This is a genomic window from Methylobacterium sp. WL69 (assembly GCF_008039485.1).
Lineage (GTDB): Bacteria > Pseudomonadota > Alphaproteobacteria > Rhizobiales > Beijerinckiaceae > Methylobacterium.
The window spans coordinates 1-55,070 of the sequence record NZ_VRUZ01000017.1; the positions used below are offsets into that span (position 1 = coordinate 1).

General features: G+C 69.0%; 57 protein-coding genes, 4 tRNA genes and 1 other RNA gene (1 of these 62 running past the window's edge). 32 read left to right on the forward strand and 30 right to left on the reverse strand.

Annotated features, from left to right (window positions below; all coding sequences use genetic code 11):
• Positions 1-211 precede the first annotated feature (211 nt).
• The 7 genes from FV218_RS07395 to FV218_RS07425 all read right to left on the reverse strand — a co-directional run bounded on the left by FV218_RS07395 (position 212) and on the right by FV218_RS07425 (position 7,759).
• Entirely contained in the window at positions 212-538 is a 327-nt protein-coding gene (locus tag FV218_RS07395; RefSeq protein WP_147709252.1) for a hypothetical protein, read from the reverse strand.
• 56 nt (positions 539-594) lie between these two features.
• The gene (locus tag FV218_RS07400; protein ID WP_147709253.1) at positions 595-1,173 is read right to left on the reverse strand and encodes an NADPH-dependent FMN reductase; all 579 of its coding nucleotides are present in this window, start codon (positions 1,171-1,173) and stop codon (positions 595-597) included.
• Positions 1,174-1,203: 30 nt separating this feature from the next.
• Positions 1,204-1,734, reverse strand: coding sequence for a lipocalin-like domain-containing protein (locus FV218_RS07405; RefSeq protein ID WP_147709254.1), 531 nt, complete (start codon positions 1,732-1,734; stop codon positions 1,204-1,206).
• 82 nt (positions 1,735-1,816) lie between these two features.
• Positions 1,817-2,980 (reverse strand): PepSY-associated TM helix domain-containing protein, encoded by a 1,164-nt coding sequence (locus tag FV218_RS07410; RefSeq protein ID WP_147709255.1) that lies wholly within the window; start codon positions 2,978-2,980, stop codon positions 1,817-1,819.
• 11 nt (positions 2,981-2,991) lie between these two features.
• Entirely contained in the window at positions 2,992-5,109 is a 2,118-nt protein-coding gene (locus tag FV218_RS07415) for a TonB-dependent siderophore receptor (RefSeq protein ID WP_147709256.1), read from the reverse strand.
• Positions 5,110-5,714: 605 nt separating this feature from the next.
• A complete protein-coding gene (glnA, locus tag FV218_RS07420) occupies positions 5,715-7,127 on the reverse strand; it encodes a type I glutamate--ammonia ligase (protein WP_056097229.1) in 1,413 nt (470 codons plus the stop codon).
• Between the two features lie 293 nt (positions 7,128-7,420).
• Positions 7,421-7,759 (reverse strand): P-II family nitrogen regulator, encoded by a 339-nt coding sequence (locus FV218_RS07425; protein WP_056097227.1) that lies wholly within the window; start codon positions 7,757-7,759, stop codon positions 7,421-7,423.
• Positions 7,760-7,979: 220 nt separating this feature from the next.
• Here FV218_RS07425 and FV218_RS07430 point away from each other — a divergent pair, with 220 nt between their 5' ends.
• The gene (locus FV218_RS07430) at positions 7,980-9,482 is read left to right on the forward strand and encodes an NAD(P)H-hydrate dehydratase (RefSeq protein ID WP_147709257.1); all 1,503 of its coding nucleotides are present in this window, start codon (positions 7,980-7,982) and stop codon (positions 9,480-9,482) included.
• A 7-nt stretch (positions 9,483-9,489) separates the two neighbouring features.
• Here FV218_RS07430 and FV218_RS07435 read toward each other — a convergent pair whose 3' ends face one another.
• Positions 9,490-10,983 (reverse strand): multicopper oxidase family protein, encoded by a 1,494-nt coding sequence (locus tag FV218_RS07435; RefSeq protein ID WP_147709258.1) that lies wholly within the window; start codon positions 10,981-10,983, stop codon positions 9,490-9,492.
• Between the two features lie 213 nt (positions 10,984-11,196).
• Here FV218_RS07435 and FV218_RS07440 point away from each other — a divergent pair.
• The 7 genes from FV218_RS07440 to FV218_RS22665 all read left to right on the forward strand — a co-directional run bounded on the left by FV218_RS07440 (position 11,197) and on the right by FV218_RS22665 (position 18,540).
• Positions 11,197-11,281 (forward strand) — tRNA-Leu (locus FV218_RS07440).
• A gap of 178 nt (positions 11,282-11,459) precedes the next feature.
• A complete protein-coding gene (tig, locus tag FV218_RS07445) occupies positions 11,460-12,926 on the forward strand; it encodes a trigger factor (RefSeq protein WP_056097222.1) in 1,467 nt (488 codons plus the stop codon).
• A gap of 132 nt (positions 12,927-13,058) precedes the next feature.
• Positions 13,059-13,685, forward strand: coding sequence for an ATP-dependent Clp protease proteolytic subunit (locus tag FV218_RS07450; protein ID WP_056097293.1), 627 nt, complete (start codon positions 13,059-13,061; stop codon positions 13,683-13,685).
• Positions 13,686-13,903: 218 nt separating this feature from the next.
• Positions 13,904-15,175 (forward strand): ATP-dependent Clp protease ATP-binding subunit ClpX, encoded by a 1,272-nt coding sequence (clpX, locus tag FV218_RS07455; protein WP_056097220.1) that lies wholly within the window; start codon positions 13,904-13,906, stop codon positions 15,173-15,175.
• Positions 15,176-15,425: 250 nt separating this feature from the next.
• Positions 15,426-17,852 carry an endopeptidase La gene (gene lon / locus FV218_RS07460; RefSeq protein WP_147709259.1) on the forward strand — a complete coding sequence of 809 codons (2,427 nt, stop codon included), beginning with the start codon at positions 15,426-15,428 and terminating at the stop codon, positions 17,850-17,852.
• A gap of 105 nt (positions 17,853-17,957) precedes the next feature.
• Positions 17,958-18,033, forward strand: a tRNA-Val gene (locus FV218_RS07465).
• 369 nt (positions 18,034-18,402) lie between these two features.
• Positions 18,403-18,540, forward strand: coding sequence for a hypothetical protein (locus tag FV218_RS22665; protein WP_157085677.1), 138 nt, complete (start codon positions 18,403-18,405; stop codon positions 18,538-18,540).
• 169 nt (positions 18,541-18,709) lie between these two features.
• Here FV218_RS22665 and FV218_RS07470 read toward each other — a convergent pair whose 3' ends face one another.
• Together FV218_RS07470 and FV218_RS07475 are read right to left on the reverse strand one after the other, a co-directional pair.
• Positions 18,710-18,940 (reverse strand): hypothetical protein, encoded by a 231-nt coding sequence (locus FV218_RS07470; protein ID WP_246685024.1) that lies wholly within the window; start codon positions 18,938-18,940, stop codon positions 18,710-18,712.
• Positions 18,941-19,140: 200 nt separating this feature from the next.
• Positions 19,141-19,683: a DUF2059 domain-containing protein gene (locus tag FV218_RS07475; protein WP_244475100.1), complete on the reverse strand. Its 543-nt coding sequence runs from the start codon at positions 19,681-19,683 to the stop codon at positions 19,141-19,143.
• Between the two features lie 211 nt (positions 19,684-19,894).
• Between FV218_RS07475 and FV218_RS07480 the strand changes: the two genes are divergently transcribed.
• On the forward strand, positions 19,895-20,452 hold the full coding sequence (locus tag FV218_RS07480) for a metallophosphoesterase (RefSeq protein WP_147709260.1): 558 nt from the start codon (positions 19,895-19,897) through the stop codon (positions 20,450-20,452).
• Between the two features lie 162 nt (positions 20,453-20,614).
• A complete protein-coding gene (locus FV218_RS07485) occupies positions 20,615-20,872 on the forward strand; it encodes a hypothetical protein (RefSeq protein ID WP_147709261.1) in 258 nt (85 codons plus the stop codon).
• Between the two features lie 6 nt (positions 20,873-20,878).
• On the opposite strand, the gene FV218_RS07490 is transcribed toward FV218_RS07485, so the two are convergent.
• From FV218_RS07490 to FV218_RS07505, 4 genes are all read right to left on the reverse strand, one after another.
• Positions 20,879-21,376, reverse strand: coding sequence for a CAP domain-containing protein (locus FV218_RS07490; protein ID WP_147709262.1), 498 nt, complete (start codon positions 21,374-21,376; stop codon positions 20,879-20,881).
• A 128-nt stretch (positions 21,377-21,504) separates the two neighbouring features.
• A complete protein-coding gene (locus FV218_RS07495; protein ID WP_056097207.1) occupies positions 21,505-21,720 on the reverse strand; it encodes a hypothetical protein in 216 nt (71 codons plus the stop codon).
• A 145-nt stretch (positions 21,721-21,865) separates the two neighbouring features.
• Positions 21,866-21,942: transfer RNA gene (locus tag FV218_RS07500), tRNA-Asp, on the reverse strand.
• Between the two features lie 77 nt (positions 21,943-22,019).
• Positions 22,020-22,096: transfer RNA gene (locus tag FV218_RS07505), tRNA-Asp, on the reverse strand.
• A 204-nt stretch (positions 22,097-22,300) separates the two neighbouring features.
• On the opposite strand from FV218_RS07505, the gene FV218_RS07510 reads away from it, so the two are divergent.
• Both FV218_RS07510 and FV218_RS07515 read left to right on the forward strand, forming a co-directional pair.
• Entirely contained in the window at positions 22,301-22,819 is a 519-nt protein-coding gene (locus FV218_RS07510; RefSeq protein WP_147709263.1) for a DUF2937 family protein, read from the forward strand.
• A 125-nt stretch (positions 22,820-22,944) separates the two neighbouring features.
• Positions 22,945-24,174: a peptide ABC transporter permease gene (locus FV218_RS07515; protein WP_147709264.1), complete on the forward strand. Its 1,230-nt coding sequence runs from the start codon at positions 22,945-22,947 to the stop codon at positions 24,172-24,174.
• A gap of 16 nt (positions 24,175-24,190) precedes the next feature.
• On the opposite strand, the gene FV218_RS07520 is transcribed toward FV218_RS07515, so the two are convergent.
• Positions 24,191-24,619 (reverse strand): metallopeptidase family protein, encoded by a 429-nt coding sequence (locus FV218_RS07520; protein WP_147709265.1) that lies wholly within the window; start codon positions 24,617-24,619, stop codon positions 24,191-24,193.
• A gap of 5 nt (positions 24,620-24,624) precedes the next feature.
• On the reverse strand, positions 24,625-25,353 hold the full coding sequence (locus tag FV218_RS07525) for a pyrimidine 5'-nucleotidase (RefSeq protein ID WP_147709266.1): 729 nt from the start codon (positions 25,351-25,353) through the stop codon (positions 24,625-24,627).
• A gap of 412 nt (positions 25,354-25,765) precedes the next feature.
• Here FV218_RS07525 and FV218_RS07530 point away from each other — a divergent pair, with 412 nt between their 5' ends.
• The 4 genes from FV218_RS07530 to FV218_RS07545 are packed head-to-tail and all read left to right on the forward strand — an operon-like array spanning position 25,766 to position 29,233.
• Positions 25,766-26,317, forward strand: coding sequence for a SiaB family protein kinase (locus FV218_RS07530; protein WP_147709267.1), 552 nt, complete (start codon positions 25,766-25,768; stop codon positions 26,315-26,317).
• Between the two features lie 14 nt (positions 26,318-26,331).
• Positions 26,332-26,718: a DUF1987 domain-containing protein gene (locus tag FV218_RS07535; RefSeq protein ID WP_056097198.1), complete on the forward strand. Its 387-nt coding sequence runs from the start codon at positions 26,332-26,334 to the stop codon at positions 26,716-26,718.
• Positions 26,715-27,545, forward strand: coding sequence for a GGDEF domain-containing protein (locus tag FV218_RS07540; protein WP_147709268.1), 831 nt, complete (start codon positions 26,715-26,717; stop codon positions 27,543-27,545). Before FV218_RS07535 ends, FV218_RS07540 begins: the two co-directional genes overlap by 4 nt.
• Positions 27,542-29,233 (forward strand): SpoIIE family protein phosphatase, encoded by a 1,692-nt coding sequence (locus FV218_RS07545; RefSeq protein WP_187272993.1) that lies wholly within the window; start codon positions 27,542-27,544, stop codon positions 29,231-29,233. The genes FV218_RS07540 and FV218_RS07545 overlap by 4 nt, the downstream gene beginning before the upstream one ends.
• A gap of 56 nt (positions 29,234-29,289) precedes the next feature.
• Here the strand turns inward: FV218_RS07545 and argB are convergent, their stop codons facing one another.
• Positions 29,290-30,186 carry an acetylglutamate kinase gene (gene argB / locus FV218_RS07550; RefSeq protein ID WP_147709269.1) on the reverse strand — a complete coding sequence of 299 codons (897 nt, stop codon included), beginning with the start codon at positions 30,184-30,186 and terminating at the stop codon, positions 29,290-29,292.
• A 144-nt stretch (positions 30,187-30,330) separates the two neighbouring features.
• Positions 30,331-30,900 (reverse strand): peptidase S14, encoded by a 570-nt coding sequence (locus FV218_RS07555; RefSeq protein WP_147709270.1) that lies wholly within the window; start codon positions 30,898-30,900, stop codon positions 30,331-30,333.
• 270 nt (positions 30,901-31,170) lie between these two features.
• Here FV218_RS07555 and FV218_RS07560 point away from each other — a divergent pair, with 270 nt between their 5' ends.
• Both FV218_RS07560 and FV218_RS07565 read left to right on the forward strand, forming a co-directional pair.
• Entirely contained in the window at positions 31,171-31,380 is a 210-nt protein-coding gene (locus tag FV218_RS07560) for a hypothetical protein (RefSeq protein ID WP_056097190.1), read from the forward strand.
• Between the two features lie 207 nt (positions 31,381-31,587).
• Positions 31,588-31,863, forward strand: coding sequence for a hypothetical protein (locus FV218_RS07565; RefSeq protein ID WP_056097287.1), 276 nt, complete (start codon positions 31,588-31,590; stop codon positions 31,861-31,863).
• Positions 31,864-31,894: 31 nt separating this feature from the next.
• Here FV218_RS07565 and FV218_RS07570 read toward each other — a convergent pair whose 3' ends face one another.
• Positions 31,895-32,677, reverse strand: coding sequence for an MOSC domain-containing protein (locus FV218_RS07570; protein WP_056097188.1), 783 nt, complete (start codon positions 32,675-32,677; stop codon positions 31,895-31,897).
• A 229-nt stretch (positions 32,678-32,906) separates the two neighbouring features.
• Between FV218_RS07570 and clpB the strand changes: the two genes are divergently transcribed.
• Together clpB and FV218_RS07580 are read left to right on the forward strand one after the other, a co-directional pair.
• Positions 32,907-35,534 carry an ATP-dependent chaperone ClpB gene (clpB, locus tag FV218_RS07575; protein WP_147709271.1) on the forward strand — a complete coding sequence of 876 codons (2,628 nt, stop codon included), beginning with the start codon at positions 32,907-32,909 and terminating at the stop codon, positions 35,532-35,534.
• 245 nt (positions 35,535-35,779) lie between these two features.
• Positions 35,780-36,157: a hypothetical protein gene (locus FV218_RS07580; protein WP_056097185.1), complete on the forward strand. Its 378-nt coding sequence runs from the start codon at positions 35,780-35,782 to the stop codon at positions 36,155-36,157.
• A gap of 9 nt (positions 36,158-36,166) precedes the next feature.
• On the opposite strand, the gene FV218_RS07585 is transcribed toward FV218_RS07580, so the two are convergent.
• The gene (locus tag FV218_RS07585) at positions 36,167-36,901 is read right to left on the reverse strand and encodes a SprT family zinc-dependent metalloprotease (protein ID WP_147709272.1); all 735 of its coding nucleotides are present in this window, start codon (positions 36,899-36,901) and stop codon (positions 36,167-36,169) included.
• Positions 36,902-36,964: 63 nt separating this feature from the next.
• The gene (gene phaZ, locus FV218_RS07590) at positions 36,965-38,233 is read right to left on the reverse strand and encodes a polyhydroxyalkanoate depolymerase (RefSeq protein ID WP_147709273.1); all 1,269 of its coding nucleotides are present in this window, start codon (positions 38,231-38,233) and stop codon (positions 36,965-36,967) included.
• A gap of 291 nt (positions 38,234-38,524) precedes the next feature.
• On the opposite strand from phaZ, the gene FV218_RS07595 reads away from it, so the two are divergent.
• The 5 genes from FV218_RS07595 (at position 38,525) to purQ (ending at position 41,920) form a co-directional block, all read left to right on the forward strand.
• Positions 38,525-39,919 carry an ActS/PrrB/RegB family redox-sensitive histidine kinase gene (locus FV218_RS07595; protein ID WP_147709274.1) on the forward strand — a complete coding sequence of 465 codons (1,395 nt, stop codon included), beginning with the start codon at positions 38,525-38,527 and terminating at the stop codon, positions 39,917-39,919.
• Positions 39,920-39,968: 49 nt separating this feature from the next.
• On the forward strand, positions 39,969-40,571 hold the full coding sequence (locus tag FV218_RS07600) for an ActR/PrrA/RegA family redox response regulator transcription factor (protein ID WP_056097178.1): 603 nt from the start codon (positions 39,969-39,971) through the stop codon (positions 40,569-40,571).
• 108 nt (positions 40,572-40,679) lie between these two features.
• Entirely contained in the window at positions 40,680-40,919 is a 240-nt protein-coding gene (locus FV218_RS07605; RefSeq protein WP_056097176.1) for a hypothetical protein, read from the forward strand.
• Between the two features lie 81 nt (positions 40,920-41,000).
• A complete protein-coding gene (purS, locus tag FV218_RS07610; protein WP_056097174.1) occupies positions 41,001-41,240 on the forward strand; it encodes a phosphoribosylformylglycinamidine synthase subunit PurS in 240 nt (79 codons plus the stop codon).
• Positions 41,240-41,920, forward strand: coding sequence for a phosphoribosylformylglycinamidine synthase subunit PurQ (gene purQ / locus FV218_RS07615; RefSeq protein ID WP_147709275.1), 681 nt, complete (start codon positions 41,240-41,242; stop codon positions 41,918-41,920). The genes purS and purQ overlap by 1 nt, the downstream gene beginning before the upstream one ends.
• Before the next feature lie 152 nt (positions 41,921-42,072).
• On the opposite strand, the gene FV218_RS07620 is transcribed toward purQ, so the two are convergent.
• From FV218_RS07620 to gap, 8 genes are all read right to left on the reverse strand, one after another.
• Positions 42,073-42,618 (reverse strand): adenine phosphoribosyltransferase, encoded by a 546-nt coding sequence (locus FV218_RS07620; protein WP_147709276.1) that lies wholly within the window; start codon positions 42,616-42,618, stop codon positions 42,073-42,075.
• A 35-nt stretch (positions 42,619-42,653) separates the two neighbouring features.
• A complete protein-coding gene (locus tag FV218_RS07625; RefSeq protein WP_147709277.1) occupies positions 42,654-43,448 on the reverse strand; it encodes an inositol monophosphatase family protein in 795 nt (264 codons plus the stop codon).
• A gap of 118 nt (positions 43,449-43,566) precedes the next feature.
• Positions 43,567-44,505 (reverse strand): tetratricopeptide repeat protein, encoded by a 939-nt coding sequence (locus FV218_RS07630; protein WP_246685026.1) that lies wholly within the window; start codon positions 44,503-44,505, stop codon positions 43,567-43,569.
• 125 nt (positions 44,506-44,630) lie between these two features.
• The gene (locus tag FV218_RS07635) at positions 44,631-45,290 is read right to left on the reverse strand and encodes a thiamine phosphate synthase (RefSeq protein ID WP_147709278.1); all 660 of its coding nucleotides are present in this window, start codon (positions 45,288-45,290) and stop codon (positions 44,631-44,633) included.
• A 27-nt stretch (positions 45,291-45,317) separates the two neighbouring features.
• Positions 45,318-46,391: a class II fructose-bisphosphate aldolase gene (fba, locus tag FV218_RS07640; protein WP_056097164.1), complete on the reverse strand. Its 1,074-nt coding sequence runs from the start codon at positions 46,389-46,391 to the stop codon at positions 45,318-45,320.
• A gap of 210 nt (positions 46,392-46,601) precedes the next feature.
• On the reverse strand, positions 46,602-47,804 hold the full coding sequence (locus FV218_RS07645; protein WP_147709279.1) for a phosphoglycerate kinase: 1,203 nt from the start codon (positions 47,802-47,804) through the stop codon (positions 46,602-46,604).
• A gap of 34 nt (positions 47,805-47,838) precedes the next feature.
• Positions 47,839-48,294 (reverse strand): hypothetical protein, encoded by a 456-nt coding sequence (locus tag FV218_RS07650; protein ID WP_147709280.1) that lies wholly within the window; start codon positions 48,292-48,294, stop codon positions 47,839-47,841.
• Between the two features lie 53 nt (positions 48,295-48,347).
• Positions 48,348-49,355, reverse strand: coding sequence for a type I glyceraldehyde-3-phosphate dehydrogenase (gene gap / locus FV218_RS07655; protein ID WP_056097158.1), 1,008 nt, complete (start codon positions 49,353-49,355; stop codon positions 48,348-48,350).
• Positions 49,356-49,771: 416 nt separating this feature from the next.
• Between gap and FV218_RS07660 the strand changes: the two genes are divergently transcribed.
• The 7 genes from FV218_RS07660 (at position 49,772) to FV218_RS07690 (ending at position 54,153) form a co-directional block, all read left to right on the forward strand.
• Positions 49,772-50,053, forward strand: a complete 282-nt coding sequence (locus tag FV218_RS07660; protein ID WP_056097284.1) for a DUF4164 domain-containing protein — start codon at positions 49,772-49,774, stop codon at positions 50,051-50,053.
• Positions 50,054-50,065: 12 nt separating this feature from the next.
• Entirely contained in the window at positions 50,066-50,425 is a 360-nt protein-coding gene (gene zapA / locus FV218_RS07665) for a cell division protein ZapA (protein WP_147709281.1), read from the forward strand.
• 49 nt (positions 50,426-50,474) lie between these two features.
• A non-coding RNA gene (gene ssrS / locus FV218_RS07670) (6S RNA) lies at positions 50,475-50,631 on the forward strand.
• Entirely contained in the window at positions 50,621-51,211 is a 591-nt protein-coding gene (locus FV218_RS07675; protein ID WP_147709282.1) for a 5-formyltetrahydrofolate cyclo-ligase, read from the forward strand. Before ssrS ends, FV218_RS07675 begins: the two co-directional genes overlap by 11 nt.
• 10 nt (positions 51,212-51,221) lie before the next feature.
• Positions 51,222-52,043: a TIGR00282 family metallophosphoesterase gene (locus tag FV218_RS07680; RefSeq protein ID WP_147709283.1), complete on the forward strand. Its 822-nt coding sequence runs from the start codon at positions 51,222-51,224 to the stop codon at positions 52,041-52,043.
• Positions 52,044-52,178: 135 nt separating this feature from the next.
• Complete coding sequence (locus FV218_RS07685) at positions 52,179-53,138, forward strand: MotA/TolQ/ExbB proton channel family protein (protein WP_056097151.1); 960 nt, start codon at positions 52,179-52,181, stop codon at positions 53,136-53,138.
• Between the two features lies 1 nt (position 53,139).
• On the forward strand, positions 53,140-54,153 hold the full coding sequence (locus FV218_RS07690) for a peptidoglycan -binding protein (protein ID WP_147709284.1): 1,014 nt from the start codon (positions 53,140-53,142) through the stop codon (positions 54,151-54,153).
• Between the two features lie 10 nt (positions 54,154-54,163).
• Here FV218_RS07690 and FV218_RS07695 read toward each other — a convergent pair whose 3' ends face one another.
• Positions 54,164-55,070 carry the 3' portion of a D-cysteine desulfhydrase family protein gene (locus FV218_RS07695; RefSeq protein WP_147709285.1) on the reverse strand. The gene runs 107 nt beyond the window's last position, so the window shows 907 of its 1,014 coding nt (coding positions 108-1,014); its start codon lies off the right edge, out of view; its stop codon occupies positions 54,164-54,166.

Here is a 55,070-nt window from a genome sequence, read left to right on the forward strand (position 1 = left end):
GGGGGGGGGGGGGGGGGGGCGCCCGGGATTCGGATTGATGCGCTTGGCCAAAGGCTCGGGCTCGCGGCGCGGGCGCATGGCCCGACGCTAGAAGGTCTTGGCCGATCCCGGCACGGGATCACGGCCTCAAGCCCATAACATGGGCTCGACCCCGCTTCCGGGCAACGGGCGCGGGGGCAGCCCTCAACACCGTTTCGTCCGCCGCGGCGGATCAGCCCGTGGCGGCCGATTGGCGGATGCGCTCCACCGCCGCGTCGATGTCGAGATCGGGGGCGGCGATCTCGCCGAGGGTGAACGGGCACAGGGCCGGCAGCCCGAACTCGACCTGGCCTTCCGCCGCGCGGAATTCCGGCGCCTCGGCGTCGCCCACCGCCAGGGTCCACATCCCGTCGATCTTGAGATGCGCGACGGCGGCCGGATCGGCGACGATCCGGCCATGGTCCTGGCGCGCCTCCTCGCGCCACAGGAGGCTGGCGCGGTCGTCCCCCATGAGGGCCGCCTTCACGAGGCTGGCAAGGAGGTGTCTGACGTCGTTCATGGGGCTGTCCGTTGGAGCGCGATGGCGTCTACCCGGGCAAGGCCCGGGCCAGCCCTTCAGTACGGCGTGCCGCCCGCGCGCTTGGCCTGCAGGGCCTCGGCGTACCAGACCAGCTCGTCGAGGAAGCGCCTGGCGGCCTTGGTCAGCCATTCCTCCTGCGCGTTGCCTTCGGCATCGAGGGCCTTGCCGATGCGCGGGATCGGCAGGAGCGACGGGATGCTCGACGCACCGAGTTCGGCCATCATCGCACGCAGCTGCATCGCCGCGCGCACGCCGCCATACTGCCCGGCCGAGTAGCAGCAGATGGCGGACGGGTGCCAGGAATACTCCTCGAGGAAATGGTCGAGGGTGTTGGACAGGGCCGGCGGGATCGAATGGTTGTACTCGGCCGAAACCACCACGAAGGCGTCCGACCGGCGATAGAGCGTCGCCAGCTCCTCCAGAGCCGGGGGCGCCGACCCTTTGGGGTATTCCTTGTACATCTTGTCCAGCAGCGGCAGCTGCAGGGCGGCCGGATCGACCAGGGGCGCCTCGATGCCGCGCGCCTCCAGTTGTGTGACCAGGAACCGCGCGGCGCGCAGGCCCTGGCGTTCGGTGCGGACGGAGCCGAGGATCACGGGTATCACGAGGGGCATGGCGGGCTCCGGTGGGGGATTTGGGTCGTGTCAGCCGTCGGTGGCGCGCTCGAAGGTGACGATGCTGCGGGTCTCGCCCTGCTTGGCCCAGTTCGGCATGATCCGCCACGGGGTGAGCACTTCGAGCCGCTTGCCGTCGAGCTTGAACGTGCGGGTCTGGTCCGTGCCGATCCAGTCGGGATTCCAGGCGGTGTCGATCCGGGTGGTCCACTGGTCGCCGCTGGTGGTGAACTTGCCGGTGTAGGACACGGTGGTGTCGAGGAGACGGGCCTTGCCCTCGGCGTCCTTGGCGGGCTTGCGGCCCTCGCCCGTGAGGTTGAAGAACACCCGGCCCTCGGGCGTGAAGTAGGCGTAGCCGGTGGGGTGCGCGCCCATCACCGGGTCCTTCTCGCCGCTGGACCGGATCTCGACCTCGTAGGAGACGAGCTTCCACAGGCCGGTGATGCGGGAATCGCCCTCCGCGTGGGCGCCGGCCGCGATCAGGCTTGCGACGGCGCCGAGGAGCGGGGTCGGGCCGCGTGGGCGGCGCGCCGGGACGTGACGGAGTCGGTGAACGGGCATGGGCATCTCCCTGGGGGCGGGCGTCTCGCGGCCCGCTCTCCCCTAATCTGGACGCCGAAAGCGCCGCGGCCAACCCTCTTCGTCAGGCATTCAAGCCCTGCACCGGACCGATCCCAGGCGCCGCGGCCTTCGCGCGCCTGCGGGCGCTGCGGCGGCGCAGGACGTAGAGGACGAGGCCGCTCGCCGCCAGGAGCGGCATCAGCAGGGAGGTCGCAAAGAACACGAACGCGACGAACCCGCCGAAGAAGCGCCCGCGATGGACCTCCAGCATGTTGTCGGCCATGAGCCGGCCCAGGGGCTTGTCGGCGTAGCGGGTGGCCGTCAGGCGTTCGCCGGTGGCCGGGTCGTAGGTGATCTCGTCGCGCGCCTTCGGATGGTCGGCGGCACTGCCGAGATAGCGGATGCGGATCGCCGTGGTGTCCGGTCCCGGCAGGGCGACGATGACGAGGTGGGCGCCGGCGCCCTCGCGTGCGTTGAACGCGGCCCAGGCCCTGTCGAGGGCGAGGGGCGCCGTCTCGACGGTGCGGCCGAGGACGCGGCCGGGCTTGGCACGCGGCGCCTCGCCCGTCAGCACGTAGGTCGCCGCCGTCCGGTACCAGTCGTAGGACCACCACAGGCCCGAGAGCGCGATGACCGCGTAGACCGGCAGGAGCCACGTCCCCGCGATGGTGTGCAGCGACCACCAGCGCGCGCGGCCCGGGCGCCTGAGGTTGGGCTTCAGCCAGATCCGCCAGGAATGGATCTGGGGCCAGCGCAGGTAGAGGCCCGTCGCGAGGAAGGCGAGGAGGGCGATGGTGCTGGCGCCCGTGATGCTGCGGCCCCAGCCCTTGCCGTCGCCCGGCACGAGGAGCCAGCGATGCAGGGCGCGCACCGTCGCGAACGCGGATTCCAGACGCGCCTCACCGCGTTCGTGTCCGTCATACGGGTCGAGATAGACCGAGACCGGCCGCTCACCCGTCCGGGCGTCGTAGACGAAGCGGGCGCGGGGACTCCGCTCCGGGTCGCCCGAGAAGGTGAGGGCGTTCACCTTCAGGCCGGGGCGCTGTGCTTCCAGCCGCGCCACCAGGGCTTCGGGGCCGAGGCGGGCCGCGTCCCGCACGGCGACGAAGGCCCGGTCGCCGTTCGCCCAGTCGCCGATGGCGTCCTCGTAGCTCATCAGCGCGCCGGTCACGCCGAGGAGGACGAGGACGAGGCCGGCGCTGAGGCCGAGGGCCCAGTGCAGGCGGAACAGGATCGTGCGGACCATGGCTTTGCGCCCTACCAGAACAGGCGCGCCGAGACGATGGCCTGGAACGGCTCGCCCAACGCCACGCCGAGGTTGGTGCCGATGGACGAGGTGTAGGTGGTCTCGTTGGTGAGGTTGCGCAGGTTGAGCTGCACCGTCGCCGGCCGGTCCGCCACTTGGGTGTCGTAGGCGATGAACGCGTCGGCCACCGCGTAGTCCGGCATCCGGAAGGTGTTGGCGGCGCTGCCCGGCCGCGAGCCGACGTAGCGCCCGCCGAGGCCGGCGCGCAGGCGGCCGTCGCCCACCGGTCCGAAATCGTGGGTGAGGAACACCGAGGCCGTGTGGGGCGCGACGTTGAGCAATTCGTTGCCCTTCAGGGTCGGGTCCTCCGTCACCACCGCGTCGGTGTAGGCGTAGGTGGCGATGACGCTCCAGTCCGGGGCGATCTGGCCGGCGACGTCGAGTTCGAAGCCGCGGGAGTTCACCTTGCCGGCGGTGCGGCTGTAGCTGATGGCGTTGATGACCTCGGTGTAGAGGACGTTCGCCTTGGTGATGTCGTACAGGGCGGCCGTGGCGGTGATTCCGTCGAAGAGCTCGGCTTTCAGGCCGACCTCGTAGGCCTCGCCTTCTTCCGGCGGCAGGGCGCCGATGAAGCTCGCGATGGACGAGTTCGGCCGGAAGGTCTGGCTGTAGGACGCGTAGGCCGACAGGCTCGGCGTCAGGAGGTAGACGAGCCCGACGCGGGGTACCACGCGCCCGCCCGACACGTCCGTGTTGGTGTTGAACGGGCGGCCCTTGCCGGCCATCTGCGAGAAATCCTGATAGCGCAGGCCGCCGACAACGATGAGCTGCTCCGTGAGCGAGATCGAATCCTGCGCATAGACCGAGGCCGTCTCGATGCGCTCGCGCTGGTCGCTGTCCACGGCCGAGACGGCGAAGCTCTGCGGCAGCCGGCCGTAGATGGGATTGAAGATGTTGAAGCTGGTGCTGTTGGGGCCGCGGATCAGGCGGGTGCGCAGCACGTCGGAGTGGTCGTAGGACGCGCCGACGAGGAGGTCGTGCTCGACGCCGAGGAAGGTTTCCTTGCCGGTGAAGTCGAGGCGGCCGGAATGGACCGAGAAGTTCGAGTCCTGCGTGGCGTCGGCCCTGCGCACCAGGGCGTTGGTGGCCGGATTGTAGGACACCACCCGGGCCTGGTTGTCCTGATAGAAGTTGTGGCTGAAGGCGTAGTTGAAGTTCGCCTTCCAGGTGGCATCGAAACGGTGCTCGACGTTGAGGCTGGCGACGTGGTTCTCGCCCGCGGTGATGTTGTAGCGCTCGTCGAAGCGGCGGTCGCGCGGCACGTTCACGGGCTTGCCGTTACGCAGGTCGAAGATCGTGCCGCGGTCGAACGGAAGCTTGTAGTGCGACCACTCGTAGGCCAGCGTCACCCGCGTGGCGTCGCCCTGCCACGTCACCGACGGGGCGACGACCTGCTGGTTCTGGGTGCCGAAGTTGCGCCAGTACTCGGCGTTGCGATGCTGCGCAATGAAGCGATAGGCGAGGTTGGTGCCCGCGATGGGGCCGGTGAGGTCCGCCTCGACGCCGCCGCCGTTGAAGCTGGTGCCGAACGTCTCGATGTAGCCCGCCTGGACGAAACGCGGCGTCTTGGTGACGATGTTGATGAGGCCGCCGGGATCGAGGATGCCGTAGAGGGCCGAGGCCGGTCCTTTCAGCACCTCGACGCGCTGGGTGGTCGGCATGAACGAGCGCGGCAGCGCGGTCCGCAGGCCATCGCGAAGAATCGAGCCGTCGCGGTTGTCGCCGAAGCCGCGGCGGATGAAGGCGTCCTGGGTGCCGCCGAGGGTGTTGGTCTGGGTGATGCCCGAAACGTTGTAGAGCGCCTCGTCGAGGGTGCGCACGCCCTGATCCTGCAGCGCCTGCTCGGTGACCACGGCCACCGCCTGCGGAATCTTGAGGATCGGCGTCTCGGAGCCCATGGCGATGGAGGAGCGCACCGGCTGGTAGCCCCGCGACACCGCCTTGCCGTCGCCCGACACGGACAGTTCGTCCAGCGCAATGATGGGGTCGCTGGCCTGTTGGGCCTGCGCGGCACCCGACAACAGGCTGACGGTCGCCAGAAGACTGGCGTGGAAAGACGTCTTCGACATGGAGAGGGCTCGACTCGGACGACAGCGCGACGTGACCGAGCGAACGCCCCTTGTCTGCTGTATGTCTCCGCCTACCTAAAGCATCTGTCTATTGTCAATCGATGCGCGATCGAAGTCCATACCTGAGAAATATTGAATTGGACTATTTATAAAGTAGAAAGAGCCTTTCTACAACTTGCGATCGTCCCTCTTTGCATTATCGTGTGCGTGGATCGCACGGTGGCGTGAGGCAGCGTCACGGCAGCGGACCAAAACCCTACTTTATTGCCTGTTGGTCAGGGTGCGTTCCTGCCTTGCTGCACGGCTTCGGCGACGCGGACCGAAGTCGGGGAGTTGCCCCCGTGCGTGGAGCCCAAATGCACAGGGCCGGTGACCGACCCCTCAACGCCGCTTCGAGGCCGGGACACGGCGGGCGTGGTTCTTCCCTTCCCCGACCGGCGCCCATCCCGGCCGGTTCTCGACCCGCAGAATACCCTCTCGGCGACCGGATGGGATCGGGGCCGCGCCTTCCTCGAGACCGAAAACGCGGAACGCCGGAGCCCCCTTCGAGGCCCCGGCGTCGCGATCGTCCGAAAGGTCGGGCGCGTGCGCCCGGCCCGCTCGCCTCAGAGCGAGTAGTACATGGTGAACTCGACGGGGTGCGGGGTCATCTCGTAGCGCATCACTTCCGTCATCTTGAGCTCGATGAACGAGTCGATCTGATCGTCGGTGAAGACGTTGCCCATCTTGAGGAAGGCGCGGTCGCGGTCGAGGTTCTGCAGGGCTTCACGGAGCGAGCCGCAGACGGTGGGAATCTTCTTCAGCTCGCGCGGCGGCAGGTCGTAGAGATCCTTGTCCATGGCCGGGCCCGGATCGATCTTGTTGAGGATGCCGTCGAGGCCCGCCATGAGCAGGGCCGAGAAGGCGAGGTAGGGGTTGGCCATCGGATCGGGGAAGCGGACCTCGACGCGCTTGGCCTTCGGGTTGGTCGTCCACGGGATGCGGCAGGAAGCCGAGCGGTTGCGGGCCGAGTAGGCCAGCAGCACGGGCGCCTCGTAGCCCGGCACCAGGCGCTTGTAGGAGTTGGTCGACGGGTTGGTGAAGGCGTTGAGCGCCTTGGCGTGCTTGATCGTGCCCCCGATGAACCACAGGCATTCCTGGCTGAGGTCGGCGTACTTGTCGCCGGCGAAGAGCGGCTTGCCGTCCTTCCAGATCGACTGGTGCACGTGCATGCCCGAGCCGTTGTCGCCGTAGACGGGCTTCGGCATGAACGTCGCTGTCTTGCCGTAGCTCTGGGCGACGTTGTGGATGCAGTACTTGTAGATCTGCATGTGGTCGGCGAGCAGGGTCAGCGTGTCGAACTTCATGCCGAGCTCGTGCTGGGCCGACGCCACCTCGTGGTGGTGCTTTTCCACCTTCACGCCCATGGACTGCATGGCGGCGAGCATCTCGCCGCGCATATCCTGGGCCGAATCCTGCGGCGGCACCGGGAAGTAGCCGCCCTTCATCGGGATGCGGTGGCCGAGGTTGCCGCCCTCGTAATCGGTGAAGCCGTTGATCGGCAGCTCGGTGGAATCGAGCTTGAAGCCGGTCTGGTACGGGTCGGAGGCGAACTTCACGTCGTCGAACACGAAGAACTCGGCCTCGGGGCCGACATAGATCGTGTCGCCGATGCCCGTGGACTTGAGATACGCCTCGGCGAGTTTCGCCGTGCCGCGCGGGTCACGGCTGTAGGGCGCGCCGGTGGAGGGCTCGAGCACGTCGCAGACGATGGACATGGTGGAGGCCGAGAAGAACGGGTCCATGCAGGCCGTGGCCGGGTCCGGCATCAGCAGCATGTCCGACTCGTTGATGGCCTTCCAGCCGGCGATGGACGAGCCGTCGAACATGGTGCCGTCGGTGAAAATCTCGTCGTCCACGAGGGAGACGTCGAACGTCACGTGCTGCCACTTGCCGCGCGGATCGGTGAACCGAAAGTCCACGTACTTGACGTCGTTGTCCTTGATCTCTCTCAGGACATCGGCTGCAGTCTTGGCCATCCTCGGGGGTCTCCTTCGTTCGCGGCATTCAGCCGTGGTTTTGCCGCCGGCCGCCGAGCGGCCCGCGGTTGGGCTCGGGTTTATAGGGTTTTCGCGCGGGGTGGACCCGGTTTGCGCGAAGAAAACACCATTGCCCGAAAACAGAGCAGCGATTCCGTTATGACGGACGGCGGCACGGTGCTGCGACGGCGATGACCCGGTCCGTGTCGGACCGCGCGTATCGGCGGATGCCCGGGGACGAGATCAGGAAAGGGGACGAGATCAGGAAAGGGGACGAGATCAGGAAAAAAGAATCAGATCGCGTCGGTGCCGGTCTCGCCGGTGCGGATGCGGATCGCTTCCTCGATGGACGAGACGAAGATCTTGCCGTCGCCGATACGCCCGGTCTGGGCCGATTTGCGGATCGCCTCGACGGCGCCCTCCACCAGGGCGTCCGACAGCACGATCTCGAGCTTCACCTTGGGCAGGAAGTCGACCACGTACTCGGCGCCGCGATAGAGCTCCGTGTGGCCCTTCTGGCGGCCGAAGCCCTTGGCCTCGATCACGGTGATCCCCTGCAGGCCGACCTCCTGGAGGGCTTCCTTCACCTCGTCCAGTTTGAAAGGCTTGATGATCGCTTCGATCTTCTTCATGCCGGGCGGGCCTGACCTCGATGCTGCTCTGAACCACTTTGGTATCATCGCCGCCGGGCCTTCGCCACGCCGTTTTGACGATGGTCGGCTAAAATCTGCACAACGAATGTGCATGCCCTGCAAATCGTTCGATCTCGCGCCCGTCGGTGGACCAGCGTGAGGCAGGGTGTGAGCGGCGCGCAGGCATGCAGGGAAACCCGGGATCGTGAGGGACTACGAGATGACGACGCGCCTGCTCACGGTCGAGGCCATGCGCCGGGTCGATGCCGCCGCGATCCGGGGGGGCACCGCGGGGGCGCAGCTGATGGCGCGGGCCGGGGCCGCCGTCGCCGACCGGGTGCGGGCCCGGCTGCCGGAGGGCGGGCGCGTCCTCGTCCTGTGCGGGCCCGGCAACAACGGCGGCGACGGGTTCGTGGCGGCCCGATCTCTCGTGGAGGACGGTATTTCCGTCGATCTCGCCGCCCTCGTGCCGGTCGCCGACCTGAAGGGCGATGCCGCCGGGGCGGCGGCCGGATGGACCGGTCCCGTCCTGCGGGTGTCCGACATCGTGAATTTCTCCGCCTACGGCCTCGTCGTCGATGCCCTGTTCGGCGCCGGCCTGTCGCGCGACCTCGACGGGGACGCGGCCGCCTGCGTGGAGCGTCTCGCGCGGGCGGCCGTGCCCGTCATCGCCGTCGACGTGCCGAGCGGCATCGATGGCGACACCGGCGCCGTCCGTGGCGTCGCCGTGCGGGCCGTCGAGACCGTCACCTTCGTCGCCCTCAAAGTCGGGCACCTGCTTCAGCCGGGACGCGCCCATTGCGGCACGCTCCATGTCGCCGAGATCGGCACCGGCGATGCGGATCTGGACGCCGGGTTCGGAACGGACGCCCCCCTGTGGCGCAACGGCCCGGCCCTGTGGGGACGTGCCGTTCCGCGCCTGGAGGCGACGAGCCACAAGTACACGCGCGGTCACGTCTTGGTCCTGTCCGGACCGGTCCATCGCACCGGCGCGGCACGGCTCGCCGCGCGCGGGGCGCTCCGGATCGGGGCCGGCCTCGTCACCGTGGCCGCGCCCGCGGCCGCCATGGCGGAGAACGCCGCCCATCTCACGGCGATCATGCTGCGCGCCTGCGACAGCGCCGACGACCTCGACGACCTCCTGGTGGACGAGCGCCTGAACGTGGTCCTGGCCGGCCCCGGCCTCGGCATGGGCGAGGCCACCCGCGACCTCGTCGCCGTGGCGGCGGCGGCCTCGCGTCGCCTCGTGCTGGATGCCGACGCCCTCACGAGCTTCAAGGGGCAGGCGCGCCTGCTCGCCGCCCACCTCACCGAGGGCGACTCGCAGGCCGTGTTGACCCCCCATGACGGCGAGTTCGCCCGGCTGTTCGAGGGAACGGACGCGGTGTCCGACGACCTGTCGAAACTGGAACGCGCGCGCCGGGCCGCTTCCCTGGCCGGCGCCGTGGTGGTGCTCAAGGGGGCCGACACCGTCATCGCCGCGCCGGATGGCCGCGCCGCCATCAACGACCACGGCACGCCCTATCTCGGCACCGCCGGCTCGGGCGACGTACTGTCCGGCCTCGTCGCCGGCCTGCTCGCGCAGGGGATGGATCCGTTCGAGGCCGCCGCCGCCGCCGTCTGGATGCACGGCGATGCCGGACGCCGCCACGGCCCCGGCCTCATCGCCGAGGACCTTCCGGAGTTGATCCCGGCGGTGCTGCGGGACGTTCTGGACACCTGACCGGGCGTCAGGTCACCTCGAACCAGCCCCACAATCCGGTGTCGAACCGCTCCAGCACCGTCGAGCCGATGACCCAGCGGCCGGGATTGTCGGCCTTGAAGGCGATGCGGGCGGTGCGGCCTTCGAGGAGCTGGAAGGTGTCGAGCCAGTAGGGCTCCCAGCCGTCGTCGAGGGGGTGGAGCAGGCGGAAGGAATGGCCGTGCAGGTGGAGCGCCTGGGGGAAGGCGGTGTCGTTGCGCAGGGCCAGCACCACCACCTGTCCGCGCTTGACCGTGAACAGGGGCGCCACCCCGGCGGTGCCGCCGGCGCCGTTGACGGCCCAGACCTTCGCCGCGTCGCCCGTATAGACCGGCTCGGCCGCCGGCTTGTCCTTGTCGATGCGGGCCCCGCCCGTCAGCACCACGTCCCGACGTAGCGCGTTCTGCAGCTTCACCTCCGCCGGCAGGAGCTTGTTCTCGCCGATGGGGCCGATGGCACCGCGCTTTCCCGTCACCGGCTCGCCCCCGGTGGTGAGGGTGGCGAGCGCCAGGCCGTTGCCGACGAGCGCCGTGATGCTGCCCGCGGCGCCGACCTCCGCCGGCATGTCGAGCATCAGGTCGTAGCGGGTGCCGGGCGGGAACGGCAGGGTGGCGCGCAGGGGCTCGAACGTGTCCGTGGGCTGGCCGTCCACCGCCGCGACGTAGACCTTGAGGTTGTCGAAGCGGATGCGGGTGCCGCGGGCGTTGCAGGCATTGGCGAGACGCAGGCGCACCCGGCTGCCCGGCCGGACGGGGACCGCATCGGGCGCGGGCTTGCCGTTGACGGTGACGAGGTTGCCGAGGCGCCCCGAACTCGCCGCGAAGGCCGTCTGGCCGAAGGGCAGCAGGGTGCCGTCGTCGGAGAGCCGCCAATCCTGCATCAGCACCGTGAGGTCGTGGTCCACGGCTGGCGGCACCGCCTCCTCGACCACGAGCATGCCGGAAAGCCCCCGGCCCGCCGGCTCGCTCGATCCGCCGATCACGAGGGGCCGGATCAGGAAGCTGCCGGCGTCGGGGGGCGCGAACGCGTAGGTGAAGTCGCCCCCCGGCGGGATCGGCGCCTGGGTGAGGCCGCCCACACCGTCCATGGGGTTCTGGTTGCGCACGCCGTGCCAGTGCAGGGAGAGCGGCTTGTCGGTCTTGTTCTCGACCCGGAGGCGCACGGTTTCGCCGAGCCTGACCCGCACCACCGGCGGAACGGCCGTACCGTCGAAGGACCAGACCGGGGTCACGACCGCCGGCTCGGGCTTCAGGCGGGTCGTGCCGGGCCCGGCGCTGAGCGGCCGCGCCGGGGCCTCGGGCTTCGATTCGGATTTCACCTCGGGCGCGGGCTTCATCGGGGAGCCCGATCTTGCCGGCGCCTGGGCGGCCGCCGCCGTCGATCCGAGGGCCAGGGCCGCGACGCTACCGAGCAGGGTCCGGCGCGAGAGCGCCGGCTCGGGGAGCGCCGATCCGGCGGCGGGCGACGGGGAACGATGCGGCATGACACCTCTGGCGGGCAGCGGGAACGGTCGGTCGAAAACGCCCGCGCCGCTTGTAGACGCCGGGCCGGAGCGCGCCAACCGGCGTGCCGGACCGCCTGTCCGGAGGCGGACCCACACGGAATCGCACACCCCGACTTTTTTTGCTGCGGCCCGTTGCGCCCGTGCTATAGGACCGCGCTCTGGCGGCGGGATGCGCGCCGGAGGTCGTCGCTTGCGGGCGTGGCGGAACTGGTAGACGCGCTGGTTTTAGGTACCAGTGTCGCAAGACGTGGGGGTTCGAGCCCCTCCGCCCGCACCAGTCCATCGCTGTAGGGAACGGATTGGCTCACCGCGATTGGCCGGCCGGGCCCGCCGTTGCGATTCGGCCTTCGGTTCAGCGTGACATTCTGGCGCCGATCTTCCTCCCGCCCGGTCAACGGGTGGTGGGGACCGACCGAATTTGACGCCATCACACGGACGACAGCGGAAGAACGACCATGCAGGTGACCGAGACACTCTCCCAGGGGCTGAAGCGCGAGTTTCAGGTATCCCTTGCCGCGCATGAGCTCGAGGAGCGCCTGAACAGCGAGCTGTCGACCCTCAAGGACAAGGCCCAGATCAAGGGCTTCCGCCCCGGCAAGGTGCCGGTGGCCCACCTGCGCAAGCTCTACGGCCGCTCGGTGATGGCCGACGTGCTGCAGAACGCCGTCAACGAAGCCAACCAGAAGATCGTCCAGGACAACAACCTCAAGCTCGCCCTCGAGCCCAAGGTCGAGTTCCCCGGCGAGCAGTCCGTGGTCGAGCGGGCGCTGGACGCCAAGGCCGACCTGTCGTTCAACGTCGCGCTCGAAGTGCTGCCGACGTTCGAGCTCGCCGACCTCTCCGACGTCAGCCTGACCAAGCTGGTGGCCAAGCCCTCCGACACGGAGGTCGACGAGGCCATCACCCGCATGGCGTCGTCCAACCGCAGCTTCTCGGCCCGCGACGAGGGTGCCGCCGCCGAGACCGGCGACCGGGTCACCATCGACTTCGTCGGCCGCATCGACGGCGTCGAGTTCGAGGGCGGCAAGGGCGAGGGCATCGACCTCGAACTCGGCTCGGGCCAGTTCATCCCCGGCTTCGAGGAGCAGCTCGTCGGCGCCAAGGTCGGCGAGAACCGCGTGGTGAAGTCGACCTTCCCCGAGGCCTACGGCGCCGAGGCGCTGGCCGGCAAGGACGCCGAGTTCGACGTCACCGTCACCGCCATCCAGGCGCCGGGCGAGACCAAGATCGACGACGAGCTCGCCAAGGGCTTCGGCATGGAATCCCTCGACAAGCTGAAGGAGGCGGTCTCCACCGCCATCGGCGGCGATTTCGAGGCGCAGTCCCGGCGTAAGCTCAAGAAGGAGCTCCTCGACGCCCTCGACACCAAGTACGCGTTCGAGCTGCCCCCCAGCCTCGTCCACCAGGAATTCGCCGCCGTCTGGGCCCAGGTCGAGCAGGACCTCAAGACCCGCGAAAAGACCTTCGCGGACGAGGGGACCACCGAGGAGAAGGCCACCGCCGAGTACCGCAAAATCGCCGAGCGTCGCGTGCGCCTCGGCTTGGTGCTTGCGCAGGTCGGTGAGACCGCCGATATCAAGGTGAGCGACGACGAGGTGAACCAGGCGCTGATCGCCCGGGTCCGGCAGTTCCCCGGCCAGGAGCAGCAGGTCTGGGACTTCTACCGCAAGAACGCCCAGGCGCTTGCCGAGCTGCGTGCGCCGATCTTCGAGGAGAAGGTCGTCGACCATGTGCTCGGGCAGGTGAAGCTCGTCGAAGAGCCGGTCTCGAAGGAGACGCTGTTCGCCGACGAGGACGAATCCGAGGCATCCGAGGGTGCGTCCAAGACCGAGTCCGGCAAGGACAAGACCGAGTCCGGCAAGGACGAGACCGTTTCGACCGGAAGCGACGAGGCCCTGCCTGCCGTCGCCAAGGCCGACTGAGCCCGGTGCTCCTTTCGAGGGCGGCGGGCGGAAAGTAAGGCGGCGTTCATCGCCGCCGGAGTTCGCTGAAACGTCCGGCCCGCGCCCGATTCGCGGCGCGGCCGGACCCCTTGAAGCCTGGGGCACGTGATGATGAGAGATCCGGTCGACTATTATAACTCCGCGCTCGTGCCCATGGTGGTCGAGCAGTCGAGCCGCGGCGAGCGTGCCTTCGACATCTATTCGCGCCTGTTGCGCGAGCGCATCATCTTCCTCACCGGTCCGGTGGAGGATTACGGCGCCTCGCTCATCGTGGCGCAGCTTCTCTTCCTCGAGGCCGAGAACCCGAAGAAGGAAATTTCCTTCTACATCAACTCGCCCGGCGGCGTGGTGACCTCGGGCCTGTCGATCTACGACACGATGCAGTTCATCCGCTGCCCGGTCACCACCCTCTGCGTCGGCCAGGCCGCCTCCATGGGGTCGCTCCTGCTCACCGCCGGCGAGCCCGGGCACCGCTTCGCCCTGCCCAACGCCCGCATCATGGTGCATCAGCCGTCCGGCGGCTTCCAGGGCCAAGCCACCGACATCCTGATCCACGCCCGCGAGATCGAGGCCCTGAAGAAGCGCCTCAACGAGATCTACGTGAAGCACACGGGGCGCGACTACGACACCATCGTCCAGGCCCTCGAGCGCGACAACTTCATGACGGCCGACGCCGCTAGGGAATTCGGCCTCATCGACGAAGTGATCCAGAAGCGTCCGGAACCCGCCGCCGCCTGAACCCTGCGCGAGCCGGGCCCTCACGTGGGTCCGGCCGCGTCGTTTCGAGGCGGGACGGCGTCCATGCCTTGATCCGGACGCGGCAGCGTGCTTGCATCGTCAGTCTGATCCGAACCGGCAGATGCGCGCAGGTGACTGTTTCTTTAGGACGACGCCATTAAATTCGAAGGATGCGTGTGCGCCCCGGACCGGTGCCATGCCCGCGAACGGAGACCGATATGAGCAAGACTGGCGGCAACGACTCGAAGAGCACGCTGTACTGCTCGTTTTGCGGCAAGAGCCAGCACGAGGTCCGCAAGCTGATCGCGGGCCCGACGGTGTTCATCTGCGACGAGTGTGTTGAACTGTGCATGGACATCATCCGCGAGGAATCCAAATCCTCCCTGGTGAAATCCCGTGATGGCGTGCCCACGCCGAAGGAAATCCGCCGCGTCCTCGATGACTATGTCATCGGTCAGGACTTCGCGAAGAAGGTTCTCTCCGTCGCGGTCCACAACCACTACAAGCGCCTCGCCCACGCCTCGAAGCACAACGACGTTGAGTTGGCGAAGTCGAACATCATGCTGATCGGGCCGACGGGCTCGGGTAAGACGCTGCTCGCGCAGACGCTGGCCCGCATCCTCGACGTGCCGTTCACCATGGCGGACGCGACGACCCTGACGGAAGCCGGCTACGTCGGCGAGGATGTCGAGAACATCATCCTCAAGCTGCTTCAGGCGTCCGACTACAACGTCGAGCGGGCGCAGCGCGGCATCGTCTACATCGACGAGATCGACAAGATCTCCCGCAAGTCGGACAACCCGTCCATCACCCGCGACGTGTCGGGCGAGGGCGTGCAGCAGGCGCTCCTGAAGATCATGGAAGGCACCGTTGCCTCCGTGCCTCCGCAGGGCGGCCGCAAGCATCCGCAGCAGGAGTTCCTGCAGGTCGACACCACGAACATCCTGTTCATCTGCGGCGGCGCCTTCGCGGGTCTCGAGCGCATCATCTCGGCCCGCGGCAAGGGCACCTCCATCGGCTTCGGCGCCACGGTGCAGGCGCCCGACGACCGCCGCACGGGCGAGATCTTCCGCAACGTCGAGCCCGAGGATCTGCTGAAGTTCGGCCTCATCCCCGAGTTCGTCGGCCGCCTGCCCGTGCTGGCGACCCTGGAGGACCTCGACGAGACCGCCCTCAAGCGGATCCTGCAGGAGCCGAAGAACGCCCTCGTCAAGCAGTACCAGCGCCTGTTCGAGATGGAGAACGTCGACCTGACGTTCCAGGACGAGGCCCTGTCCATGGTCGCCCGCAAGGCCATCGAGCGGAAGACCGGTGCCCGCGGCCTGCGCTCGATCCTGGAGACCATCCTGCTGGAGACGATGTACGACCTGCCCGGCCTCGAATCCGTCGAGCAGGTGGTGATCGGACCCGAGGTCGTCGACGGCAAGTCGCGCCCCCTCTACATCCACGGGGATCGCAACAAGGAAGCCCCGGCCAGCGTCAGCGCCTGAGCGCTGCCTGCTCTTGTCCGGCCCGCGTCATGATGGGCCGGACCGGGGCGGATGCTTGAAAACATCCGTCCCCGCTTCCATCTGAATTCTCAAGCGCGATGGCCGCACGCTCGCCTTTCGAGGTGCGGTGTCCCGCCGCCAGCCGCCCTTTTTACGATGCTTCCGACCCCTTCGCGGCCCGGTCGGCCCTGGCAGGTCATTTGCTCCCCGGAGGAGTGACCGCCCGGCGTCCATCATGAGGAAGTCCGACATGACTCAACCGAAATCGCGCCAGCCCGTCGTTCCGGGCTCGACGGGCGCCTACGCCGTCCTGCCGCTCCGCGACATCGTCGTGTTCCCGCACATGATCGTCCCGCTCTTCGTCGGGCGCGAGAAGTCGATCCGCGCCCTCGAAGAGGCCGTGCGCACGGACCGCCACATCCTTCTCGCCACCCAGATCAACGCCAGCGACGACGATCCGGCCACCGACGCCATCTACAAGATCGGTACCCTCGCCAGCGTGCTCCAGCTCCTGAAGCTGCCCGACGGCACCGTGAAGGTGCTGGTCGAGGGCGCCGGGCGCGCCAAGATCACCCACTTCAACAAGTCGGACTCCTACTACGAGGCGGAAGCCGAGACCCTGACCGACGAGCTCGGCGACAGCGTCGAGGCCGAGGCCCTCGCGCGCTCGGTCATCGCCGAGTTCGAGAACTACGTGAAGCTTAACAAGAAAATCTCGCCCGAGGTCGTCTCCGCCGTCACCCAGATCGACGAGCCCTCGAAGCTCGCCGACACCGTCGGCTCGCACCTCGCCGTCAAGATCGCCGACAAGCAGGCGATCCTTGAGATTCCCACGGTGGCCCAGCGCCTCGAGCGCGTGCTGTCGCTGATGGAGAGCGAGATCTCCGTGCTCCAGGTGGAGAAGCGCATCCGGACCCGCGTCAAGCGGCAGATGGAGAAGACCCAGCGCGAGTACTACCTCAACGAGCAGATGAAGGCGATCCAGAAGGAGTTGGGCGACTCCGAGGACGGCAAGGACGAGCTCGCCGAGCTCGAAGAGAAGATCGAGAAGACCAAGTTCACTAAGGAGGCCCGCGACAAGGCGGTGGCGGAGCTGAAGAAGCTGCGCCAGATGTCGCCCATGTCGGCGGAAGCCACCGTCGTGCGCAACTACCTCGACTGGATGCTCGGCATCCCGTGGGGCAAGCGCTCGAAGATGAAGAAGGATCTTCTCGGCGCCCAGGTGATGCTCGACGAGGACCATTTCGGCCTCGACAAGGTCAAGGAGCGCATCGTCGAGTATCTGGCCGTGCAGCAGCGGGCCAACAAGCTGACCGGTCCGATCCTGTGCCTCGTCGGCCCTCCGGGCGTCGGCAAGACCTCCCTCGGCAAGTCCATCGCCAAGGCGACGGGCCGCGAGTTCGTGCGGATGTCGCTGGGCGGCGTTCGCGACGAGGCCGAGATCCGCGGTCACCGCCGGACCTATATCGGGTCGATGCCCGGCAAGATCGTCCAGTCCATGCGCAAGGCCAAGACCTCCAACCCGCTCATCCTCCTCGACGAGATCGACAAGATGGGCATGGATTTCCGGGGCGATCCCTCGGCGGCCCTGCTGGAGGTCCTGGACCCTGAACAGAACTCGACCTTCAACGACCACTACCTCGAAGTCGATTACGACCTGTCGAACGTGATGTTCGTCACCACGGCCAACACGCTGAACATCCCCGCGCCCCTGATGGACCGCATGGAGGTGATCCGCATCGCCGGCTACACCGAGGAGGAAAAGCTCGAGATCGCGCGCAAGCACCTGATCCCGGGTGCGGTCAAGAAGCACGGCCTCGATGTCAAGGAGTGGCAGATCAACGATGCCGCCCTGCTCATGCTCATCCGGCGCTACACGCGGGAAGCGGGCGTGCGCAACCTGGAGCGCGAGATCTCCAATCTGATCCGCAAGGCGGTGAAGGAGATCCTCATCACCAAGGTGAAGGCGGTGGCCGTCACCGAGGAGAACCTGCCGGTGTTCCTCGGCGCACCGAAGTTCCGCTACGGCGAGATCGACGAGGAGGATCAGGTCGGTGTGGTCACGGGCTTGGCCTGGACCGAGGTGGGCGGCGAGTTGCTGACCATCGAAGGCGTCATGATGCCGGGCAAGGGCAAGATGACGGTCACGGGCAACCTGCGCGACGTGATGAAGGAGTCGATCTCGGCTGCGGCGAGCTACGTCCGCTCGCGGGCCGTCGATTTCGGCATCGAGCCGCCGCTGTTCGAGCGCCGGGACATCCACGTCCACGTTCCCGAGGGGGCGACCCCGAAGGACGGTCCGTCCGCCGGCATCGGCATGGCTACCGCCATCATCTCCACCCTCACGGGCATCCCCGTGAAGAAGGATGTGGCGATGACCGGCGAGGTCACCCTGCGCGGCCGGGTACTGCCCATCGGCGGCCTCAAGGAGAAGTTGCTGGCGGCGCTCCGCGGCGGCATCAAGACGGTGCTGATTCCGGAGGAGAACGCCAAGGACATCGCCGAGGTGCCCGACAGCGTGAAGAACGGGATGGAGATCATCCCGGTCTCGCGGATGGATCAGGTCCTGAAGCACGCCCTGGTGCGGGTGCCCGAGCCCATCGAGTGGGAAGAGCCGGCCCCGCCGGTCCGTCCGGTCATCGGCGAGGACGAGACCGCCACGGTCATCGCGCACTGAGCGGCTGAGACGTCGGAAAGGCCCCGGGGGAGATTCCGGGGCCTTTCTCCTGCGCGTCCCGCGGCTTGCATGGCAGCGGCGGCTTCGCTACGAAGCGGCGCGTCCGGGCGGTTAGCTCAGTTGGTAGAGCGTCTCCTTTACACGGAGAGGGTCGGCGGTTCGAGCCCGTCACCGCCCACCACCGACTTCCAAAAGCTTACCGGACATGGCGAAGGCCCGCTGGCGCCGTTCCCCCGGTAAAACGTCGGGATGGTGTCGCGGTGTCTGACGTCATCGACGCTACGGGTTTTGGATGCCGTCTCGTTCCAGCCACTGTGACTGATCCAGCAGCCGGACTCTAAGATCGGGCGCGTGGCTCAGTGACGCTCGCGCCTGAAACACGAAAGCCGCGCTGATCTGGGCTTTCGGCGCACGAAACCTATTTCCCTTCTCTGAATCTCGCTCGGACCGAGCAGCCGCACGAACGAGCGCCCGCCATGGGCGCGCCGGAGCGTGAGGAAGTTGCTGCCCGATCACCTACCACTTCTTTCTTCTCTCCATGGATGCTCCCATGCCCCGCTGGTTCCTCGCCTTTGTTGCCGCTGTCGCGACCCTCGCGGTGATCGGCGCGTTCCTGTTCCTCGGCAGCGGGGCGACGAAGAACACCACGCCGATGCCCGAACCAGGGGTGAGGGAAACCACCAAGTAGGCAGCGCATCCGATACCTCCGGGCCTCTGTCTTGCAGAAGCGACGGATTACAAAAAACCCGCCGCGGCGTGTGCCGGGCGGGTCGGGGGTATTGAGGGAAGCGGGTCGAGGCTTCGCGTAGGGCTTCCTCCGCTTCGCTATGAGCGGGACAGGGCCGTGACCGAAGTGTTTATCGGCCGCCGCCGTTGGCGCTGCTGTTGGGGATCGCCTGCTCGGGCCGTGCCGCATTGCCGCCGGCCGCCGAATTGGTCGTGACCGTATCGGCACCGGTGGCCCCGCGGGAGATCGCGATGTTGGCGTCGTTGCCGGTGCTGTTCGGCTCGCTTTGGATGACGGTACCGGTCCGGCCGGGCTCACCCGAAGGAACCGATTGGGCGAAGGCCGGAGCGGCGGTGAGCAGGGCGACGCCGACGAGAAGAACGATTTTCACGGGAATGCTTTCGTTGGACGCGGCAGCGAACCGGCTGCCGACGTTGTTGCATACGGCAAGTCCCACCGATGCCGACGGTTTCCCACGACCTGTGTCACACCCCCGGGCAACCTGCGCGGGCAGCCGGGGATGTGCGAGCATCGATCGTTCGACTGACGGGTTCCGGCTGATCATTTCGGCTTGTCGCCGGGACCCCAGCCGCGCGTCTTGATGATCTGTACGATCTTCGTCTGCATCTCCGGCATCAACCCCTGCATCCACTGCGTCGTGCCGGTCATCTGGGCCTGAGCGAGCTGGGGTTGGGCCGCCGCGAGACGTCGGCCGGCGGGCGAGCCGTAGAACGTTCCGATGGCCTGAAGATCCTCCTTGGTCAGGACGCCCGCGAAGCTGCGCGCCTGGATGTCGAGGAGCTCGTCGTAGTGGGCCGTCAGCAACGGAAGCACGGCTTCCTTGACGATGACCTGCGCCCGGTCGGCCTCCTTGATCCCCATCTGCTGCATCATGCCGGCCATGGGCGCGGCCATCGCGTTCAGGGTGGTCGTGCGATCGCCCTGCATCTGAGCCACGACGTCGCGGGCGACCTTTAGGGTCGCAGGGTCCGACGCCGGCTGGGCGACGGGCGCGGCTGGTTGTGCGAGCGCGGCGGAGGGGAGGGGTAGACACAGGCACAGGCCCGCGACGATCGGGGTGATGCGACCAAGGTGATTCGGCAAAAGCGTTCCTCCGGTGATGCGAGACAGGACAGATAGGGCTGCCGCCGGGAAAGGCCCGTCGCGTGGCCCGGAAGCGACATCCCGCCGGCTTGCGGAGTGGGCCCCGGGCGCCATGTCGCCCACGGCAACGCGGTTGCCCGATCCCCGCTCCCCTGGGGCGTGATTTCTCCGCAGGACGCTTTCCCCACAGGACGCTTTCCCCACAGGACGCATGACAACCTTCTTCACGGCCGACACGCATTTCGGCGATGCGCCCCTGGTCCAGCGCCGCCGGACCGCCTTCGCCTCCGTCGAGGCCCATGACGAGGCCCTCGTCGCCCGCTGGAACGCCATCGTGGGCGTCGACGACGCGGTGTGGCACCTCGGCGATTTCACGGCCGGGGCCAGTCGCGCGCATTGCGCAGCCGTGTTCGGCCGTCTCAACGGCACCAAGCGGCTTGTCCGGGGCAACCACGACACCAACCGGGTCCTCGAGCTGCCCTGGACGGAACCACCGGTGGAGAACGCCCGGATCACGGTGGAGGATGGCGAGGGGCAGGCGTGGCGGCTGTTCCTGTCGCACTATCCCCACCGGTCATGGCCGGGATTCTGGCGCGGAACCCGCCATCTCTACGGCCACACCCACGCCTGCCTGCCCGATACCAGCCGCGCCTGCGATGTCGGCATGGACGCGTGGGACTACCGCCCCGTCGACCTCGCCACCCTGATCGCCCGCCAGGATGCCGCCGAGCAGGCACCGGAGGAAATGGCCCTGCGTGGTCTGCGCTGACGCCGGGGCCGGCCCGTGGGCCAGCCGCTGCCGGTCGAGTGCTGGAGACCCGGCGCGGCAACGCTCTTCGAAGCTTGGATTGACCCAAGGATGGGGGACGGGCAGAGGGGCGGCGGTTCGCGCTCACCACCATCCACCGACGTTCGCAGAGGATAGCCCGCCATGACCGAACCGCGCGGCTTTCCGACACCATGGCTCGTCGTCGAGAAGGCGGAGAGTTTCTGCGTCGAGGACGCCGTGGGTCTCGCCGTCGCCTGGACCTATTTCTCCGACGACGCGGCTGCGCGGGCGGCACGGGGCCTGATGACCCGCGACGAGGCGCACCGGATCGCCAAGGCCGTGGCGATGATCCCGGAGATGCGGACCATCATCCGCACCCTGCAGGACGGCCTGTCCGAAGCCGAGGCGTCGGAGGGCTGACGCCGGTCAGCCGCCCGCGAGCACCAGGGCCCAGAAGCGCTTGTAGCGCGTGCCCGGCGCATCGACACGGGCAATGCCGACGCGCTTGAGCTGCGGCATCAGCATGTTCCTGTTGTGCTCCGGCGATGCCTTCCAGCGCGTCAGCACCTCGTCGAAGGTGTTCGAACCCGCGCTGAGATTCTCCGCCGCGTAGGCCCGGCCGAACCCGGCCTCCGCCATGCGCGCGTTGAAGGTCCCGCCGATCTCGTGACTGAGGCGGCCGGCCTTGGCGTTCGAGGCGGCCTGATACGAGGCGGCGCGGATCAGGCTCGTGTCGATCACCACCGGCCCGAGGCCATGCTGCGCCCGGTAGCGTGAGATCGCCACCGCCGCCGCCTGCTCGTCGAGGATCACGACCTGGGTCGGTGTGTCGGGTGCGAGGAGGCTCGGGCTTCCGCAACCGGCGAGGATCAGGGTCAGCAGGGTGGCCTGGATGCGGGCGGCGTGGCGCAGGGGGGCGTGCATGGGCTCGGGCGTCCGGAACGGTCTGGAATCGCCTCAGCCCATCGGGGGCCGATGCGGCCAAAACGCGGCATCGCACGCTCGGCCGATCCGGTTCGTCCGCCGGCGTGGCGCACGGGCCACGCCCGGCTTCAGATCCGGGTGCCGGGGTCCCGCAGGGGAGCACCGCAGCGCCAGCCGGTGATGCGATAATCCGGGTGCGTCCCGACCCAGCGCGCCAGTTGCGGCTGGGCCACGTGCTGGCAGGCGCGCGCATCGACGACATCCAGGGCAAGGCGCCGCGCTTGGCACGTATCCGGCGCGTTGGCCATGCAGGCCGTGAAGTAAAGGAAGAAGAACCCCGGCATCGTCCACCCTCCGCATGATGCGTGCGAGAGAGCTTAGGATTCCCGAAAGCGAAAGCGAGCCGGCGAAGGGACGCCGATCGTCGCATGGACCGGATCGAGGTCACTGAGACCCTGGTCCGAAGCACCGAGAGTGGGGAAAGAAAAGTGGCGCGGGCGACGGGACTCGAACCCGCGACCTCCGGCGTGACAGGCCGGCACTCTAACCAACTGAGCTACGCCCGCGTGGCGTCGAAGACCATCTGCTCGGAGCGGACGTTGCCGCCGGGCGGAACCGGACCTTCTGAATGTCGTGTGAAAAGTGGCGCGGGCGACGGGACTCGAACCCGCGACCTCCGGCGTGACAGGCCGGCACTCTAACCAACTGAGCTACGCCCGCGTGGCGTCCCGCCTCGTCTCCGCTGCGGTGTCGGGGGTTTAGGTTCGACCACCGGGGCTGTCAAGCAGTCTGCTGCGGCATTCCCGCAGATCGTTTTGCGGGGCCGCATCCCCGCAAATCCGCACGGGCCCGCGACGCCACGATGGGAACACCCGGCCGGCGGGACGGCTTGTCCGTTCGTCTGTCCTGCCGGGGAGGGTGCCCATGTTTCGTGTCCTGCGCACCCTCGGCCTCGCCTTCGGTGTCCTCGCCGGCATCGTCGGCGCGCAGGGTCCGGAGTTCGCCCAGCAATACGGCCAGCGCCTCGCCGGGACCGTCGACGAGCTTCGCCGCGTGGTCGCCGGGTTCGAGGCCGATGCCACGGCGACGGGACACACGCGGGACAGCGCCATCGCCCGCCTGCGCGGCGATCCCGATGCCCTCGTCGCCCGGCGCGGCGCGGCGGCGCGGGCCGATCTCGACCGCCTCGCCGGCCTGACGGCACGGCAGGCGGCCCTCGACACGGCCGGGGGGCCCCTCGGCCGCCTCGCCGCCCTGATCCGCGACCCCGACCTCGGCCTCGCACGGGCGACGTATGAAGATTACCGCCCCGCGATCCCGACGACGGCCGACGGCCTCGTCGCCGGGTTCCTCGGATTTCTGGCCGCCTGGGCGGGATGGCGGGTCCTGTGCGACCTCGGACGCCGCCTGTTTCGCCGCCGGGCCAGTGCCGTGACCGCCTGAAGCGTGTCCGCCGGGGCACAGGTGTTGCACGGCATCTACAGCCCGACCCGGACGAGTGCACTACGACTGGCGCCGTAGCGCGCGGGCGAACTCGCGGCGCCGGTCAACGGCTGACAGTCGCAATCATGGTGCGTGCGTCCCATCCTTCCGTCGATCCGGCCGTCGACGCCGCGGCGCTTCTCCGGCGCGTCGGGTTCTTCGGCCTGTTCGTCCTCGTGCCGGTGACGGCGCAGATGGGCCGGCGCGCGGCGGTGATCCTGGCGCCCATCGCCGTGGTGCTCCTCGTTCTGGCCAGCGCCATCGACGGCAAGTCCGGACCGTGGCGGCCCGCCGCCCTGCGCCTTCTGCGAAACCCGGCCTTCCTCGCCGGACTCCTCGTCGTCCTGTGGGCGGCCCTGTCCCTGGTGTGGACACCGTTTCTGGACCTCGCCGCCGAGCGGCTGCTCAACCTCATCGCGACGATTCTCCTGACCGTCGCCGGCTACCTCGCCCTGCCGGAGCGCATGCGATCGGCCAACCTCTATCTCCTGCCCGTGGGCACGGCCGCCGCCGCCCTCGTGGCGATCCTGCTCGGCCTGTTCGCGCATCGCCTCCCCGGAACGCCGGGGGAGATCGACGGGACCCTCGACCGGGGCCTGACCCTCCTGGCGCTCCTCGTCTGGCCTGCGGTGGCCTGGCTGCGCTCCCGCGGACGCGACCTCGAATCCCTCGGCCTCGCGGTTCTCACGGCGGCCGCCCTCGTAATCTCGCCCAATCTTCTCCACCTCGCGGCGCTGGCGGTGGGGGCGGCCGGCTTCGCCCTCACGAGCCTGCGGCCGACCCTCGGCGTGCGGGTGGCGAGCTTCGGCGCGGCGGCCCTCCTCGTGGCGGCACCCCTGCTCCCGTTCCTGGCGCGGCCCGTGGCCTCGGCCCTGTTCGGCCCGACGGCGCCCGGTACCCTGTCCCTCAAGGCGTGGCAGAAGATCGTCACCGGCGAGCCCATGCGCCTCGTGACCGGACACGGGTTCGAGACCGCCCTGCGCGGGCGCATCGTCAACCTGCTGCCGGCCAACGCCCCCACCACCCTGTTGTTCGAGCTGTGGTACGAGCTCGGGATCGTCGGCGCCTTCGCGGCGGCCTTCGCCCTCCGGGCCGCGATCCGGCGCAGCGGGCGCGGCACGCCCGTCCTCGTCCCCGGTGCCATGGCGGCGTTCGCCGCCGCCTTCACCATCGCGTGCATCGGCGTCGGCCTGACGGTGATGTGGTGGCTGACGACCCTGACGGTGGCGATCCTCGCCTTCGTCGCCGTGGCGCACGGACAGTTCCGCACCCGGCGCCCCAAGGCGAGCCAGCTCGCCCGTCACGAAGCGCCCTGACGGCGCCCGTCGACCATCAGCCGTCCGCGCGGGCCTCGATGGCGGTCATGTCGCTGTCCGACAGGCCGAAATGGTGCCCGATCTCGTGGACGAGGACATGGGTGACGAGGTGCCCGAGGGTTTCCTCGTGTTCGGCCCAGTAATCGAGCAGGGGGCGTCGGTAGAGCCAGACCTGATTCGGCATCTGGCCGGTGGCGAAGTCGCCGCCCTGCGCCAGTCCGATCCCGCGGAACAGGCCGAGCAGGTCGAATTCGCTGTCGCACTCCATTTCCGCCAGGGTGTCGTCGTCGGGAAAATCCTCGACGTGGATGATCACCCCCGGGCACAGGGCGCGAAACGCTCGCGGCAGGCCCGCGAACGCCGCGTGGGCCAGGGCCTCGATGTCACCGAGGGAGGGGGCGTGGCGCCCGGCCCAGTCGTCCTCCGGTCCGGCCCCTGCGGGCACGACGCTCACCGGACCACCGGCAGGACCCGCTCGGCGAGGAAGCCGGCGAGATCGCTGGTGATGTGGTCGATATGCGCTTCCTGGACCGCCGCCTGCTCGAATGCCTCCCGGAACGGATCGAGGGTGCGGGGGACCACCAGCACCGTCGCCATGCCGATCTCGTGGGGCACGACGAGGTTGCGGGCGATGTCCTCGAACAGGGCCGAGCGGCGTGGCTCGACGCCGTGCCGCAGGAGGAAGCGCTCGTAGGTCGAGCGCTCGGGCTTGGGCACGAAGTCGGCGTCGGCGATGTCGAAGACGTCCTCGAAATGATCGAGGATGCCGAGCTTGCTCGCCACATTCTCCGCGTGCCGCCGCGACCCGTTGGTGAGGATCAGCTTGCGGCCCGGCAGGTTTTCGATGGCGGTGCCGAGGGCCGGATCGAGGCTGATGGTCGAATGGTCGATGTCATGGGCGAAATCGAGGAAGTCGTGCGGGTCGATGGCCGCCTCGGTCATCAGCGCCTTCAGGGTCGTGCCGTAGCGGTGGTAGAAGTACTTCTGCAGGGCGCGGGCCGAGAGGCCGTCGAGACCGTAGAGGCGCATCACGTAGAGGGTGATGCGCTCGTCCACCTGGGGCCAGACCCGCGCGTCGCTCGGGTAGAGCGTGTTGTCGAGGTCGAACACCCAGGTGTCGACCTGATCGAACCCACGGGACCGGACGGAGGTGAAGTGGGTTTCGCCGGGAAGGAACAAGGCGGTTCGACTTCGATGCGGGCCGGACGATCCGGCTGGGCTGCCTAAGATGGGACGCGAAACCGAAAAGGGAAGCTTTACGGTTCCGCACCATACCGCGCGTGCCGCCTCGCGGAATCCGCTTGCCCGTATGAAACGGGGTGCGGAAGAGGCGCGAAGCGAGCACGTCCCCCCTTCGCGTGGCCGCTGGGCCTATACTGCGATCAGTTGCCTTTGTTTTCGTCAATTTCAGGCAGAATTTGCGTAGCATTCATGCATTGATGTCTGAGGTTGCAGTTTCCTGCGACGGATTGCGACCAGACAAAGGGCGGTCAACATTTAACGTGCCGTACACGATCGGCGGGTTATTCAAGCTCGTTCGGTCTGCTATGGATGCCAGACCGGGGAACCGCAGCAAGCCGGGAGAGATCCGTTGCTCGCTCAAGACTTCAAGAATTTCTTCGACACCTCCCGGCGTCAGGGGGTCATCCTGTCCTTCGGCGGAGACCTGTCGGAGAACGTCCTGTTCTCGCTGGGCGAGGTCCTGAAGCTTCGCATGAGTCAGGACGCGGCGGATTCGAGCGTCACCAAGCGCGTGTTCGGAATCTTTGTCGAGCAGGCGCAGAACATCATCCGCTATTCCGCCGACAAGGTCGCGGAGCGATCCGCCTCCGGCGGCATGATCAGCGCCGGCATGATCGTCGTGGGCGTCGAGACCGGTCGCTTCTACGTCGTCTGCGGCAACGAGGTGCCGGATTCCGACGTCCCGACCCTGCGCGCGCGCCTCGACCATCTGGCGACACTGACGGGTGACGAATTGAAAGCGTTCTACCGGGAGAAACTTCGCCAGCCGCCCGACGAGGGGAGCCTCGGCGGCAGCATCGGCCTCATCGAGATCGCCCGCCGGTCGAGCGCGCCCGTCGAGTACGATTTCCAGGAACTGGGCGGCGGGCGGAACTTCTTCTGCCTCAAAGCCTACATTTGAGCGGCGCCGGACCGATGGACACCATCAGCCTTCCCGCCACCGAGCGGTCGCCGCGCGTCGATTTCGATTTCGATGGCGGACGCCTGGCCCTGCGCGGCGAATCCTACCCCGAGGATGCCGCCGCCTTCTACGGGCCCCTGCTGCAGGCATTGAAGGGGCACCTCGCCACGGCCGCCGCCGATCCCATCGTGTTCGAGGTCGGTCTCGCCTACTTCAATTCCTCCAGCGCCAAGGCGCTCATGAACCTGTTCATGCCCCTCGAGGACGCCGCCGCCGAGGGCCGTCCGGTGACGATCCGCTGGCTCTACGCCGATGGCGACGAGACCATCGCGGAGGCCGGCGAGGACTTCGCCGCCGACTTCTCCCATGCCCGATTCGAGATGGTGCAGGAGCCCGCATGAAAGCGGTGGCCCAATCCGAGGCCGACCCGGCCGTGGACGCCTTCAGCCTCTACGATGCCGAGGAGGCGGTGATCCGACAGGCCGAGGCCATGCTGGCGGGGCTTTCGGATGCCGCCGCCGGCGTGAATGCCCTGGCGGATGCCTACCGGCGCGGCTACCGCGAGCAGCGCCGCCTCGTGCGCATGAGCGACCGGATGCAGCTCGATCTGCAGCGCGCCAACCAATGTCTTGCCGAGCAGCGCCGCGATCTCCAGACCCTCAACGAGGCCCTGTCCAAGGAAATCGAGCATCGGACGCGCCTTGAAGCCGAACTGCGTCGGCTCGCCGACACCGACAGCCTGACCGGCGCCCTGGCCCGGCGCCGGTTCATGGAGATCAGCGCCCGCGAGTGGGAGCGCCACCAGGGCGGCGCCGATCCGATCTGCGTTCTGATGCTCGACCTCGACCGGTTCAAGCTCGTCAACGACAGCTTCGGCCATGCCGTCGGCGACGCGGCCCTGGTCGCCTGCGTCGCCGCCTGCCGGGCGAACCTGCGCCCGCGCGACATCATCGGGCGCACGGGCGGCGAGGAATTCGCCGTCCTGCTGCCGGAGACCGGCCTCGGCTACGCCCTCGACGTCGCCGAACGCCTGCGGGGCGCCGTGGCGTCGGCACCGGTGGAGGCACCGGGCGAGGGCGTCGCCCTGTCGGTGAGCATCGGCGTGGCGCAGGCGCGGCGGGGCGAATCCCTGGAGAGCGCCCTGCAGCGCGCGGATGCGGCGCTCTACGCGGCCAAGGACGACGGGCGCGACCGTGTCCGAACCGCCCCCGGCGAGGTTTCGTCGTGACCCCCGAGGTTGCGCCGGCGGCCGAGGGCCCTCCGGTACGGCGCGGCGGTTCCCTGCGCGGGGCGGGACCGCGCCGGAGCCGCGATTTCCTCGACGCCGCCGGCTTCGCCGATGTGCCGCAGGTCGGACGCGCCGACGGCGCCACGATGCGGCCCGGCTCCCTGCGCGGCTCGGCCCGGGGACGCGACCTCGACAGCCTCGCCCACACCCTGTTCCTGCGGATCTATCCCGTTATCGCCATCGTGGTCCTGGTCACCCAGATCGGCATCGCCTGGGTGAACTACAGCGATCAGATCCGGCTCTACACCGAGCGGGCGAACCTCCTCGTGGCCCTCACCGCCAGCGCCGTGGCACGGCCGGACTGGGGCGCCCAGCCCGAGATCTACCGCCATCAGATCCAGGCGCTCGCCCGCGATCCGGCCTTCCGGGCGGTGATCCTCCGCGACGCGTCGGGCGCCGTGGTCACGACCCTCGGCGACATGCCGCGCGGCCGGGCCTGGGACCTCATCGTCGCGCAGGCCGACCTCGTCGCCGCGCCGGAGGCCAAGCCCGTCGGACACCTCACCCTGGCCATCTCCGCCGAAGCCCTGCGGGGCAACGCCCAGAAGCAGGCCCTGCTGGCCCTCGTCACCAGCATCATCCTGATGCTGGCCTTCGTGGTGACTCTCCATGCCAACGTGCGCCGGCACGTGCTCGCCCCCCTGAAGCGCCTGCTGGTGGCCATGCGCGAGGTCGAGCACAAGAGCTGGGTCACCGTCGAGGCCGGGGCGCGCTTTCGGGCCAGCAACGAAATTGACGTGATCTCGCAGGCGTTCAACCGCATGGTCGAGGGCCTGCGCACGGGCGACGAGGCCAAGCAGCTCCTGACGGAACTCGAAACCGCGCACGCCAAGCTCGCCGCGGCCAACGGCCTCGTCATGGAGAGTATCGGCTACGCCCGGCGCATCCAGAGCTCGGTCCTGCCGGATCGCGCGGCCCTCGCCGGAACCGGCCTCGAGGTCGGCGTCCTGTGGGAACCGCTCCATGTCGTCGGCGGCGATTACTTCTGGCTCGAGGAGATCGACGGCCTCGGCATCGTGGTCGTGGCCGACTGTACCGGACACGGCGTGCCGGGCGCGTTCCTGACCCTCATCGTCGCCACCGCCCTCGACCGGATCCTGCACGAGCGGCGCCTGCGCGACCCCGTCGAGATCCTGCGCGTCCTCGACGACATGGTCCGGGTGCAGCTGCGCCAGGACGGCCGCGGGGCGGAATCCGACGACGGCCTCGATTGCGGTGTCTGCATCTGGGATCGGGAGAAGGCCGAGCTGCGCTTCGCCGGCGCAGGTCTGGCGCTCACCAGCATCGCCGACGGGACCGCGACCCGCATCCGGGGGGCCAAGCGCGGCCTCGGCTATCCCCTTCGGCCGGGTGACGGGTTCGCCGTGATCGAGACCGTCGTGCCGGTGTCGCCCGGGACGACATTCTACCTGATGACCGACGGCATCACCGACCAGATGGGCGGGCCGAGGCGGCAGCTTCTCGGCCATCGCGGGGTCGCCGACATCCTCGGCGCACACCAGGATATGCCGCTCGCCGGGCAGATGACGGCCCTGGAGCAGGCCCTGACCCGCTACCGAGACGGAGAGGGGCGCCGTGACGACATGGCCCTGGTGGCGTTCCGCCCGGCGCGGTCTCCGGCCCCGTAGCCCGCCCCGCCGTCGTTGGCGGGGCGGGCTACGCTTGTCAGGTCCTGCGGAGCTTGTCAGGTCCGGCGGATCAGGGTGCCGGCACCGTAATCGGTGAACAGCTCCAGCAGCACCGCGTGGCTGACCTTGCCGTCGAGGATGACCACCGCCTCGACGCCCTGCTCCAGGGCGTAGATGCAGGTCTCGACCTTCGGGATCATGCCGCCCGTGATGGTGCCGTCGGCGATGAGCCGGCGGCAATCCTCCAGGGTCAGCTCGGGGATCAGCTTCTTGTCCTTGTCGAGGACCCCCGGTACGTCCGTCAGCAGCAGCAGGCGCTTGGCCCGCAGGGCCCCCGCGATGGCGCCCGCGAAGGTGTCGGCATTGACGTTGTAGGTCTGGCCGTCGGCCCCGAAGGCCACGGGGGCCAGCACCGGGATGAGTTCGGCTTTCAGCACCGCGTCGAGGACGCCGCGCTCGACATGGTCGGGCTCGCCGACGAGGCCGAGATCGACCTCCTGCTCGGTCTGGCTCTCGGGGTCGATGATGGTGCGCGTGGCCTTCTTGGCCCGCACCATGTTGCCGTCCTTGCCGCACAGGCCGATGGCCCGCCCGCCCTCGGCCGAGATCCAGCCGACGATCTGCTTGTTGATGGAGCCGGCCAGCACCATCTCGACCACCTCGACGGTGGCTTCGTCGGTGACGCGCAGGCCGCCACGGAACTCGGATTCGATACCGAGGCGCCCGAGCATGCGGCCGATCTGCGGGCCGCCGCCATGGACCACGATGGGCTTGAGACCGGACTGTTCGAGCAGCACGATGTCCTCGGCGAAATCCTCCGCCGCGGCGCGGTCGCCCATGGCGTGGCCGCCATACTTGATCACCACGATTTCCTGATCGTAGCGCTGCATGTGCGGCAGGGCCTGGACCAGGACTTCGGCACGCACGTGCACGTTGGGCAACGGATCTTTCATCGTGGGGCTCGTTCCTCGATGCGTGCCGGGCGGTCGTGCGCGGCGCCGGCTTCTACCGCAGGCATGCGACCCTGCGAAGCATCCGGCGGCAATTTTTACGCCCGCCCGTTTTCAAGCCCGACTATGCGGAGCGGAGCGGCGGCGTCAGATCACGGCCTCGATCAGTCCCAGGCGGCGGGCCTCTTCGGCTTCGAGGTACCAGTTCGACGGCGCGCGGACGAGAACCTCGTCGAGGGTCACCGTCGAGCCGATGACGAGGTTGGCGAAGCCCTCGTTCTGGATCTCGATGGAGCATTCGAGTTCGTGCAGGGCCGCCTTCACCGTGGCGATGCAGGTGGTCAGCGGACCTTCGATGTTCAGCTTCTTGGAGATCTTGCGTTCGTGGATCATCAGGCGCGTGCCGCGCGTCAGGTAGCGGTTCGAGCGCGCGAAGAAGCTCATGAAGGTGGTGCCGGCCGAGTAGATCGCCGCCTTGCCGAGGAAGACGATGCGCCGATGCGGGTCGAGGTCGCTGGCGAAGCGGATATCCTCGCCCATCATCCGGGCCACCTCCGGATCGCCCCCGAGGGTCGAGAGTTCGACGACGACGAACTCCCGGTCCGAGGCCGCGTCGAACTGGTTGCGGAAATCCTTGTACATCGCCTGATCCACCGGACCGGACAGCAGGATGGCGGGCGCCTTGAAGGCGGAGGCGGGAAGCGGCGTCGTGTCCATGATGTCCTTCGGAACGCAGGGTCGCCGTCGCGGCGGCGCGGGATGCGGCTTGTGAGACGCGTTCCGCCGCCCCGAGGTTCCGACCCGCATCCCACGGAGGCGCAGCGCCCGCTCGCCGGACAGCCGAGATCGAAGGAAAGCGACGCGGAAGGGCTCACCTCGACACGTGATGATTTGCGGGAACTGATTTTCGCATCGCCGCATCATGCTTTTAAGAGTCGATTAACCGTGATCCGCGATCCTGTGTCCTGCCGCACAGGGACTGAGCCGATGCCGAACACCGATCCCGCCATCACCCGTCCGACCCTCACCAACCCCAGCCTGCTCGCCAGCGCGCTGCACCGAATCGGGACCGAAGCGGCTTCGACGGCCGAGATCTGGCGTCGACTCACCGAGCATTACATCGTCGATCTCGATGCCGTGGCGGCCCTCCTGCCCCGCACCGAGCCCGAGCCGCTGTGGCTGCAGAGCCGCGACTGAGCGTGGTGCGCGCATCACACACGTGGATGGCGCAGATCTGACATCCCGTCCTGGCATACGGCGTGCTTGGACAAGACGACCACCATCAAAGATCAAGAATACGCCAGTCCCGCCTTCGAGGAACGCTTCAGACAACGATCACGCGGCCGCTCGGACGCCAGAGCCAACCCGCGGACCTTCTTCGCCATCTCGAACAAGGGGTCCGTCATGTCCGAATTGCTGTCCGTCGCCCTCGTCTGTGCCTCGACGATGCTGGCCCAGAATTGCTCGCGGGCCACCGCCCTCGACGTCATCGTCTCTCCAGCCCGCACGCCGATGGAGTGCATGATGCACGGACAGGCCGTCGCGGCTTCCACCGGCCTCCCCGGCGGGGACGAGCGCTACCTCAAGGTCACCTGCGAGCGTCGTCATGCCGACCTGCGCCATCTCAGGCGCGCCGGCTACGCCGCTGCCGTGGTTCTGGTCCGGCGCGACGCCATCTGAGAGGACCGATCGGAGGCGGACGACCGCGCGCTCACGCGGTCGCCGCCGCGCCCGTGAGGCGATCGCCGATGTGGAGGGTGCCTCCCGCCACCACCTCGGCATAGATGCCGCAATCCGTGTGGCCGAGGTGGCGCGACAGGGTGTGGGGGATCGCGAGGTCGCGAATCCCCGTGACCGGATCGACATTGGTCGCCGCACACCGTTCGGTTCGTTTCAGGATGCGCAGGGTGACGCCGCCCGGTGTGGCGAGGGTGTGCCCGACGAGGTCGAGTTCGCCCCACGGCGCCAGTCCGGAGACGTGGAGATTGGCGCGGAACCGTAAGGGATCGACGGCGGCGCCCGTCATGGTCTCGATGGCGGCGACGCTGGCGAGGTTCAGAAGCGAGACGAAGCCGCGCGGCGAATCGGTGAATCGGAAGCCGTCGGGCGCGGTGAGCACCTTCGGCGGTCCGCGCAGGGCCTCCGGCAGGTAGCCGGCCAGATACGTCTCGATGTTCGCACGACCCTCCGCCGTGTCGAGGTCGCCCCGCGCGACGACCTCGCCCCCGTGCCGGAGGGTCAGGCTGTTCTCGTGGGCATCGTAGCGTGCGTCGAGGCGGGCCAGGGCCTCGTGCCGCATCAGCATGAGGAACTTGATCTTCGGCTGGTGCACGGGGGCGGCAGGATCGAAGCCGGACGGGCCGTTCTCGACGGCGAACAGGCGATCGCCGGGAAAGTACCGGCCCGCGTCCAGATCGGCGCTGTCGAGCCTCTCGGGCGAGAGTCCTTTGACGGGATAGCGGTGCAGGGCTTCGAGGCGCAGATCGGTTGTCATCCGCGCAGCATGGCCCCCCGATCGTGGCGTGTGCAAGTGGTCGCCGCACGCGCCCCCCTGCATCCATGGTCGGACCCCTTGTGGTGCGAAATTACAACACCACATCCGGGCTACCGGCGGCCACGGTGGCGCCGGGGTTCTCGCGGCAGAAGCTGGGGAACGACGTCTCGGCAGGGCCGTGCCGCATCATGCGGACGGGACCGAACCGACACGGAAAGGGTCGACAAGCATGAATTTCGAAATCTACACCGAACGCGCGCGCGGCTTCGTCCAGTCGGCGCAGACCCTCGCCATGCGCGAGGGCCATCCGCAATTGCAGCCGGGGCACCTCCTGAAGGTGCTGCTCGACGACCCCGAGGGCCTGTGCGCCGGGCTCATCGATCGCGCCGGCGGGCAGTCCCGCGTCGCCCTCGCGCAGGTCGAGGCCTGGCTCACCAAGCAGCCCAAGGTGTCCGGCAATTCCTCGCAGCCCCAGGCGACGCGCGAACTCGTGCGCCTGTTCGACACCGCCGAGAAGGCGGCCGAGAAGGCCGGCGATTCCTACGTCACCGTCGAGCGCCTCCTGCTGGCGCTCGCCGTCGAGAAGGACAGCGAGGCCGGCAAGGCGCTGGCCGCCGCGGGCGTGACGCCGGCCTCCCTCAACGGGGCCATCAACGCGCTCCGCAAGGGCCGCACCGCCGACAACGCGACGGCCGAGAACGCCTACGACGCCCTGAAGAAATACGCCCGCGACCTCACGGAAGCGGCCCGCGAAGGCAGGCTCGATCCGGTGATCGGACGCGACGAGGAGATTCGCCGCACCATCCAGGTCCTGTCCCGGCGCACCAAGAACAACCCCGTCCTCATCGGCGAGCCCGGCGTCGGCAAGACCGCCATCGTCGAGGGCCTGGCCCTGCGCATCGTCGACGGCGACGTGCCCGAGAGCCTGAAGGACAAGAGCCTGCTCGCCCTCGACATGGGCTCGCTCATCGCCGGCGCGAAGTACCGTGGCGAGTTCGAGGAGCGCTTGAAGGGCGTGCTCTCCGAGGTGACGGCGGCGAATGGCGGCATCATCCTGTTCATCGACGAGATGCACACCCTCGTGGGCGCCGGAAAAGCCGACGGGGCCATGGACGCCTCGAACCTCCTGAAGCCGGCGCTGGCGCGCGGCGAGCTGCACTGCGTCGGTGCCACCACCCTCGACGAGTATCGCAAGCACGTGGAGAAGGACGCCGCCCTGGCGCGGCGCTTCCAGCCGGTCTTCGTGTCCGAGCCCACGGTGGAGGACACGGTCTCGATCCTGCGCGGCATCAAGGAGAAGTACGAGCAGCACCACGGCGTGCGCATCCAGGACGCCGCGCTGGTGGCCGCCGCCACCCTGTCGAACCGCTACATCACCGACCGCTTCCTGCCCGACAAGGCCATCGACCTCATGGACGAGGCGGGCTCGCGCCTGCGCATGCAGGTGGATTCGAAGCCCGAGGAACTCGACAACATCGACCGGGAGATCGTGCGCCTGAAGATCGAGGGCGAGGCCCTGAAGAAGGAGACCGATTCCGCCTCCCGCGATCGCCTCGTGCGGCTGGAGAAGGAACTGGCCGATCTGGAGGAGCAATCCTCGGCCATCACCTCGCGCTGGAAGGCCGAGAAGGACAAGCTCGGCGCCGCGGCCGACCTCAAGAAGAAGCTCGACGAGGCCCGCACGGAACTCGCCAACGCCCAGCGCCAAGGCCAGTACCAGCGTGCCGGCGAACTCGCCTACGGCGTCGTCCCGGGCCTGGAGAAGCAGCTCGCCGAGATCGAGGCCGCGGCTGAATCCGCCGTCAGCCGCGACGGCATGGTCGAGGAGGCGGTGACTCCGGCCCACATCGCCGGGGTGGTCTCGCGCTGGACCGGGGTGCCCGTCGACAAGATGCTGGAGGGCGAGCGCGAGAAGCTGCTCGCCATGGAATTGGCGCTCGCCAAGCGCGTCGTCGGCCAGCGCGAGGCGGTGGAGGCGGTCGCCACCGCCGTGCGCAGGGCGCGCGCCGGCCTGCAGGACCCGAACCGGCCCATCGGCTCGTTCATGTTCCTCGGGCCCACGGGCGTCGGCAAGACCGAGCTGACCAAGGCGCTGGCCGGCTTCCTGTTCGACGACGACACCGCCTTGGTGCGCATCGACATGTCGGAATACATGGAGAAGCACGCGGTGGCCCGCCTCATCGGCGCGCCTCCGGGCTATGTCGGCTACGAGGAGGGCGGCGCGCTCACCGAGGCCGTGCGGCGCCGGCCGTATCAGGTCGTGCTGTTCGACGAGGTCGAGAAGGCGCATCCGGACGTGTTCAACGTCCTCCTGCAGGTGCTCGACGACGGGCGCCTGACGGACGGGCAGGGGCGCACGGTCGATTTCCGCAACACGCTGCTCATCATGACCTCGAACCTCGGCTCCGAGTACCTCGTCAACCAGGCCGAGGGCGAGGAGACGGAGGGCGTCCGGGACGAAGTGATGGGCGTCGTGCGCCACCACTTCCGGCCGGAATTCCTGAACCGGATCGACGAGATCATCCTGTTCCACCGCCTCAAGCGGTCTGAAATGGGGGCCATCGTCGATATCCAGCTCGGGCGGCTCCAGAAGCTCCTGGACGAGCGCAAGATCACCATCGACGTCGCGCCCGAGGCCCGGGACTGGCTCGCCGAGAAGGGCTACGACCCGGCCTACGGTGCGCGTCCCCTGAAGCGGGTGATCCAGAAGGCGGTGCAGGATCGTCTGGCCGAGCAGCTCCTGTCGGGGACCATCCACGACGGCGAGACGGTACCGGTGCGGCTCGGCCCGCTCGGGCTGACCGTGGGCGATGCCCTCTCGAACGAGTCCCGTCCGGCGAGCCTGCTGCTCAACTGACGCGAGCGAGCTGTCGAGCCGACGGGATTCTGCTGTCGAACTGACGAAAGTGTGATCGGGCCGCCGCCTCGCCGTGGCGGCCCGCTTCGATCCGGCGACGGACCGCCGCGTTGAGCGACAGGGTTAGCGATTTCTTAACGGGTGCGGCCGAAGCCTGCCTGAGGAACGGATGCCCCCCGAAGGACTATCGCACGACACAATCAGGCCTTAATCCTGACGGTCACGCTTCAACACGGACGAACGCCATGCGAGCCTGCGCCCTTCCCCTCGTTCTGCTCCTCGCCGGGTTGGCGCCCGCCGGCGCCGGATCGCTCCCCGTGGACGAGACCACCTATGTCGAGCGGTCCCTGAATCGCGACGGTCCCCTCGTCGTCGAGCACCGGCCCATCGCCCGCATGCCGGGCGGACGCCGAAGCGGTTCTTCGGCCGAACTCGCCGGGTTCTGCCACGAGGGCGGCATTATTCGCCGCCGCGACGAGTTCGGACAGCCGGTGATTCTGCGTCAGCGAGAGGTTTGCGACAACGTCGCGCCGCGCACGCTTCATCCGGGCGAAGTCGATGCCCGTCCGACCTGGCCGGAGGAGCCCGGCGCGCGCCGCCGCGTCCTGCGCGTCAAGGGCTGAGTCCCCGGTTCAGCCGTAGCGGTGGAGGCTCGACCCGTTGCGCTTGAGCCAGCGTTCCGCCTCGTCGACGTTGGGGCAGATGGAGCCGACGAGGTCCCAGAATCGGGGCGAGTGGTTCATCTCCCGGAGGTGCGCCATCTCGTGGGCGACGAGGTAGTCGAGCACCACGGGCGGGGCCAGGATCAAGCGCCACGAGAAGTTCAGGGCGCCCTGCGCCGTGCAGGAGCCCCAGCGGCTGCGGGTGTCGCGCACGGTGATCCGCGTCGGGGTCCGGCCGATGGCGGCCGCATAGGTCTTCACCGCCGCCGTCAGGTCGCGGCGCGCCTCCCGTTCGAGGAAGTCGCCGATCCGCCGGGCGATGTGCGGCTCCTCGCATGCCACGGAAATCGAAGGACCGTCCGGGCTCGGCTCCACCCGCGTGAGGCCACCGGTACCGGCGCGATGGGCGATCCGGTGGGGTACGCCGCGCAGGGGCAGGATCGCCCCGGCCTCGAAGGCGACGCGCTCCGGCAGCCGCGCCAGCCGCATGGCGATCCAGCCGCCATGGCCGATGGCGAATGTCCGTGCCACCGCCAGGGAGGTCCGGGCCGGCAGGGTCATCACCACCTCGCCGGTGGCGCTCGACACCCGCAGGGTCAGCCGCCGCGCCGTGGGCCGCCGCCGCAGGGCGACGCGGAACGTCTCGCCTTCGTGGACGACATCGAGGTGATCCGGGTCCGGCCCGCGCAGCAAAGCTAACCGCATGGGGACAGCTTAGCGGCGTGTCCGCCGCGCCGCCATCGGCGCGAGCGGATTTGCTGGGGGTGCTCAGGCCGCGGGGTCGTGCGCGATGGCGGGCCGGGCCTGCATGGCGCGGATGAATTCGGCGATGCGCGGCGCGATCACCGTCCGATAGCGCGAGCCGTTGAACACCCCGTAATGCCCGACCCCCTTCTGCAGGTGATAGGCCTTGCGCTCGGGGGCCAGGTTCGGCGTCAGGTCCAGGGCCGCCTGCGTCTGTCCGACGCCGGAGATGTCGTCGTTTTCGCCCTCGATGGCCAGGATGGCGCAGGTGCGGATCGCCCCGAGATCGACCCGCGTTCCGGCGTGCATCATCGTGCCTTTCGGTAGGGCGTGGTCGACGAACACCGTCTTGACCGTCTGGAGATAGAACTCCGCCGTCAGGTCCATCACCGCGAGGTACTCGTCGTAGAAGTCCCGGTGCTTCTCGGCCGAGTCGCCGTCCCCGGTGACGAGGTGGTCGAACATCTCCGCGTGGGCGTTGACGTGCCGGTCGAGGTTCATCGCCATGAAGCCCGAGAGCTGGAAGAAGCCCGGGTAGACGCTGCGCCACGCCCCCGGATAGCCCGCGGGCACGGTGGTGATGCAGTTGCGTTCGAACCACGTGGTGCCGCGCTCCTGGGCGAGGCAGTTCACGGCCGTCGGTGAGCGCCGCGTGTCGATGGGGCCGCCCATGAGGGTCATGGAGGCCGGGACGGTGGGATGCCCCCGTGCCTCCATCACGGCGATGGCGGCGAGAACCGGCACCGCCGGCTGGCACACGGCCATGACGTGCAGGTCTGGACCGAGCTCCGCGAACAGGTCGATGAGATAGTCGATGTAGGTGTCGAGGTCGAAACGCCCGGCCCCGAGCGGCACCATGCGGGCATCGGTCCAGTCGGTGATGAAGACCTGATGCTCCGGAAGCATCGCCTCCACGGTCCCGCGCAGGAGGGTGGCGTAGTGCCCGGACATGGGCGCAACGATCAGAAGCTTGGGCTGCGGCGCCCTCGGCGCCTGGACGAAGCCCCGGTCGAAGGTGATGGCCCGGCAGAACGGGCGCTCCCAGACGACCCGCTCGCTCACCGGAACGCTGTGGCCGTCGATCCGGGTGCCGGTGAACCCGAAGCTCGGCTTGGCGTAGCGCCGGGTCATCCGCTCGAACATCTCGCAGGCCGCCGCCATGCTGCGCGCGTAGGGTCCGTAGGACAGGGGATTGGCCGGATTCCGCAGGCTGTGCTTGACCATGTCGGCGGCCACCCGCGCCGGCGTCGTCATGATGCGCGCCGTCTCGTACCAGTAGTAGGACAGGTTCACGGTTGCCTCCCCCTCGTTCCACGGCGGCGGCCACGTCCTGGGGACGCACGCGCATCGGGCCCGGCCGTTCGGCCTGGGCCTGTCATCGACTTAGGGCGAAGCCTGCGGCGACAAGTGCTCGAACTTCCCTTTCCCGGTGCTTTCGCCATTCCGGGGGAGACGCGATGGGTTCTTTCCCCACCCCGGCCTGCGCTCGCGGACAAATCCGTACGAAACCGATGTTTCGTGGGCAAATCTATTGCGCGCGATGGGGATGGACGTGGCGTCTCCGAGCCCTATCGTTGCTGTGACATGATGGACATGAGCACCAACGGCTTCGCGCGCGACGCCCGGCACCTGCGGCTCGACACCTTCGTCCGCCTGCGCTGGCTCGCGATCACGGGGCAGAGCGCGGCCGTGGTCGGGGCGCAGTTCGGCCTCGGCCTGCCCCTGCCGTTCGGCTGGTGCTTCCTCGTCATCGCCGCATCGTCCTGGTTGAACCTCGCCCTGCGCATCCGCTTCCCGGCGAGCTACCGGCTCAGCGACGATTCGGCGGCCCTGCTGCTCGCCTTCGACATCGTCCAGCTCGCCGCCCTGCTGTTCCTCACGGGTGGCCTGCAGAACCCCTTCTCGCTCCTGTTCCTTGCCCCCGTGCTGATTTCGGCCACCGCCCTGCCGCCGGAGCGGACCCTGGCGCTCGGCCTGCTCGCCATCGGACTCGCGACCCTGCTGGCCCTCATCCACAGGCCCCTGCCGTGGTTCGCCGATGGTCGCCTCGAACTGCCGTTCCTCTACATTTCGGGGGTGTGGACCGCGATCCTCCTCGGCACGGCCTTCACCGGGGTCTACGCCTGGAAGGTCGCAGAGGAAACCCGTCTCCTCGCGCAGGCCCTGGCGGCCACCGAACTCGTGCTCGCCCGCGAGCAGCACCTGTCGCAGCTCGACGGTCTGGCGGCGGCGGCAGCCCACGAACTCGGGACGCCCCTCGGCACCATCATGGTGGTGACCAAGGAACTCAGTCGGCAGCTCGCCCCGACGGCGTCGCCCGGGGTGCGCGAGGATCTGGCCCTCCTGCGCGATCAGGTCGACCGCTGTCGCGGCATCCTGTCGAAGCTCACCTCCCTCGACGGCGACGGCGGCGGCTTCCTCCAGACCGTGAGCCTGAGCCACCTCGTTGAGGAACTGGTGGCGCCCCAGCGGGCCATGGGCATCATTCTGGACGTCACCAGCCGGGGGGAGGGGCCGGAACCCTCGTGCCGGCGCAACCCGGGCGTCCTGTTCGGGCTCGCCAATATCATCGACAACGCCGTCGATTTCGCGAAGACCCGCGTGATCATCGAGGCACGCTGGACCTACGAGCAGGTCTGGCTCGAGATGCGCGACGACGGCCCCGGCTTCTCCGGCGAGGTTCTGCTGCGCGCGGGGGAGCCCTACGTCACCACCCGGGGAACCGACCGCGGACGGATGGGCGACAGCACCGGGGCCGGCCTCGGGCTCGGCCTGTTCATCGCCAAGACGCTCATCGAGCGCTCCGGTGCCCAGCTCACCCTGTCCAACGCGCCGGACCCCGTCGCGACGGGCGCGGTGGTCCGGGTGTCCTGGGCCCGCCACGTGTTCGAGCGCGGCATCGCCGTGGCCCGTCATGCACAGAATGGGGAGGTGGCCACCCCTGCTCAAGACCGCTCCGATACCTATATGAGTTCGTGAAGACTTGCCCACGACCTGACATTCACTGAAACCATGGGAGACGCGTCGTATGTTGACGCAGACCGGTACGACGGCGCCCGGCGCCGACATCATTCCACTTGGCGACAACGATCCCCTGGCCGCTTTCACTGATCGCAGCCTTCTCATCGTCGATGACGACAAGCCGTTCTCGACGCGTCTGGCCCGGGCCATGGAGATGCGGGGCTACGAGGTCCACGTCGCCGAGAGCGTCGCGGAGGGTGTCTCCATGGTGGATGCGCGGGCACCCGCCTTCGCCGTCATCGACATGCGTCTCGCCGACGGCAACGGCCTCGACGTCATCGCCCGCTTGAAGGAGCGCCGTCCCGAGGCGCGCGGCGTTATCCTCACGGGCTACGGCAACATCGCCACGGCGGTGACGGCGGTGAAGCTCGGTGCGTTCGACTACCTCGCCAAGCCCGCGGATGCCGACGAGATCCACGGCACCCTCATGGCCCAGCCGGGCGAGCGTGCCGATCCGCCTGAGAACCCGATGTCGGCCGACCGGGTGCGCTGGGAGCACATCCAGCGGGTCTACGAGCTGTGCAGCCGCAACGTGTCCGAGACGGCACGGCGCCTCAACATGCACCGCAGGACGCTGCAGCGCATCCTGGCCAAGCGCGCTCCGCGCTGACACCGAGGCAAGGCGAAGTTGCGCGGTCCGGCCGGATCGCGCTACTTCGCTTGACCGCCCGCGGGCAAGGCCCCGCGGAGACGGAACGACAGTTGGGACGCTACGCCAGTGAACACGCGCAACCTCGTCACGATCGTCAGCATGATGGTGCTCGTGGGCACGGAAGTCTTCGCCGTGGCCATCGCGGCCGGCTGGGCCCTCGCCGGCATCTTCGAGCTCGGCGACACCGTCGGCCACGTGCTGATGGCGGTGTTCAGCCTGTTCGCCGCCTGGGTGATGCTCCAGCTCTGGCGCCGGGCCGTCAGCATCGAGCCCCTGCGCGCCGCGCCGGCCACGCCGCGCCGCTGACGGCGGCGGGTCCGCGTTGCCAGGGCGGCGTTTCCCGATTATCGCGGGGGCGCCCCGCCACGCGCAGCCGAGTTCGACCCCATGAAAGCACGCATCATCGTCACCCTGAAGACCGGCGTGCTCGATCCGCAGGGCAAGGCGATCGAGGCGGCGCTCACGTCGTTCGGCCTGTCCGGCGTCGATGGCGTGCGCCAGGGCAAGGTCTTCGATGTCGAGATCGCGGGCGACGACCGCGCGGCGGCCGAGGCGACCCTCAAGGCCGCATGCGAAAAACTCCTCGCCAACACCGTGGTCGAGAACTACGCGATCGAGATCGCCTGATGCGCGCCGCCATCGTCGTCTTCCCGGGCTCCAACCGCGACGCGGACGTGGCCCGGGCGCTCACCCAGGCCGGGGCCGAGGTGATCAAGGTCTGGCACGCCGACACAGAGCTGCCGGCGGGCACCGACCTCGCCGTCCTGCCGGGCGGCTTCTCCTACGGCGACTATCTCCGCTGCGGCGCCATTGCCGGCCGCGCGGCGGCCATGGATGCGGTGCGGGCACACGCGGCCCGCGGCGGCCTCGTGCTCGGCATCTGCAACGGCTTCCAGATCCTGTGCGAATCCGGCCTGCTGCCCGGCGTGCTCATGCGCAACGTCGACCGCCGCTTCATCTGCCACCGGCAGCTCCTGCGGGTCGAGCGGGCCGACACCCGGTTTACCACCGCCTACGCCGAGAAGCAGGTCATCGACGTCTGCGTGGCGCACGGCGAGGGCAACTACTTCGCGGACGCCGACACCGTTGCGCGCCTCGAAGGCGATGGCCGCGTGGCGTTCCGCTACTGCGACGCGTCGGGCGCGCTGACCGTCGACGCCAACCGCAACGGCTCGCTCAACTCCATCGCGGGCATCTACAGCGAAAAGCTCAACGTGCTCGGGCTGATGCCTCACCCGGAGAACTTCGTCGAGGATCTCGTGGGCGGCACGGACGGGCGTGGCTTGTTCGCGAGCCTGGCGGCGTAGCTCGCCTATACCCCTTCCCCCTCTGCGGGGGAGGGTGGTCGCGGAGCGACCGGGAGAGGGGCAGCGCCTTCTTCGAATACGCAGCTCCCCTCAGCCGGCCCGCATGCGCGGGCCACCTTCTCCCGCAGGGGGGAGAAGGAAGCGTTGCCCTCTCAGTGCCCGTCGAATTCCATCAGGGTCCGCACCGGGACATCCAATTCCCGCAGCTTCTGCGCGCCGCCGATCTCCGGCAGGTCGATGACGAAGCACGCCGCCACCACCTCAGCGCCGATCTGGCGGAGCAGGTTCACCGCCGCGCAGGCCGTGCCACCCGTGGCGATGAGGTCGTCGACCAGCAGGACCCGGTCGCCCGGCTTGATGGCATCGACGTGGATTTCCATCTCGTCGGTTCCGTATTCGAGCGCGTAGGCGATCGATACGGTCTTGTGGGGCAGCTTGCCCTTCTTGCGGATCGGCACGAAGCCCGACGAGAGCTGGTGCGCCACGGCGCCGCCGAGGATGAAGCCGCGCGCCTCGATGCCGGCGACCTGATCGATCCGCCCACCCGCGAACGGATGCACCAGGGCATCCACCGCCCGCCGGAAGGCGCGCGGGTCGCTGAGCAGGGTGGTGATGTCGCGAAACACGATGCCGGGCTTCGGGTAGTCGGGAATCGAGCGGATCGAATCCTTCAGCGCGATGTGGCGACGGGATTCCATGGCGGCGGCCTTCGTCGGGTTGGAGGTGATGGGGTTCAGGCGTTGGCGCGGCGCAGGAGCTTCACGAGCTCGCCGTGCAGGTTCTCGTTGCCGGCCGCCACGGAGCGGGCGGCGAGGGGCTCGGCGCCACCATCGGCGCTGGAGACGAAGCCGCCGGCCTCGCGCACCATGATGATGCCGGCCGCGATGTCCCAGGTCTGGAGGTCGCGCTCCCAGTACAGGTCGGAACGGCCGCAGGCGACGTAGGCGAGGTCCAGGGCCGCCGAGCCGAAGCGGCGGATGCCGCCCGTCACCGCCATCACGGCCGCGACCTCGCGCAGGAGCTTGGGGTGGTCGCCGCGCCCGAGATAGGGCGAGCCGTAGGCCACGAGGGCGTCGGCCATCTCGTCGCGGCCCGACACGCGCAGGCGGCGGTTGTTGAGGTAGGCGCCCTTGCCGCGCTCGGCCACGAACAGCTCGTCCTTGGCCGGATCGTAGATCACGCCGGCGACGATCTGGCCCTCGCGCTCGAGGCCGACGGAAATCGCGAAGTGCGGGATGCCGTGGAGGAAGTTGGTGGTGCCGTCCAGCGGATCGACGTGCCAGGTGTGGCTCTTGTCGGCGCCCTCGACGACGCCGGACTCCTCCAGCACCAGGCCGTAGCCGGGCCGCGCCTTCATCAGGGCGTCGCGCAGCACCTCTTCGGCCTTCCGGTCGGCGGCCGAGACGAAATTGCCCGGACCTTTGCGGGAGACCTGGAGGTTCTCGATCTCGCCGTAGTCGCGCTTGAGGCCGCGGGCGGCCTTGCGGACGGCATCGACCATGACGGTCATGAGGGGTGAGCTGATCATCGCTTGAAGGGTCCGGGTCGATTCAAAGAACGTCGGAGACGACAGTGTGGGGGGCCCATAGCACGTTTGGCGCCGGCCTCATCCCCGGGGGAGCACGGGTCCGACCTTCGCCGGTCGCCTACTTCACGTTGGCGCGCTCGGAGGCCATCTGCTCGGCGCGGCTGCGCTCCTCGGGGGAGAGGCCCGTCAGGGTCTGGTCGAGCCAGGCATCCGAGAGCCCCTGCGCCGCGGCGGCGAGATTCCAGGCCGCCGCCTCCACGAGGTTCTTCGGCAGGCCGCGCCCGGCGGCGTAGAGGCGGGCGACGCGGTTCTGCGCGATGGCGTTGCCGCGCGAGGCCGCGTGGAGGAAGTAGCGCGCGGCGCGGCCCTCGTCCTTGGCGATGCCGGTCCCGTTGAACAGCAGGATGGCGAACTCGACTTCGCCGGCGAGGTCGCCGTTGTCGGCCGCCCGGCGGAACAGCTCAGCGGCCCGAGCCGGGTCCTTCGCCACGCCGCGTCCCTGGAGGTAGAGCACGCCGAGGTCGTGCTGGGCCGCGCCGATCTCGCCGCTGGCGGCCTTCTGGAACAGGGTCGCGGCCCTGGCCTGATCGGCCTCGGTCCCGGAACCCAGCAGGATCAGCGCGAGATTGTAGGAGGCGGTGGCGTCGCCCTTGTCGGAGGCTTGTTCGAGCCAGCGCCGACCGGCTTTGAGGTCCTTCGCGCCGCCGCGCCCATCGATGGACATGAGGCCCAGGGACGCCATCGCATGGACATCGCCCTGCGCCGCCGCGAGGCGGTACCACTCCGCGGCCTTCACCGGGTCCTGCCTGATGCCGAGGCCCTGGTTGTAGAGCTCGCCGAGGAGCGTCATCGCCGCCGCGTCCTTGGGGTTGGCGGAAAGCCGCTTCGTCGCCTCGCGAAAGGCGGTGGTGTACTGGCCGCGCTGATAGGCACCGAACGCGACGTCGGTTTCCTTGTTGGTGGTCGGAGGGTTCGTCCCCATCACTCCGGGGGTGTAGGGGGTCGGCAACTCCTTGAGGGGCGCGGTGAACACCTCTTTCGTCGCCGTCTTCGGCAGGGGCGCCTGGCCGTCGGCCGCCGGGGCGATGGCCGTCGCCGGCCGGGGCGGGTCCACCGGGGCAGCGTCCGTGACCGAGGTGCCCGCGAGGGAGAGGAGTCCCGCGATCAGACGGCGCGCACCCGTCACGAAGCCGTCTCCGCCGCCGTGACCATGGCCTGGATCGCCGCCACGTCGGCGCCGTCGCCCATCCACAGGGCGCTTTCGAGGCCCAGGAACTCCGCGCCCGTCGCCACGAGGGCGGCGACCTCGCTCCGGTCGTGGGCCACGGCGATGCACGGCGTCTCGAAGATTTCCGTCCACCACGTCGCCCGGTCGAGGACCGTGGCGGCTTCCGGCGCGATCCCGTCGGCGTAAAGCCCGCCGAACATGACGTAGTCGACGCCGGCCTCGCCGGCCTCCATGGCCGCATGCTTCTGCTCATGGCCGCCGGCCCCGAGGATGCGGCCGTCATCGAGGCGCCCGCGCAGCTCGGCGAGGGCCCCGTCCCTAGGCTTGTCGAGATGGACGCCGTCGGCTCCGCCCCGGGCCGAGACGCTGACGAGGTCGCCCGCGAACCCGGTGCAGGCCACCACCACGGCGGCCCCGGTGCTCTGTGCGGCCGGGGCCAGGCGCTTGACGAGGTTGACGAGGCTGCGCTCGTCGGCCGGCGCGAGGCGCAGGATCACGGCGGCGACGTCACCCGCCGCGCACGCCGCGGCGAGGGCCGTCGCCAAGGCGTCGGCGTCCCCGGCCTCGACCCGGTGCGGGGTGAGCAGGGCGAGTCGGGTGCGCGCGTTGGACATGGGGTTCCTTGCGAAAGACCCGGGCGCTCAGCGCGCCGCGCCGATCTTCGGATCGAGGGAGCCGTTGGCGTAGCGCTTGGCCATGCTGGCTACCGAGACCGGGCGAATCTTCGAGCCCTGGCCGGCGGTGCCGAACTCCTCGAAGCGCTGGCGACAGAGCTTGGTCATCGCCTCCATGGCGGGCTTGAGGTACTTGCGCGGATCGAACTCGGCCTTGTTCTCGGCCAGGATCTTCCGGATCTGCCCGGTCATCGCCATGCGGTTGTCGGTATCGATGTTGATCTTGCGCACACCGTGCTTGATGCCGCGCTGGATCTCCTCCACCGGCACGCCCCAGGTCGGCTTCATCTGCCCGCCGTACTGGTTGATGATGTCCTGGAGATCCTGCGGCACCGACGAGGAGCCGTGCATCACGAGGTGGGTCGTGGGCAGGCGGCGGTGGATCTCCTCGATGACGTTCATGGCGAGCACCTCGCCATCGGGCTTCCGGGTGAACTTGTAGGCGCCGTGGCTCGTGCCCATGGCGACGGCCAGCGCATCGACCTTGGTGGCCTCGACGAACTTCACCGCCTCGTCGGGGTCGGTCAGGAGCTGGTCGTGGGAGAGCACGCCCTCGGCGCCGTGGCCGTCCTCGGCCTCGCCCTCGCCGCTCTCCAGGGAGCCGAGTACGCCGAGCTCGCCCTCCACCGAGACGCCGGCCCAGTGGGCCATCTTCGTCACGTTGCGGGTAATCTCGACGTTGTAGGCATAGTCGGCCGGGGTCTTGCCGTCGGCCTTGAGGGACCCGTCCATCATCACCGAGGTGAAGCCGTACTGGATCGCCGTGGCGCAGGTGGCCTCGTCGCTGCCGTGGTCGAGGTGCATGCAGACGGGGATGTGGGGGTAGACCTCCACGAGGCCGTCGATGAGCTTGGCGAGGACGATGTCGTTGGCGTAGGCGCGCGCGCCCTTGCTCGCCTGGAGGATCACTGGCGAATCGGTGGCGTCGGCCGCCGCCATGATGGCGAGCCCCTGCTCCATGTTGTTCAGGTTGAACGCCGGCACGCCGTACTCGTGCTCTGCGGCGTGATCGAGGAGCTGCCTCAGGGTGATGCGGGCCATGGGTTTCTCCTCGATTTCAACCGCCGCCGGGGCAGGTCACGCAAACGCGCCGGGTTGGCGCAGTCCTTCGAAAGTTGTCAGTCTTCTCAAGCCAGAACGAACCGACTGCAATTGCGATCCGCATTGGGCGCCCGCGTCGCGGCCGTTCCCCCCCGGATAACGGCTGTCGGGCCGGGTACGATCGCCGAAAGCCGAGCCTCGCCCCCCGCCTCAGACCTTGGCGCGCAGGGCCTCGACGCCCGGCAGTGCCTTGCCTTCGAGCCATTCGAGGAAGGCGCCGCCGGCGGTGGAGACGTACGAGAACGTCTCGCCGACGCCCGCATGGTTGAGGGCCGCGACGGTGTCGCCGCCGCCGGCCACGGAGACCAGCGTTCCGGCCGTCGTCCGCTCCGCCGCGTGCTGCGCCGCCGCCACGGTGGCGGCATCGAAGGGCGTGAGCTCGAAGGCGCCGAGCGGTCCGTTCCACACCAGGGTCGCGGCCGTGTCGATGGCCGCGTTGATCTCGGCCACGGTGGCGGGGCCGGCATCGAGGATCATGCCGGTGTCGGGCACGGAATCGACGGAGACGGTCTCGTGGGCCGCGTCGGCCTTGAACTCGGACGCCACGACGGCATCCACCGGCAGGATGATGCGGCACTTGGCGGCCTTCGCGGCCTCGACGATGCGAAGGGCCGTCTCGGCCAGGTCCTTCTCGCAGAGGGACTTTCCGACGCCGAACCCCTGCGCGTGCAGGAAGGTGTTGGCCATGCCGCCGCCGATGACGAGCATGTCGACCTTGGCGACGAGATTCTGGAGCAGGTCGATCTTGGACGAGACCTTGGCGCCGCCCACCAGGGCGATGACCGGGCGCGTCGGCGCCTCGAGACCCTTGGTCAGGGCGTCGAGTTCCGCCTGCATCAGGCGTCCGGCATAGGCCGGAAGCACGTGGGCGAGGCCCTCCGTCGAGGCGTGCGCGCGGTGCGCGGCCGAGAACGCCTCGTTGACGTAGAGATCGCCGTTGGCCGCGAGTTCGGCGGTGAAGGCCGGGTCGTTCTTTTCCTCACCGGCATGGAAGCGGGTGTTCTCGAGGAGGAGCACGTCGCCGTCCTCGAGCGCCGCGACGGCGGCGGCGGCGGCGGGGCCGACGCAATCCTCGGCGAAAGCCACCGGGCGGCCGAGATGCTCGGCGATGGTGGCGACGACGGACTTCAGGGATTCGCTCGCCACCGGCTTGCCCTTGGGCCGGCCGAAATGCGCCAGCAGCACCACGCGTCCACCCTTGCCGGCGATCTCGCGGATCGTCGGGACGATGCGCGCGATGCGGGTCGCGTCGGTGACGCGGCCGGCTTCCATGGGCACGTTGACGTCCACGCGCAGGAGCACGCGCCTGCCGTTGAGGGCGCCGGCATCGTCGAGGGTACGGAAAGCGGTCATCGGGGCCTGGGCGTCTCGGGGCAGGTCTGGCGGATCAGCGCTGCGGGATCAGCGCGTCGAGGTGGAAGCGCTGGGCGGCGATGGTGAGCGCCACCGTCAGCACGGCGGTGATGATCGCCGTGAGCACCAAGGCGCCGGAGCCGGGCAGGCCACGGGTGCGGTCGGCGATGGCGCGGACTTCGCTGCGCAGGGCCGCCAAGTCGGTCTGGCGCGCGGCCTCGTTCATGCGGGACGCGGCGCCCTCGATCTTCTCCTCGACGCGGGAGAGCAGGGCCTCGGAGCGGGCGTACTTGTCCTCGATGCGCGCGCACTTGTCCTCGATGCGGGCGAGCTGATCGCCGCCCGGCGCCGAGGCCTGCGCGGGCAGGGACCCGGCCTTGCCGACGACCACGGGTGCGGTCGCCTGCGCCGGAGCCGGCGGGTTTGCCGGCTCCGGCGCCGCGGGCGTGCCTGGAATGAAGTCGCGTCCGGTGGGGGAGGTCTCTGTCATCTCAGGCACACCAGTGTCTTCGTGGAGAGTGGATGTCCGTCAGGCGGAACGGATCAGAGTAGCTTGCCCATGGCGACGGCGGTGTCGGCCATGCGGTTGGAGAAGCCCCACTCGTTGTCGTACCAGGCGAGGATGCGGACGAACGTGCCGTCCATCACCTTGGTCTGGTCGAGGTGGAAAGTGGACGAGTGCGGGTCATGGTTGAAATCGATGGAGACGTTGGGCTGGTCCGTGTAGGCGAGCACGCCCTTGAGCGGCCCGTCGGCGGCCGCCCGGATGGCGCCGTTGATCTCGTCCACGCTGGTGGCGCGCTTGGCGGTGAACACGAGGTCCACGGCCGAGACGTTGGGGGTCGGCACGCGGATCGAGGTGCCGTCGAGCTTGCCCTTCAGCTCCGGCAGCACGAGGCCCACGGCCTTGGCCGCACCCGTGGAGGTCGGGATCATCGACAGGGCCGCGGCACGGGCCCGGTAGAGGTCCTTGTGCATCTGGTCGAGGGACGGCTGGTCGTTGGTGTAAGAGTGGATCGTGGTCATGAAGCCGCGCTCGATCCCGATGAGATCGTTGAGCACCTTGGCGACCGGCACGAGGCAGTTCGTGGTGCACGAGGCGTTGGAGATCACGAGGTGTTCGGCGGTGAGCGCCTGGTGGTTGATGCCGTAGACCACGGTGAGGTCGGCGCCGTCGGCCGGTGCCGAGACGATCACGCGCTTGGCGCCGGCGTCGAGGTGGGCCTTGGCCTTGTCCTTCGAGGTGAAGATGCCGGTGCATTCCAGGGCGATGTCGACGCCGAGTTCGCGGTGCGGCAGCTCCGCCGGGTTGCGCACGGCCGTGACCCGGATGCGGCTTCCGTCGACGACGATGAACTCGCCGTCCACCTCGACCTTGGCGTTGAAGCGGCCATGGATCGAATCGAAGCGCAGGAGGTGGGCGTTGGTCTCGACGGGGCCGAGATCGTTGATGGCCACCACCTCGATGTCCTTGCGGCCGGACTCGTGGATGGCGCGCAGGATGTTGCGGCCGATACGTCCGAACCCGTTGATGGCTACCTTCACCGACACGGCGTGAACCCTTCCGTTAAACGGGGGCCGCCCCTGCGGCACCCTCCAGCATGGAGATCGAAGCGGTGAGCCTCGATTGATCGCCCGCTCTGTCCCAATCCAGATTGAACGCGCGATGAATTGCGGTCGCCATCCGGCCATTCGGGATCGTCCGGGGACCGGTCGATACGCGCGAGGGCCTGGATGGGGCCTGAATGCATCACGGAATGCTGTATCCGGTTTGGCGAGCGGCCGGTCTCTAGCATGCGGGACTGAGCCGGGCAAAGGTCGCGCCGCACGGACATCCCGTCTCCGCACAGGCGTTCCGCCCGGTTTGTCACCGGTTTCGAACGGGCCGGCGCCTGGGCTCGGCAACGCACGTCATGGTATCGAGACGGGTCCGCGCCGGCACGGACCCATTGGGGGAGACGCTTTTCGTGAGTGAGGCCATCGACGACGCCCTGTCGCGGCTCGACACGGCCCTGACGCGCCTCGAGGCAGCGGTCGGGCAGCGTTTCGAAGCCGAACGCGATCCGAGCGACCTCGAGACGGAACTCGCCATCATGGGCGAGGACCGGGCGCGTCTGGCCGCCGAACTCGATGCCGCCAGTGCCCGCCTCGCGGCGGTGGAGGCGGCCTCCGACGATGTCGGCCGCCGCCTCGGCCGGGCCATCGCCGCCGTCGAGGGCGTGCTCGCCCCCTCCACGCCGTTGCGCTAGCCCCATAGCCCGATGCCCCAGATCAACGTCACCATCGACGGCAAGAACTACCGGATGGCCTGCGCGGAAGGCGAGGAGCTGCACCTCACCGCCCTCGCCACGGAACTCGCCGGACGGATCGCGGAACTTCGGACGTCCTTCGGCGAGATCGGCGACATGCGCCTTCATGTCATGGCCGCCCTGCTCCAGGCCGACGAACTCGACGAGACCCGGCGCCGGCTGTCCGCCCTGGAGACCGAGACCGCAACCCTGCGCGAACGGGTCGATGCGGCCGATGCGACCCGCGCTGCGGAGGAATCCCGTCTCGCCGCGGGCCTCGGCCGCTGCGCCGAGCGGATCGAGCGGCTGACGAAGATGCTTTCTTCTGGCTAGCGACGAAGCCCCTCTGGCGCGGGCCATGAGCCGACGCTACATACGTCTGGCGGGGCTGCCGCGTTCGTCAGGAGAACTTTCCCCGGGGCCTTATCGACTCCCCAGGGAGCTGTCCCTGGCCCTGTCCCTGGACTCGGCCAACACGGCGCCCACCTACACTGTAGGTTTCCCGGGATCGACACTCCAACGGCTCATGTGGCTCCGCACTCGCACTCCACCGCTTCCCTGAAAGCGTCCCTCCGCCAAGCCGCCCTCGGGCGGCGCGATGCCCTCGATCCCGAGGCGCGACGGGCGGGTGCGCTCGCCATCGCCGAGGCGGTGATGGATATCGCGGCCCTCGCCGAGGCGCCCGTCGTCGGTGCCTTTTGGCCGATCCGCAGCGAGGTCGATCCCCGGCCCCTCATCGAGGGCCTGTTCGCCCGCGGCCAGCGCGTGGCCCTGCCGAAGGTGACGCCGGACGGCCTCGTGTTCCGTGAGTGGCGTGCGGGCGAGGCCCTGGTCCGCGGCGGCTTCGGCCTGAGCGAGCCCGACGACACCCTGCCGCCCCTCGACCCCACCGCCCTCATCGTGCCGCTTGCCGCCTACGATACGCGCGGCCACCGCATCGGCTACGGACGCGGCTACTACGATCAGGCCATCGCGCGTCTCTCGCAGAACGGGCCGGTGCTGACCATCGGTGTCGCCTTCTCGGTCCAAGCCGTGGTCGAGGTCCCGGCCGAGGCCCACGACCAGCCCCTCGACCATCTCATCACCGAAGCGGGCCCGGTCCCGCTGACACGAGCCTGACGAACCCGCGATGCGTCTTCTCTTCCTCGGCGACGTGGTCGGCCGGCCCGGCCGCCACGTGATCACGGACCGTCTGCCGAAACTCCGGGAGCGCTGGCGCCTCGATTGCGTGGTGATCAACGGCGAGAATGCCGCCGGGGGCTTCGGCCTCACGGAAGCCATCTGCGACGAACTCCTGCAGGCCGGCGCCGATGCCGTGACGCTCGGCAACCACTCCTTCGACCAGCGCGAGGCCCTGGTCTTCATCGCCCGGCAGTCGCGACTCGTGCGCCCGGCGAACTACCCGCCCGGCACGCCGGGACGCGGCGCCACCGTGGTCGAGACGGCCAAGGGCGCCCGCGTCCTCGTCCTCAACGTCATGGGGCGCATCTACATGGATGCCCTCGACGACCCGTTTGCGGCGGCGGAGCGCGAATTGACGGCGTGTCCCCTCGGCGAGGTCGCCGATGCCGTCATCGTCGACGTCCATGCCGAGGCGACGAGCGAGAAGCAGGCCTTCGGCTACTTCCTCGACGGCCGTGCCAGCCTCGTGGTCGGCACCCACACCCACACGCCGACGGCTGATCACCGCATCCTGCCCGGCGGCACCGCGTATCTCTCCGATGCCGGCATGTGCGGCGACTACGATTCGATCCTCGGCATGCAGAAGGACGAGCCCTTGCGCCGCTTCCTCCAGAAGACGCCCGGCGCCCGCCTTGAAGCCGCCCACGGAGAGGGGACCCTGTGCGGGATCGCCGTCGAGACCGATGACCGCACCGGACTCGCCACCGGGGTCTGGCCCGTGCGCCTCGGGCCGCAGCTGGAGGAAACCTGGCCGCGCGGGTGGGATTAGCCCCGCTTCCGCGGCGATGAGCGCGGAGGCGGCTTGATCGAGGGCGAGGCTGCGGCCAATGTGCGGCCAAGTTCGCCCCGGTGACCGCTCGGTGGAGCGGGTCGTTCAGCCCTTGCATCGAGAGTGTCCGAGCCGATGGCGATCCCTCCCGCGACCATGACGCTCGCCCGGCCCGGCATCTACCTCGTGCGGATGCTGGTGTTCCTCATCCTCGTCGGCTTCCTCGCCTTCGTGCTGTTCCGGCAGATCACCCCGGCCTTCCTCGCCAATCCGGGCCTGAACGGCCTGATCCTCGGCGTGCTCCTCATCGCCGTCCTGCTCGCCTTCGGGCAGGTGTTCCGGCTCTATCGCGAAGTCGGCTACGTCAACGCCGTGGCGGCCGGCGAGACGCCCGCGAAAACGCCGTCCCTGATGGCGCCCCTGGCCCCGGCCCTCGCCGCCCGGCGGGAGGGAATCACGCTTCCGGGCACCCGCGCCTTCCTCGACACCGTGGCGGCCCGCCTCGACGAGGGCCGCGAGATCCTGCGCTACGTCGCCGGCCTCCTCATCCTCCTCGGCCTCCTCGGCACGTTCTGGGGCCTCATCGATACGCTGAGCGCCGTCGGTTCGGTCATCAAGACCATGCGCGGCGGCGGCGAGGCGGCGGCGATGTTCGACGAGCTCAAGAACGGGCTGGCCGTGCCGCTTTCAGGCATCGGTCTGGCTTTCTCCGCCTCCCTGTTCGGCCTCGCCAGTTCGCTGGTCACCGGCTTCCTCGACCTTCAGGCCGGGCAGGCCCATGCCCGCTTCCACAACGAACTCGAGGACTGGCTCATGTCCGGCGAGACCGTCGCGGCGGCCCCGGCGAGGGTCCAGGAGCCGGCCTCCGCCCGCGACTTGCAGGAGGCCGTGGACCGCCTCACCGCCGTGGTGGCCGAAGGCGCCAACGGCCGGGTCGCGACGCAGGCGATGACCAACCTCGCGGAGGGCATTCAGGGGCTCGTCCAGCACATGCGGGCGGAGCAGCAGATGATCCGCGACTGGGTCGAGGCCCAGGCCAAGCGCGAGGGCGAACTGAAGCAGGTGCTCGACCGCCTCGGGCGCGAGCGCACCTGAGATGGCCTCGCTCCGCGCCCGGCGCGACCGCTCCCTCAACGTCTGGCCGGGCTACGTCGACGCCCTCGCCACCCTGTTGCTGGCCGTCGTCTTTCTGCTGACCATCTTCGTCGTCGGTCAGTTCTTCCTGTCGCAGGAGATCACCGGCCGCGATTCGGTGCTGACCCGTCTCAACCGCCAGATCGCCGACCTCACGGACCTCCTTGCCCTGGAGCGCTCGACCCGCAAGGCGCAGGAGGCCAGCGCCTCGTCCCTGCGCAACACCCTGCTCGGCGCCGAGGCCGTGCGCGACCGCTTCCGACTTCAGGCCGAATCGGGTCAGGGCGCCACCGCCAAGCAGGGCGAGATCGACCGCCAGCTCGCCGCCGAGCGGGCGGGCTCGGCCCGCGCCGCTACCCAGATCGACCTCCTGAACGAGCAGATCGCGGCCATGCGCCGCCAGCTCGCCGCCCTGGAGGACGCCCTGGCGGCGTCCGAGAATCGCGACAAGGAGAGCCAGGCCCGCATCGCCGACCTCGGCAGCCGCCTCAACGTGGCGCTCGCCCAGAAGGTGCAGGAGCTCGCCCGCTACCGCTCGGACTTCTTCGGCCGCCTGCGCCAGATCCTCGGCACGCGCACTGATATCCGCGTAGTCGGCGACCGCTTCGTCCTGCAATCCGAGGTGCTGTTCCCGGCGGGCTCCGCCAGCCTGAAACCGGAGGCAGGGCCGGAGCTCGACCGCATCGCGGGGGCGATCCTCGACCTATCGCGGCAGATCCCCGCCGACATTCCGTGGGTGCTGCGGATCGACGGACACACGGATGCCCGGCCCATCGCGAGCGCGCAGTTCCCGTCGAACTGGTCCCTCTCGGCGGCCCGCGCCATCGCGGTGGTGCAGGCGATGGCGGCCAAGGGCGTCCCGCCCCAGCACCTTCTCGCGGGCGCCTTCGGCGAGTTCCAGCCCCTCGATTCGGGAACGACGGACGAGGCCTACGGCCGCAACCGCCGGATCGAGATGAAACTCACGGAACGGTAGATTTCCGGGCTCACCCGGCCATCACGTCCGGATAGGCGAAGAGCCCGGGTACGCCGCCGGTCATGACGAACAGCACGTTCGAACCGGCCGGATATCGCCCGGCGCGCACGTCGTGGAGCAGGCCCGCGAACGCCTTGCCGCTGTAGACCGGATCGAGGAGCAACCCCTCCGTCCGGGCCAGGAGGCGCACGGCCGCCAGCATGCCGGCGGTGGGGATGCCGTAGCCGGGCCCGCGATGCGCAGCGTCGATGACGATATCGTCGGCCGTCAGCGATGTGCCGGGTGCGAGGAGCGCCAGGGTCGCGTTGGCCTTGTCCAGGGTGATCGCTCCAGCTTGCGCTCCGGTTTCCAGCACCGCGTAGGACCTGGCGAGGCGCGGGTCGCGTCCGCTCGCGAGCAGGCCTGCCGCGAGGCCCGCATGGGTGCCGCAGCTGCCGTTGGGGACCACGATCTGCGCCAGATCGAGGCCCATGGAATCGGCTTGAGCGAGAATCTCGCCGGCGCAGGCCGCGTAACCGAGACAGCCGACGGGGCTCGAGCCGCCCGAGGGGAAGACGTAGACGCGCCGTCCCGCTGCGCGGAGTTCGTCGGCGCGCGTCTCGGCCTGGGCGAGGGAATCGGCTCCGGCGGCAAGCTCGTGCACCGTTGCGCCGAATACGTCGTCGAGGAGACGGTTGCCGTTGCGGGCATAGGCCGGGTCGTCGCGCGGCACGCTGCGGGTGAGGAAGAGTTCGCAGGAAAAGCCCGACCGCGCCGCCGCGGCCGCGGTCAGGCGCGCGTGGTTCGACTGGATCGCCCCCACGGTGATCACCGTATCGGCGCCCTCGGCACGGGCGGCCCCGAGGAGGTATTCGAGCTTGCGCAGCTTGTTGCCGCCGAGGCCGAACCGCGCGAGGTCGTCGCGCTTCACGAGCAGC

Bases quoted from the DNA above. Each gene is read 5' to 3' on its own strand.
- FV218_RS07395 (WP_147709252.1), bottom strand. From the start codon at position 538: ATGAACGACGTCAGACACCTCCTTGCCAGCCTCGTGAAGGCGGCCCTC.
- FV218_RS07400 (WP_147709253.1), bottom strand. From the start codon at position 1,173: ATGCCCCTCGTGATACCCGTGATCCTCGGCTCCGTCCGCACCGAACGC.
- FV218_RS07405 (WP_147709254.1), bottom strand. From the start codon at position 1,734: ATGCCCGTTCACCGACTCCGTCACGTCCCGGCGCGCCGCCCACGCGGC.
- FV218_RS07410 (WP_147709255.1), bottom strand. From the start codon at position 2,980: ATGGTCCGCACGATCCTGTTCCGCCTGCACTGGGCCCTCGGCCTCAGC.
- FV218_RS07415 (WP_147709256.1), bottom strand. From the start codon at position 5,109: ATGTCGAAGACGTCTTTCCACGCCAGTCTTCTGGCGACCGTCAGCCTG.
- glnA (WP_056097229.1), bottom strand. From the start codon at position 7,127: ATGGCCAAGACTGCAGCCGATGTCCTGAGAGAGATCAAGGACAACGAC.
- FV218_RS07425 (WP_056097227.1), bottom strand. From the start codon at position 7,759: ATGAAGAAGATCGAAGCGATCATCAAGCCTTTCAAACTGGACGAGGTG.
- FV218_RS07430 (WP_147709257.1), top strand. From the start codon at position 7,980: ATGACGACGCGCCTGCTCACGGTCGAGGCCATGCGCCGGGTCGATGCC.
- FV218_RS07435 (WP_147709258.1), bottom strand. From the start codon at position 10,983: ATGCCGCATCGTTCCCCGTCGCCCGCCGCCGGATCGGCGCTCCCCGAG.
- tig (WP_056097222.1), top strand. From the start codon at position 11,460: ATGCAGGTGACCGAGACACTCTCCCAGGGGCTGAAGCGCGAGTTTCAG.
- FV218_RS07450 (WP_056097293.1), top strand. From the start codon at position 13,059: ATGAGAGATCCGGTCGACTATTATAACTCCGCGCTCGTGCCCATGGTG.
- clpX (WP_056097220.1), top strand. From the start codon at position 13,904: ATGAGCAAGACTGGCGGCAACGACTCGAAGAGCACGCTGTACTGCTCG.
- lon (WP_147709259.1), top strand. From the start codon at position 15,426: ATGACTCAACCGAAATCGCGCCAGCCCGTCGTTCCGGGCTCGACGGGC.
- FV218_RS22665 (WP_157085677.1), top strand. From the start codon at position 18,403: ATGCCCCGCTGGTTCCTCGCCTTTGTTGCCGCTGTCGCGACCCTCGCG.
- FV218_RS07480 (WP_147709260.1), top strand. From the start codon at position 19,895: ATGACAACCTTCTTCACGGCCGACACGCATTTCGGCGATGCGCCCCTG.
- FV218_RS07485 (WP_147709261.1), top strand. From the start codon at position 20,615: ATGACCGAACCGCGCGGCTTTCCGACACCATGGCTCGTCGTCGAGAAG.
- FV218_RS07490 (WP_147709262.1), bottom strand. From the start codon at position 21,376: ATGCACGCCCCCCTGCGCCACGCCGCCCGCATCCAGGCCACCCTGCTG.
- FV218_RS07495 (WP_056097207.1), bottom strand. From the start codon at position 21,720: ATGCCGGGGTTCTTCTTCCTTTACTTCACGGCCTGCATGGCCAACGCG.
- FV218_RS07510 (WP_147709263.1), top strand. From the start codon at position 22,301: ATGTTTCGTGTCCTGCGCACCCTCGGCCTCGCCTTCGGTGTCCTCGCC.
- FV218_RS07515 (WP_147709264.1), top strand. From the start codon at position 22,945: ATGGTGCGTGCGTCCCATCCTTCCGTCGATCCGGCCGTCGACGCCGCG.
- FV218_RS07535 (WP_056097198.1), top strand. From the start codon at position 26,332: ATGGACACCATCAGCCTTCCCGCCACCGAGCGGTCGCCGCGCGTCGAT.
- FV218_RS07540 (WP_147709268.1), top strand. From the start codon at position 26,715: ATGAAAGCGGTGGCCCAATCCGAGGCCGACCCGGCCGTGGACGCCTTC.
- argB (WP_147709269.1), bottom strand. From the start codon at position 30,186: ATGAAAGATCCGTTGCCCAACGTGCACGTGCGTGCCGAAGTCCTGGTC.
- FV218_RS07555 (WP_147709270.1), bottom strand. From the start codon at position 30,900: ATGGACACGACGCCGCTTCCCGCCTCCGCCTTCAAGGCGCCCGCCATC.
- FV218_RS07560 (WP_056097190.1), top strand. From the start codon at position 31,171: ATGCCGAACACCGATCCCGCCATCACCCGTCCGACCCTCACCAACCCC.
- FV218_RS07565 (WP_056097287.1), top strand. From the start codon at position 31,588: ATGTCCGAATTGCTGTCCGTCGCCCTCGTCTGTGCCTCGACGATGCTG.
- FV218_RS07570 (WP_056097188.1), bottom strand. From the start codon at position 32,677: ATGACAACCGATCTGCGCCTCGAAGCCCTGCACCGCTATCCCGTCAAA.
- clpB (WP_147709271.1), top strand. From the start codon at position 32,907: ATGAATTTCGAAATCTACACCGAACGCGCGCGCGGCTTCGTCCAGTCG.
- FV218_RS07580 (WP_056097185.1), top strand. From the start codon at position 35,780: ATGCGAGCCTGCGCCCTTCCCCTCGTTCTGCTCCTCGCCGGGTTGGCG.
- FV218_RS07585 (WP_147709272.1), bottom strand. From the start codon at position 36,901: ATGCGGTTAGCTTTGCTGCGCGGGCCGGACCCGGATCACCTCGATGTC.
- FV218_RS07595 (WP_147709274.1), top strand. From the start codon at position 38,525: ATGATGGACATGAGCACCAACGGCTTCGCGCGCGACGCCCGGCACCTG.
- FV218_RS07600 (WP_056097178.1), top strand. From the start codon at position 39,969: ATGTTGACGCAGACCGGTACGACGGCGCCCGGCGCCGACATCATTCCA.
- purS (WP_056097174.1), top strand. From the start codon at position 41,001: ATGAAAGCACGCATCATCGTCACCCTGAAGACCGGCGTGCTCGATCCG.
- purQ (WP_147709275.1), top strand. From the start codon at position 41,240: ATGCGCGCCGCCATCGTCGTCTTCCCGGGCTCCAACCGCGACGCGGAC.
- FV218_RS07620 (WP_147709276.1), bottom strand. From the start codon at position 42,618: ATGGAATCCCGTCGCCACATCGCGCTGAAGGATTCGATCCGCTCGATT.
- FV218_RS07625 (WP_147709277.1), bottom strand. From the start codon at position 43,448: ATGATCAGCTCACCCCTCATGACCGTCATGGTCGATGCCGTCCGCAAG.
- FV218_RS07635 (WP_147709278.1), bottom strand. From the start codon at position 45,290: ATGTCCAACGCGCGCACCCGACTCGCCCTGCTCACCCCGCACCGGGTC.
- fba (WP_056097164.1), bottom strand. From the start codon at position 46,391: ATGGCCCGCATCACCCTGAGGCAGCTCCTCGATCACGCCGCAGAGCAC.
- FV218_RS07645 (WP_147709279.1), bottom strand. From the start codon at position 47,804: ATGACCGCTTTCCGTACCCTCGACGATGCCGGCGCCCTCAACGGCAGG.
- FV218_RS07650 (WP_147709280.1), bottom strand. From the start codon at position 48,294: ATGACAGAGACCTCCCCCACCGGACGCGACTTCATTCCAGGCACGCCC.
- zapA (WP_147709281.1), top strand. From the start codon at position 50,066: ATGCCCCAGATCAACGTCACCATCGACGGCAAGAACTACCGGATGGCC.
- FV218_RS07680 (WP_147709283.1), top strand. From the start codon at position 51,222: ATGCGTCTTCTCTTCCTCGGCGACGTGGTCGGCCGGCCCGGCCGCCAC.
- FV218_RS07685 (WP_056097151.1), top strand. From the start codon at position 52,179: ATGGCGATCCCTCCCGCGACCATGACGCTCGCCCGGCCCGGCATCTAC.
- FV218_RS07690 (WP_147709284.1), top strand. From the start codon at position 53,140: ATGGCCTCGCTCCGCGCCCGGCGCGACCGCTCCCTCAACGTCTGGCCG.